The sequence below is a fragment of the Lishizhenia tianjinensis genome (assembly GCF_900116425.1).
Taxonomy (GTDB): Bacteria; Bacteroidota; Bacteroidia; order Flavobacteriales_D; family Crocinitomicaceae; genus Lishizhenia; species Lishizhenia tianjinensis.
The window spans coordinates 576717-634387 of record NZ_FPAS01000001.1 but is presented as its reverse complement, the minus strand read 5'-3'; the positions used below and the strand labels follow the sequence as shown (position 1 = coordinate 634387).

At 36.6% G+C, this 57671-nt stretch carries 58 protein-coding genes and 1 other RNA gene (2 of these 59 cut by a window edge); 33 read left to right on the top strand and 26 right to left on the bottom strand.

The window, feature by feature from the left end:
* From BM327_RS03115 to BM327_RS03085, 7 genes are all read left to right on the top strand, one after another.
* On the top strand, positions 1-356 hold the end of the coding sequence (locus BM327_RS03115) for an ABC transporter ATP-binding protein (protein ID WP_090246209.1). It extends 451 nt beyond the left edge of the window; 356 of the gene's 807 nt are visible here — the last part of the coding sequence; the start codon falls outside the window, past its left edge; the stop codon is at positions 354-356.
* A complete protein-coding gene (locus BM327_RS03110) occupies positions 346-1410 on the top strand; it encodes a hemin-degrading factor (RefSeq protein ID WP_090246207.1) in 1065 nt (354 codons plus the stop codon). Before BM327_RS03115 ends, BM327_RS03110 begins: the two co-directional genes overlap by 11 nt.
* Positions 1407-1730, top strand: a complete 324-nt coding sequence (locus BM327_RS03105) for a DUF6686 family protein (RefSeq protein ID WP_090246205.1) — start codon at positions 1407-1409, stop codon at positions 1728-1730. Before BM327_RS03110 ends, BM327_RS03105 begins: the two co-directional genes overlap by 4 nt.
* Positions 1731-1742: 12 nt before the next feature.
* The gene (locus BM327_RS03100) at positions 1743-3977 is read left to right on the top strand and encodes a TonB-dependent receptor plug domain-containing protein (protein ID WP_170853653.1); all 2235 of its coding nucleotides are present in this window, start codon (positions 1743-1745) and stop codon (positions 3975-3977) included.
* Complete coding sequence (locus BM327_RS03095) at positions 3974-4924, top strand: HmuY family protein (RefSeq protein WP_090246201.1); 951 nt, start codon at positions 3974-3976, stop codon at positions 4922-4924. The genes BM327_RS03100 and BM327_RS03095 overlap by 4 nt, the downstream gene beginning before the upstream one ends.
* A 312-nt stretch (positions 4925-5236) precedes the next feature.
* Positions 5237-6130 (top strand): ABC transporter ATP-binding protein, encoded by an 894-nt coding sequence (locus BM327_RS03090; protein ID WP_090246199.1) that lies wholly within the window; start codon positions 5237-5239, stop codon positions 6128-6130.
* A 3-nt stretch (positions 6131-6133) separates the two neighbouring features.
* Positions 6134-6967, top strand: a complete 834-nt coding sequence (locus BM327_RS03085) for an ABC transporter permease (protein ID WP_090246197.1) — start codon at positions 6134-6136, stop codon at positions 6965-6967.
* A 77-nt stretch (positions 6968-7044) separates the two neighbouring features.
* Here BM327_RS03085 and BM327_RS03080 read toward each other — a convergent pair whose 3' ends face one another.
* The 14 genes from BM327_RS03080 to ssrA form a co-directional block, all read right to left on the bottom strand.
* Positions 7045-7467: a hypothetical protein gene (locus BM327_RS03080; protein ID WP_090246195.1), complete on the bottom strand. Its 423-nt coding sequence runs from the start codon at positions 7465-7467 to the stop codon at positions 7045-7047.
* A 65-nt stretch (positions 7468-7532) separates the two neighbouring features.
* A complete protein-coding gene (locus BM327_RS03075; RefSeq protein WP_090246193.1) occupies positions 7533-8183 on the bottom strand; it encodes a hypothetical protein in 651 nt (216 codons plus the stop codon).
* 77 nt (positions 8184-8260) lie between these two features.
* A complete protein-coding gene (locus BM327_RS03070; protein WP_090246190.1) occupies positions 8261-8860 on the bottom strand; it encodes a hypothetical protein in 600 nt (199 codons plus the stop codon).
* A gap of 74 nt (positions 8861-8934) precedes the next feature.
* Positions 8935-9312, bottom strand: coding sequence for a hypothetical protein (locus BM327_RS03065; RefSeq protein ID WP_139230224.1), 378 nt, complete (start codon positions 9310-9312; stop codon positions 8935-8937).
* 45 nt (positions 9313-9357) lie between these two features.
* Positions 9358-10236, bottom strand: a complete 879-nt coding sequence (locus tag BM327_RS03060; protein WP_090246186.1) for a hypothetical protein — start codon at positions 10234-10236, stop codon at positions 9358-9360.
* Between the two features lie 54 nt (positions 10237-10290).
* Positions 10291-10578 (bottom strand): hypothetical protein, encoded by a 288-nt coding sequence (locus BM327_RS03055; RefSeq protein WP_090246183.1) that lies wholly within the window; start codon positions 10576-10578, stop codon positions 10291-10293.
* Positions 10579-10647: 69 nt separating this feature from the next.
* Positions 10648-11187: a hypothetical protein gene (locus tag BM327_RS03050; protein WP_090246180.1), complete on the bottom strand. Its 540-nt coding sequence runs from the start codon at positions 11185-11187 to the stop codon at positions 10648-10650.
* A complete protein-coding gene (locus BM327_RS03045; RefSeq protein WP_090246178.1) occupies positions 11184-12599 on the bottom strand; it encodes a hypothetical protein in 1416 nt (471 codons plus the stop codon). Before BM327_RS03045 ends, BM327_RS03050 begins: the two co-directional genes overlap by 4 nt.
* A 7-nt stretch (positions 12600-12606) precedes the next feature.
* A complete protein-coding gene (locus tag BM327_RS03040) occupies positions 12607-13173 on the bottom strand; it encodes a hypothetical protein (RefSeq protein WP_139230223.1) in 567 nt (188 codons plus the stop codon).
* Positions 13174-13242: 69 nt separating this feature from the next.
* Positions 13243-13788, bottom strand: coding sequence for an NADAR family protein (locus tag BM327_RS03035; protein ID WP_090246174.1), 546 nt, complete (start codon positions 13786-13788; stop codon positions 13243-13245).
* The gene (locus BM327_RS03030) at positions 13785-14495 is read right to left on the bottom strand and encodes a DUF6567 family protein (RefSeq protein ID WP_090246171.1); all 711 of its coding nucleotides are present in this window, start codon (positions 14493-14495) and stop codon (positions 13785-13787) included. The genes BM327_RS03035 and BM327_RS03030 overlap by 4 nt, the downstream gene beginning before the upstream one ends.
* A gap of 202 nt (positions 14496-14697) precedes the next feature.
* The gene (locus BM327_RS03025; protein ID WP_090246170.1) at positions 14698-16029 is read right to left on the bottom strand and encodes a PIF1 family DEAD/DEAH box helicase; all 1332 of its coding nucleotides are present in this window, start codon (positions 16027-16029) and stop codon (positions 14698-14700) included.
* Positions 16030-16474: 445 nt separating this feature from the next.
* Positions 16475-17905, bottom strand: a complete 1431-nt coding sequence (locus tag BM327_RS03020) for a carboxypeptidase-like regulatory domain-containing protein (RefSeq protein WP_090246168.1) — start codon at positions 17903-17905, stop codon at positions 16475-16477.
* 227 nt (positions 17906-18132) lie between these two features.
* Positions 18133-18537, bottom strand: a transfer-messenger RNA (tmRNA) gene (gene ssrA, locus BM327_RS03015).
* 263 nt (positions 18538-18800) lie between these two features.
* Between ssrA and BM327_RS03010 the strand changes: the two genes are divergently transcribed.
* The 8 genes from BM327_RS03010 (at position 18801) to BM327_RS02975 (ending at position 27203) form a co-directional block, all read left to right on the top strand.
* A complete protein-coding gene (locus tag BM327_RS03010) occupies positions 18801-20228 on the top strand; it encodes a zinc-dependent metalloprotease (protein ID WP_090246165.1) in 1428 nt (475 codons plus the stop codon).
* 157 nt (positions 20229-20385) lie between these two features.
* Positions 20386-21771, top strand: a complete 1386-nt coding sequence (locus BM327_RS03005) for a zinc-dependent metalloprotease (protein ID WP_139230222.1) — start codon at positions 20386-20388, stop codon at positions 21769-21771.
* Between the two features lie 309 nt (positions 21772-22080).
* Positions 22081-22467: a hypothetical protein gene (locus BM327_RS03000; RefSeq protein WP_139230221.1), complete on the top strand. Its 387-nt coding sequence runs from the start codon at positions 22081-22083 to the stop codon at positions 22465-22467.
* Between the two features lie 114 nt (positions 22468-22581).
* Complete coding sequence (locus BM327_RS02995; protein ID WP_090246158.1) at positions 22582-23430, top strand: helix-turn-helix domain-containing protein; 849 nt, start codon at positions 22582-22584, stop codon at positions 23428-23430.
* 298 nt (positions 23431-23728) lie between these two features.
* On the top strand, positions 23729-25171 hold the full coding sequence (locus tag BM327_RS02990) for a zinc-dependent metalloprotease (protein WP_170853652.1): 1443 nt from the start codon (positions 23729-23731) through the stop codon (positions 25169-25171).
* A 75-nt stretch (positions 25172-25246) separates the two neighbouring features.
* Positions 25247-25702 (top strand): hypothetical protein, encoded by a 456-nt coding sequence (locus tag BM327_RS02985; protein WP_244526185.1) that lies wholly within the window; start codon positions 25247-25249, stop codon positions 25700-25702.
* A gap of 80 nt (positions 25703-25782) precedes the next feature.
* Positions 25783-26568 (top strand): glycosyltransferase, encoded by a 786-nt coding sequence (locus BM327_RS02980; protein WP_090246155.1) that lies wholly within the window; start codon positions 25783-25785, stop codon positions 26566-26568.
* A gap of 194 nt (positions 26569-26762) precedes the next feature.
* Entirely contained in the window at positions 26763-27203 is a 441-nt protein-coding gene (locus tag BM327_RS02975) for a hypothetical protein (RefSeq protein WP_090246153.1), read from the top strand.
* A gap of 9 nt (positions 27204-27212) precedes the next feature.
* Here BM327_RS02975 and BM327_RS02970 read toward each other — a convergent pair whose 3' ends face one another.
* Positions 27213-28067, bottom strand: coding sequence for a ChaN family lipoprotein (locus BM327_RS02970; protein ID WP_244526184.1), 855 nt, complete (start codon positions 28065-28067; stop codon positions 27213-27215).
* A gap of 149 nt (positions 28068-28216) precedes the next feature.
* On the opposite strand from BM327_RS02970, the gene ettA reads away from it, so the two are divergent.
* From ettA to BM327_RS02955, 3 genes are read left to right on the top strand one after another with little or no spacing between them, the layout of a single operon-like run.
* Positions 28217-29905 (top strand): energy-dependent translational throttle protein EttA, encoded by a 1689-nt coding sequence (gene ettA / locus BM327_RS02965; RefSeq protein ID WP_090246150.1) that lies wholly within the window; start codon positions 28217-28219, stop codon positions 29903-29905.
* 31 nt (positions 29906-29936) lie between these two features.
* On the top strand, positions 29937-31382 hold the full coding sequence (locus BM327_RS02960) for an aminoacyl-histidine dipeptidase (RefSeq protein WP_090246149.1): 1446 nt from the start codon (positions 29937-29939) through the stop codon (positions 31380-31382).
* Complete coding sequence (locus BM327_RS02955; protein ID WP_090246148.1) at positions 31382-31603, top strand: DUF3820 family protein; 222 nt, start codon at positions 31382-31384, stop codon at positions 31601-31603. Before BM327_RS02960 ends, BM327_RS02955 begins: the two co-directional genes overlap by 1 nt.
* 20 nt (positions 31604-31623) lie before the next feature.
* Here the strand turns inward: BM327_RS02955 and BM327_RS02950 are convergent, their stop codons facing one another.
* Positions 31624-32661: a hypothetical protein gene (locus BM327_RS02950; RefSeq protein ID WP_090246146.1), complete on the bottom strand. Its 1038-nt coding sequence runs from the start codon at positions 32659-32661 to the stop codon at positions 31624-31626.
* Between the two features lie 192 nt (positions 32662-32853).
* Between BM327_RS02950 and BM327_RS02945 the strand changes: the two genes are divergently transcribed.
* The 3 genes from BM327_RS02945 to BM327_RS02935 all read left to right on the top strand — a co-directional run bounded on the left by BM327_RS02945 (position 32854) and on the right by BM327_RS02935 (position 34265).
* Positions 32854-33258, top strand: coding sequence for a hypothetical protein (locus BM327_RS02945; protein WP_090246144.1), 405 nt, complete (start codon positions 32854-32856; stop codon positions 33256-33258).
* Between the two features lie 138 nt (positions 33259-33396).
* Positions 33397-33594, top strand: coding sequence for a hypothetical protein (locus tag BM327_RS02940; protein WP_090246142.1), 198 nt, complete (start codon positions 33397-33399; stop codon positions 33592-33594).
* Between the two features lie 272 nt (positions 33595-33866).
* Positions 33867-34265 carry a helix-turn-helix domain-containing protein gene (locus tag BM327_RS02935; RefSeq protein ID WP_090246140.1) on the top strand — a complete coding sequence of 133 codons (399 nt, stop codon included), beginning with the start codon at positions 33867-33869 and terminating at the stop codon, positions 34263-34265.
* Here the strand turns inward: BM327_RS02935 and mnmA are convergent.
* On the bottom strand, positions 34252-35430 hold the full coding sequence (gene mnmA, locus BM327_RS02930) for a tRNA 2-thiouridine(34) synthase MnmA (protein ID WP_090246138.1): 1179 nt from the start codon (positions 35428-35430) through the stop codon (positions 34252-34254). The genes BM327_RS02935 and mnmA overlap by 14 nt on opposite strands.
* A gap of 256 nt (positions 35431-35686) precedes the next feature.
* Here mnmA and BM327_RS02925 point away from each other — a divergent pair, with 256 nt between their 5' ends.
* From BM327_RS02925 to BM327_RS02915, 3 genes are all read left to right on the top strand, one after another.
* Positions 35687-36514 carry a hypothetical protein gene (locus BM327_RS02925; protein ID WP_090246135.1) on the top strand — a complete coding sequence of 276 codons (828 nt, stop codon included), beginning with the start codon at positions 35687-35689 and terminating at the stop codon, positions 36512-36514.
* Between the two features lie 16 nt (positions 36515-36530).
* Entirely contained in the window at positions 36531-37091 is a 561-nt protein-coding gene (locus BM327_RS02920; protein WP_090246133.1) for a uracil-DNA glycosylase family protein, read from the top strand.
* Between the two features lie 180 nt (positions 37092-37271).
* Positions 37272-37787, top strand: coding sequence for a cold-shock protein (locus tag BM327_RS02915; protein ID WP_090246130.1), 516 nt, complete (start codon positions 37272-37274; stop codon positions 37785-37787).
* A gap of 36 nt (positions 37788-37823) precedes the next feature.
* Here the strand turns inward: BM327_RS02915 and BM327_RS02910 are convergent, their stop codons facing one another.
* On the bottom strand, positions 37824-39086 hold the full coding sequence (locus tag BM327_RS02910; protein WP_170853651.1) for an NAD(P)/FAD-dependent oxidoreductase: 1263 nt from the start codon (positions 39084-39086) through the stop codon (positions 37824-37826).
* A gap of 139 nt (positions 39087-39225) precedes the next feature.
* Between BM327_RS02910 and BM327_RS02905 the strand changes: the two genes are divergently transcribed.
* The 3 genes from BM327_RS02905 to BM327_RS02895 all read left to right on the top strand — a co-directional run bounded on the left by BM327_RS02905 (position 39226) and on the right by BM327_RS02895 (position 41832).
* Positions 39226-39852, top strand: a complete 627-nt coding sequence (locus BM327_RS02905; RefSeq protein ID WP_090246127.1) for a carbonic anhydrase — start codon at positions 39226-39228, stop codon at positions 39850-39852.
* A gap of 214 nt (positions 39853-40066) precedes the next feature.
* Entirely contained in the window at positions 40067-40813 is a 747-nt protein-coding gene (locus BM327_RS02900; RefSeq protein WP_090246126.1) for a DUF2490 domain-containing protein, read from the top strand.
* Between the two features lie 92 nt (positions 40814-40905).
* Positions 40906-41832: a tryptophan 2,3-dioxygenase family protein gene (locus BM327_RS02895; RefSeq protein ID WP_090246124.1), complete on the top strand. Its 927-nt coding sequence runs from the start codon at positions 40906-40908 to the stop codon at positions 41830-41832.
* An 80-nt stretch (positions 41833-41912) separates the two neighbouring features.
* On the opposite strand, the gene BM327_RS02890 is transcribed toward BM327_RS02895, so the two are convergent.
* A complete protein-coding gene (locus BM327_RS02890) occupies positions 41913-42218 on the bottom strand; it encodes a hypothetical protein (RefSeq protein WP_090246122.1) in 306 nt (101 codons plus the stop codon).
* 149 nt (positions 42219-42367) lie between these two features.
* Between BM327_RS02890 and BM327_RS02885 the strand changes: the two genes are divergently transcribed.
* The 3 genes from BM327_RS02885 (at position 42368) to BM327_RS02875 (ending at position 44565) form a co-directional block, all read left to right on the top strand.
* Complete coding sequence (locus BM327_RS02885) at positions 42368-42955, top strand: hypothetical protein (protein ID WP_090246120.1); 588 nt, start codon at positions 42368-42370, stop codon at positions 42953-42955.
* Between the two features lies 1 nt (position 42956).
* Positions 42957-43553, top strand: a complete 597-nt coding sequence (locus tag BM327_RS02880; protein WP_090246118.1) for a Crp/Fnr family transcriptional regulator — start codon at positions 42957-42959, stop codon at positions 43551-43553.
* Positions 43554-43638: 85 nt separating this feature from the next.
* Entirely contained in the window at positions 43639-44565 is a 927-nt protein-coding gene (locus BM327_RS02875) for an SRPBCC family protein (protein WP_090246117.1), read from the top strand.
* Between the two features lie 37 nt (positions 44566-44602).
* Here the strand turns inward: BM327_RS02875 and BM327_RS02870 are convergent, their stop codons facing one another.
* The gene (locus BM327_RS02870; RefSeq protein WP_090246114.1) at positions 44603-45697 is read right to left on the bottom strand and encodes a porin; all 1095 of its coding nucleotides are present in this window, start codon (positions 45695-45697) and stop codon (positions 44603-44605) included.
* 109 nt (positions 45698-45806) lie between these two features.
* Here BM327_RS02870 and BM327_RS02865 point away from each other — a divergent pair, with 109 nt between their 5' ends.
* Both BM327_RS02865 and BM327_RS02860 read left to right on the top strand, forming a co-directional pair.
* The gene (locus BM327_RS02865) at positions 45807-46667 is read left to right on the top strand and encodes a dienelactone hydrolase family protein (RefSeq protein WP_090246112.1); all 861 of its coding nucleotides are present in this window, start codon (positions 45807-45809) and stop codon (positions 46665-46667) included.
* Positions 46668-46804: 137 nt separating this feature from the next.
* Positions 46805-48361 (top strand): T9SS type A sorting domain-containing protein, encoded by a 1557-nt coding sequence (locus tag BM327_RS02860; protein ID WP_090246110.1) that lies wholly within the window; start codon positions 46805-46807, stop codon positions 48359-48361.
* A gap of 136 nt (positions 48362-48497) precedes the next feature.
* Here BM327_RS02860 and BM327_RS02855 read toward each other — a convergent pair whose 3' ends face one another.
* Positions 48498-52502 carry a T9SS type A sorting domain-containing protein gene (locus BM327_RS02855; RefSeq protein ID WP_090246108.1) on the bottom strand — a complete coding sequence of 1335 codons (4005 nt, stop codon included), beginning with the start codon at positions 52500-52502 and terminating at the stop codon, positions 48498-48500.
* 119 nt (positions 52503-52621) lie between these two features.
* Here BM327_RS02855 and BM327_RS02850 point away from each other — a divergent pair, with 119 nt between their 5' ends.
* A complete protein-coding gene (locus BM327_RS02850; RefSeq protein ID WP_090246106.1) occupies positions 52622-53239 on the top strand; it encodes a YdeI/OmpD-associated family protein in 618 nt (205 codons plus the stop codon).
* A gap of 151 nt (positions 53240-53390) precedes the next feature.
* Here the strand turns inward: BM327_RS02850 and BM327_RS02845 are convergent, their stop codons facing one another.
* From BM327_RS02845 to BM327_RS02825, 5 genes are all read right to left on the bottom strand, one after another.
* On the bottom strand, positions 53391-53924 hold the full coding sequence (locus BM327_RS02845) for a glutathione peroxidase (protein WP_090246104.1): 534 nt from the start codon (positions 53922-53924) through the stop codon (positions 53391-53393).
* A gap of 20 nt (positions 53925-53944) precedes the next feature.
* On the bottom strand, positions 53945-55345 hold the full coding sequence (locus BM327_RS02840; protein WP_090246102.1) for a cytochrome P450: 1401 nt from the start codon (positions 55343-55345) through the stop codon (positions 53945-53947).
* A 451-nt stretch (positions 55346-55796) separates the two neighbouring features.
* On the bottom strand, positions 55797-56894 hold the full coding sequence (gene ychF / locus BM327_RS02835; RefSeq protein WP_090246100.1) for a redox-regulated ATPase YchF: 1098 nt from the start codon (positions 56892-56894) through the stop codon (positions 55797-55799).
* A 136-nt stretch (positions 56895-57030) separates the two neighbouring features.
* Positions 57031-57525 (bottom strand): mechanosensitive ion channel family protein, encoded by a 495-nt coding sequence (locus tag BM327_RS02830; RefSeq protein WP_090246098.1) that lies wholly within the window; start codon positions 57523-57525, stop codon positions 57031-57033.
* 23 nt (positions 57526-57548) lie between these two features.
* Positions 57549-57671, bottom strand: the end of a protein-coding gene (locus BM327_RS02825) for a shikimate dehydrogenase family protein (protein WP_090246096.1). The gene runs 609 nt beyond the window's last position; 123 of the gene's 732 nt are visible here — the last part of the coding sequence; its start codon lies off the right edge, out of view; it ends in the stop codon at positions 57549-57551.

Below are 57671 nucleotides of genomic sequence, written 5' to 3'. Positions count from 1 at the left end.
AAATTCACCCGCAATTTAACCCCAACAATTCCTTACTGTTTTTGGATGAACCCAATAGTGCTCTAGACATTAAAAATACACTGTTCTTATACGAAAGGATGAAGGATTTAAGGGCCCAAGGACTCACCATAGTTTGCGTGCTACATAATTTGAGCGATTGTTTACAACTGAGTGATAGCTTGCTTTTGATGGACAAAGGGCGCATTATTCTACAGGGAGAAACCAAAGAGGTTTTGGAGAATAAAATACTCGACCATGTATTTGGAGTTGAGTTCAATAGAGAATATGGAGAACAGGGCTTGAAACATTTAACGCCCACTTTACAATTAGAAAAACAATACGAATATGTTAGATAGAAATGAATTAACAGACTTGTACTTGGATTACAAAACCAACAATCCTAAGTCAAGAATTAGAAATGCTGCAGATGCTTTAGGTGTTTCTGAATTAGAATTGTTATTAACGCAAGTAGATGATCATGTACTGCCAATTGCAGATGATTTAGAAACTGTTTTTAAAGGCATTGAATCTCTGGGAGAGGTGATGGCCTTGACCAGAAATGACAGTACAGTGCATGAAAGAAAAGGGGTGTATGAAAAACCATTCTTTAGTAAACATCATATTTTATTTGCCAATCCCGATATCGATTTAAGGATATTTCCTGGTACTTGGAAATACTTCTTGGTGGTTGAAAACAAGGAGAGTGATAGAAAATCGATACAATTCTTTAACAAATACGGGGAAGCTTTACACAAGGTTTATCTGTCAAATAAGTCAGTAATTGAAGCCTACGAAGCACTAAAGCAAAAGTTGAATTTCGCAAACCTTGATACGGTAGAGGTAGAAGCGAAACCAGAGGTAAAACCATCTACTGAACGCTCGCATTTAAATGACACTGAAGCTCAGGAGTTTAAAACCACTTGGTTAAACTTAACCGATACCCACCAGTTTTTTGGAATGTTGAAGAAATTCAACTTGGCCCGCACAAGTGCCTTGGAATACGCACCTGAAGGTCATGCTTTCCCTGTGGATAACAAAGTAGTAGAAAGCATGTTAAATGAAGTGAGTGCTACGGACATGGAAATCATGTGTTTTGTTGGAAACTCAGGAATGATTCAAATTCATACCGGGAAAGCCAAGAAGATTGTATGGCACGGACCATGGATTAACGTGTTAGATCTTGCATTTAACTTACACCTTAAGTTAGAAGATGTAGCACAAGCTTGGATGGTGAAAAAGCCCACTGAAGATGGAGCAGTGCACGCCATAGAGTGTTTCAATGCTCAAGGTGAGATGTTGGTGCAATTTTTTGGAAAACGTAAGCCAGGCATACCGGAATTGGATACTTGGAAAACCTTATGCGAAAACTTAGCACACAAACACGCTTTAAACACAACCGTTGCACTATGATTTTAATACATGAAAATAGCATAGGTTCTCTGGCCAAATGTGAATGTTGTGATAAATATTCTCTGCGTTTAGGTACGGTAATTTTACCCCTTTCTTCTAAACAAATGAGGGAATTGATTTACGCTTTTCAAGATACGCTGTCTTCATGTTTTAAGCATTCAAATTGTAAAAAATATCATCAGCAAACGCGTGTAAACTTTGCCTTGAACGCGGCACACATGTCTTTAAGTTTAAGTAAAGATGAAATCGTGCAATCTATTGAATTGTTGGAGTTTAGTTTATTGATGATAGAAGTAGGGAATATCCTTGTTTCAAAATAGTTGATGCCAATTATGAAAAGATTTGTTGTCCTTCTCCTTGTTGTATTGCCCTTTGTAATTTTGGGACAAGTTCGTCTTCATTTCATTGCCGAAGATGACTTGTCTGATTTAAATGTACTATGCCATAGTTCTCAAAGAAATTTCACCCAAGAATATAGGTGCAACGGAGAGGGACAGCTTCTTTTAAGTGATGTCTGGAAAGTAGGAGATAGCATACATATACGTATCAATGATTTCGAACGCTATCAACTCGACACGCTTTTTCAACTTAAAACCACCCATATAATTTACCTCACCAATGTTCAGCTTTTGGAGGGTGCAAATGTTTACGCTAAAATGGATGAAATTCCTTTGGATAAAGCGAAAAACAGTTTGACCATTATTGAAAAGGATTTTATAGAGAAGACAGGATCTCAGACCTTGACAGACGTTCTCGAGAGTCAGCCCAATATTAGCATAAGCAACGATCCTGTTTTAGGACAAAGCATACGTTTGGCGGGGCAATCAGGAGAAAATGTACAAATTCTTATAGATGGAGTTCCTGTAATCGGAAGGTTGAACGGGAACATAGACCCGAGTCAAATCCTTTTAAATAACGTAGAAAAAATAGAGATCTTCATTGGAGACCTCTCCGACATATATGGAAACAATGCTCAAGCAGGTACAATAAATTTGATTACCTCGGGTGCGACTACAAAGCGTATCAGCGGTCAACTGAGTGCTTATTACGAAAGTTCCGGAAATTATAATGTTGATTTTTACAGCCATTTCGCCTTTAAAAAGCAGCGTGTTTCTGTGGCTTTGGGAAGAAATTACTTTGATGGATGGAGTCCGAACGATACTTACACCATGTTTCCTCAAGCCCAGTTAGCGGATGAAAACAGAATTCATGTCTGGAAACCAAAAGAAGTTTATTTCGGGGATCTTTCTTGGAGTTATAAATCTAAACGACTTAAAAATACCTTGAAATTGAATAGTTACTTCGATGATATCTTAAACCGAGGATTACCTATAGCGCCTTATCAACTTCAAGCCATAGACGAGCGCTATAAAACAACTCGCTTAGGGTTGAGTAACCAAAGCATTATACCTGTTAAAAAGGGTTATTTACAGGCTTTGTTGGCTTATAATTTTTACGAACGTCGCAAGGAGAGCTATTTGAAAGATTTAACAGAATTAACCCAGGAATTGTTGCCTGATGGAGTGAATAATACCCAAGATACCAGTAGCATACATGCACAAATGTTTCGTGGAATTTATCATTTGGACTTAAAACGATGGAAGATGAAAATGGGGGTTCACGAGTATTTGGAGTATTATTTTGGAGGAAGAATAGAGGAAGGAAGTAAGTTTATTTTAAGTGCGGATGCTTTTGTAAATGGACAGTATGAAATAAAGTCCTGGAAGATGCATGTTTTGGCTTCACTTCGCTATGGGTATAATTCTTCTTTTGTGATGCAGCCCGTACCTAAACTGAGTCTAGCTAAAAGTTTTGGAAAGGATAGGTTGAATTTAATTGCCACCTATTCCAAAGGCTATAGAGCACCTAACGTTAAAGAACTGTATTTTGACTTTGTTGATATTAACCACAATATACAAGGGAATCCTGATTTGAAAAGTGAACGCGCGGATAACCTTCAATTCTTATTGAAAGCAGATTTGGATAAGAAGAAAAGATGGAGTGTGGATGCCAGTTACAGGTACAATGCTATACATCATCAAATAGTATTGGGTTTGTTGGAGGGAACTACAACTTACACCTATTTGAATACAGATAAGGCCGATGTGAATTCTGCCTCATTTATGCTGAATTATACCCGAAAACAATTGGGATTACGCCTTGGAGGGAGTTACACCCTTTCAAAACTCTCAGGAAGTATAAGTGAAGAAATTAATAGTGCAGATCTAGCTTTTAATGGAACTTACAATTTTGTAAAAGGGAATTGGGGCTTTGTTTTCAGAAGTAATTATGTATTTGAACAAGGCAATTTATTGATTACAGAAGCAGGTGTGGAGCGCTCTACTTTGGCCCCTTATTTCAATGCCGATTTTTCGGTGAACAAGAGTTTTATTCATAAGAAATTAATGGTGAGTGCAGGGGTTAACAACGTGTTTAACAACACGCAACGACAGGTTATAGGAAGCTTAAATACAGGTCAAGCACATAATGCTTCTACGGGTAGTCTAAACTTAGCCACGGGTAGACAAGTCTTTCTTTCTTTCAATTATAAATTCAGTAAACCATGAGAATATTTTGTTGTATCCTTTGTTTAGCTGCAGTTATTTTAACAGCTTGCGAAAAAGAAGAGCTGCCTGTGGTTTACAAGGCAGATGGTAGTTTGAGTATAGATAATGTGGAAATGGGCGAAACCTATGAAACTCAACTTTTTTACAGTTTGGTAAAACAAGAGGTGGTAGCCAGTAACAGTAGGTTTAACCACGATTTTAGATTGATCCATGTTGGAGATACAACTTTGATTCGTTTGAATTCTGCCAAATACATGAGGGCTTACCCTTTGTTTGGAAGTTTTGAAGAGAGCTACATACCTGATGAAAATAAGTTTGAGGTTGATAGAGTTGCTACATTTTTTGACTCAACGGTAATTGATTTGGACCTTTCAAAACTATACATGGTAGACATGGGAAAATCAGCTACTGGAAGCGCTTTAGGTTTTTACAAGGTTGAATTTCAAGAAGTAACAGATGGTTTTAATGTTAAGTTTTCGTTACCAGATGCAACCTTTGGTAGTGATTTATTAGTTTTACATAATGAAAGTGCTGGAATTCAAGATTTTTCAATTTTAGAACAAAAGTCACTTGAAAATGTTCCTATTAAGGAAGATTGGGATATAAAATTTACCCAATACACAGATATTCTAGAAGGCCATACTCCGTATTTAGTAACCGGAGTATTGCTGAATCCTTTTGGAGTTGAAGTGGCCAATGTTACAGGTCAGAAGTTTGAAGAATTAGATTTAAACAGTGTACAACTCCTCAACTATACCGTAAATAGAGATGCAATAGGTTATGATTGGAAGTCCTTTGATTTTGGAACTTCCGCATATGTTCTTGAAGAAGGAAATGCCTACGTTTTGAAATGCATGGACGGCAAGTACCGCTACCTCTCCTTTGTTGGTTTTTATAACGAACTGGGCGAAAAGGGAACACCAAGTTTCGAAATAAGGGCTTTCTGAATTCTGAGGTAGAAGGCGCTGAATCTTAGATTTGGCGCCTTTGATTTTCTATACTTTTACATAAAACCTAAAGCTTAAGCTAGAGTCAAATCAAATAGCGATAGGATGAAAAGCACATGCACTGGGGTGTTGGTGTACTTGGGCTAAACGAGCGACCAGCGGAAGCTTGATGAGCCTTAGTACAAGCTGGTCACCAGAAATGGGCTTGTAAGGATAGCGCGGCTATTTGCCCCTAAAAATCACCACTTATAAAAAGTCAAAAATTCATTACCCAGATTTTGTTACTTTCAGGCTATCCAAACTTTATCTACTATGGAAAGTGTATTAGAGGTCAAAGGTCTCACCAAAAAATATAGGCGACTCACCGCTGTAGATCACATTGATTTAAGCATAGAGAAAGGCGCTGTTTACGGACTCTTAGGTCCGAACGGAAGTGGAAAATCTACCACTTTAGGTATGTTACTCAACGTGATAAACCCCACGGAAGGTAGTTTTAGCTGGTTTGATGGGAAAAGCTCATCACAAGCGGCCTTAAAACGCATAGGAGCCTTGATAGAACGCCCTAATTTTTATAGCTACATGAGTGCCTATAAGAATTTGGAATTGGTCTGTAAGATTAAGCAAATTGACACCACAAATATCTCTGATAAGCTGACTTTAGTAGGACTAGGAGATAGGCAGCACGATGCCTTTAAAACCTTTTCTTTGGGAATGAAACAGCGTTTGGCCATAGCTTCGGCTTTGTTAAACGACCCAGATGTTTTGATTCTCGATGAGCCTACCAATGGTTTTGATCCGCAGGGTATTTTGCAGATTAGACAATTGATCAAAGACATCGCCAAGAGCGGAACAACCGTGATTTTGGCCTCGCATTTATTAGATGAAGTAGAGAAGGTGTGTACGCACGTTTTGATCTTGCAAAAGGGTAAAATGCTCTACAACGGAAAAGTAGATGAGTTGATCGCTTCCAATGGATTTTTTGAATTGAAAGCGGACGATGCAGAAGAAATGATTAAGCATTTGAAACTGCATAACGCTTTCGATAAAATAACAGAAACAGATGGATTGTACCGTGTGTTTTTCAAAGATATCATTACGCCATCTAGTTTAAATTATTACTTAATGCAAAATGGTGTAAGTCTTTCACATTTAGTATTTAAGAAGGAAAGTTTAGAAGAGCAATTTATTCAATTAACCCAAGCCTAAATCATGATAAGATTATTAAAAATAGAACTGTTCAAACTGTGGAACAACAAGCTGGTTAAAGTACTTATCTTCTTGTATTTGGGCTTACTTTCATTGCTGGCTTTACTAACGGCTGTGAAGTTTAATATCGGTTTATTTACCTTTGATTTGGCCAAAGAGGGCATTTTTGATTTTCCTATCGTTTGGAAAATAGCTGCCTTTATTACCGCTTGGTTCAAGGTGTTTTTAGCCATCATTATTATCAACTCTATTACCATGGAGTATTCGGGAAGAACTTTGAAGCAGAACCTGATAGATGGACTGAGTAAAAGGGAGTTTTTGTTTTCTAAATTTTTGGCCGTGGTCTTTTTTAGTTTGGTGGCCACTCTCTTTATAACCGTATTAAGTTCTTTATTGGGTTGGATACATTCTGCCGACTACACAATGAGCGAGTATTTTGAAGGATACATTTACATGTTGGGGTACTTGGTAAAGCACATTGCATTTATTAGCTTCTGTATGTTGTTGGCCTTTTTGATACGTAAGTCTGCCTTAACCCTAGGTTTGGTCTTTGTTTGGTACGTTTTTGAGGTTATAATTTTATTGGTGATTCGCTGGACTTTTGACATGCCTGAATTGGCCACAGAATTGAACCACTATTTACCTTTGATGTCTATTTACTACCTCACTCCAGAACCTTTTTCTCAATTGGAAACGGCCCAACAAATGGGACAAGCTATGGGCGCTGAAGTCAACTACGACAATGGTTTTGGAGTTAAAGCCTTTGTTACAGCATTACTCTGGATAGGGGTGTATTTGTTCTTAAGTTTTAGGCTGTTAAAGAAGAGAGACCTGTAGTGAGTTATGAGTTAAGAGTTATGAGTTAAGAGTTATGAGTTAGGAGGCTTGAAAAACTTGTTGTGAATTATGGGGGATTAATTTTGGGTGGTAGGACAAAGGCGTATGGTTCTGAGTTCAAAATCTATGGGGTTTGGTGCTCCGTTGCAGCCGTAAATATCATTAACTTCTGCATCCTTAGGATTGTTACTAATCATCCAGATACCTGCTTGGTTTTGGCGCAGGGTACCGGCTGAAATAATGTCCCCTTGTTTGAGGTTAAATTTACCCTTTCCCGTAAAACTTACTACTACTTGGTTGCCTTCTATTTTTACCTTCACGTTTTCACCTTGAACAAGCGTATCGTGTTCTGCTAAAAAAAGTTTGAACATGTATTCCCCATTGGGTAGTGGTGGTTGGGGTAATTTTTCCTTTGACGATTTTACTTTAGGATCTTCAGAATTACAAGCGACGAAAGAGAAGAGCAAAAGCAGTACTAGGTACTTTATTGAAGGGTTCATGTTGTAAATTTCTGGTAAAAGTAATCAATTTATAAACACTTGGTTCTAATGCATATAGCGCTTTTCTATGCTTTAATTTTAAGGGGATAATAAATCATATCTATACAAAGTTGCGTATTGTTAATATTTCGTGGGTCAGTAACAAAAGTGAGGGGTGAATTTTTTACATAGGGTAGGCGAATACCTTGTTTGATATCTGAAAGCGAATAACTTTTATTTGTTTCCAAATGTTTGATTATTAATCCTTCCAGATAAGTGTAACCGAGTTTTTCTAAAGTGTTTTCTGGTAGCTTTAATTCTACAAGGCTATCAGAGATTATCGTTTGTTCAAAAGCTTGAAAGAAATTCGAATAGTCTTCTGAATCAAAGTGTAACATGTTTTCATTCATGACACCCACTGAATCCACTTGATGGGGAAGGCTGTCTTGTATTCGTTGACGCATTACTTCATTGAAAGCCGACGTTTTTATTTCTTGGTAAGCACTCACGGCTTTACCCAGAAGTAAGGGTTGAACACCGTAATTGGTGTAGGATTTAATTTCGCAGGGGGTTAGGTAATCTGTATGTAATTTTATTTGAAGAGAGGTGGTTGCTCTGGCTTCGAAAATTCCAGCTTCATAAGCCTCTTGGGTTTGTTTATCTGTTAAACCTTGTGCAAACAAAGCAGGACTCAAGAATAGGGTAATTAGCGTAAGTAATCCTAGCAGTAGTTTCATCTGTTCAAAACAAAGGGGTTTATAGTAGAGTAATTTAACGATTTTTTTAGGCTCTGTAATTGTTTGGTGAAAATAATTTATGGTTTGCGATGCACAAGTATTAATTTTTCGAGCTCTTCGATGGCAATGTTTAGATAAAAAACACTGGCAAATTCATAGCCCTCTTTCTCCGCACGATTTTGTAAAATTTGTAGAAATCTATCGTTAATCTGTGCAGAGTTATCTTGTTGGAAAGGAGCTATACCAAAAAAGATAGTAATCCCTGATAGGTTTTGATAGGGTGACCACAATTGGAAATTATTTTGCTTTGTTTTTCGTCCCATTAAACTAATTACACCTTCTTGGTCAAAAAAGACGAGTACAGTATCATTTACACTAGGCCAAAATCCTTGATGGTGTTGGTTTTTGGTGCTTGTGCTATCTTGGTGACCATAAAATTGCCAACCATATTTACAAGTCTTGGGTGCTGTATAACTTAAGATGGAATCGGGTTGGTGGATGTAAGTATAGCGGATTGACTTTATCCTGCGGTGCACCTGCAAGGGTTCTGCGTGAAAGAGGGTGTCGAACGTAAGGGTATAATCTAGAATAACAACTTCTGCAAGTTCTTCGGTCTCATGAAGTAGTTCCTTTATGAAGATAGGCCTGTGTTTGGCATGTACGGGAGTTATTGCCATCAAAAAAAGGATATGGAAAAGTAGAATTTTCAACATATCCTTTTAACGAATTTATGACGCTAAGTTACTTTAAACTAGTCAACGATCTGTTCAATTTTTTGGTAATCTTCTTTGGAGATGGTACAAATTACTTGTTGCTCACCATCCAAGATTAAACCTTTTTTCTTGTTGTCTTCGTATGGAAAGTGTACGATCCAAGCACCAATGTTATCACCTTGAATCGTATAGCTGATAATACCATTTTGATTGCTGTATGCGTATTGACTGTAATCACTATCCACGAGTGTTTTACCATCTTGTACAACTGTTACATGGTCTGGCGTAAAGTTGATTTCAAACTTTTCTTCGAGGCCATTCATACATTTCCATGTGCCTTGAAAAGTGTCAGACCCTGAGCAACTAAAAAGGACAAGACTTAGGAGAGAGAGTAGGAGAAAGTTTAATTTTTTCATGTTGTGAGTATAAAATATTGCTTAAGTTATTCGCTTTGTGTTTAACTATTTTTCTTCGATTAATGTGTATTCTTTGCGGCTAAGGACGAGTTGCCCTAAGAAGCTTTGCTGACTTTCACTGATGTAACTGGTCATGATTCCTTTTTTACTGAAAAGTACATCTACACTTTTAAATGATGTTGGTTTGTCAACCGCCTTATCTTCTATTGTTGTAGATAGAATTTTTACACTATCACCAAATTGTTCTTGTGCAGCTTGTGTGAAAACTTGGTTCATATCTGTTGTTGATTCCAAATGTCTTTTGTATTGAAAAAGGTAGTTTTTACCATTCTTAACAACCCATTCTGAAGTAATTTGTGGACTAACATTGCCGAACATATCCTTTTTTTGTGTCGTGTCGACTTTAGGAGCAAGATAAGGGTAGTCTGTAACATAAATGCCCATTAATCTAGAGCTTTGTTTCATTGTTTTTACAATGTCTTCTCTCACATTTTCCTCAGCTTGCGCGTATTTATCTTTGGGTAAACCTAAAGAATCAAACATGGCAAAGTAGCTTTGTTGCAAAATGCTATCGTTTAACAGTTTTGTTTTCTTCGTGTTGTAATTGTATTGAAGAATAGGTGGTGTTTTAGCATAAACACTCGTTGCTAGGTTAGTATAATTCTCATCAAAAGATACAGAGTATTGTAAAAGACTGTCATTGTTCTCGAGTATTGTCAAGTTCACTTGGTGTTCCGCTCGACTTGTATCCATACCCGTATCTGAGGGAAGGATACGTAACGACTTTATAGAGTAGGTATAGGTTTTATTGTTTTGAAAAGAGGGATGAAAGCTAATGCTTGCGTCTTTCTTATTCTTCTCAACTTGAGCGTGTGTAAATACTGTAGCACCCATAAGGGCGATTAAGGTGATTATTTTTTTCATGTAGTAGTTTTTAAGATTTCCGAAAATAAGAATTATTTGAGTCTGTACTAAAAACTACAGAAAACTAATCATTAAACTAATACAGGTAACTATGCTCGTGACAAGTACGGCTAAGGTGGAGTAAAGAAAAAACTTCTTGTTTTTATGGGCTTTTAAGTGTTTCATGCTAAAATACAAGAGTACAAATTGACCAAAGAAAAAAGGAATGGTTAACAGTTCTACAAAAAAGCCTAACCAAGGTGCTTTGAATTCTAGTTCAGCCGCGATAAAGAGAAGTATGAAATAACTTGCTACGACGGTGTTAAACAATGCCAATCTTTGAGGATGTATGTTCTTTTGCATGCCTTAAATATAAAGGATTAGATGAGATTTAATGAGGGTGCATTAGTTGAAGGTGTGATTCATTGCAACTTAGTAATATACACTTTCTCCCAAAGTATCTCCCGCGTTGTTCGTAAAGCGCATGTAGAGTTCCTTTTTGTAGATGTTGTTTTCGATAGAAAAAGGAGTTATTTCTCCTTCGTAGAATTTCTGTAGATGTACCTTCTCAAAAAGATAGAATTTGTTTTCAACAAGTTTATAGCTACAACACATGTCCATCAACCCGTCAGAGGTTAGTTTTAAAGCAAATTCATTTTCTCTGTATTCTTCAACATCATTTTGTAGAGGAAAAAGAAAGATGTAAACGATGAGAAAGAGAAATAAGTTTTTGGTCAGTGCTCCAATTCCAAATACTACTACGATAAAGGGATAGATGGAAAAATAATAACTAAACTTTTTGAAAGGTTTGAGGTGGTAAAAGAATAGCGCTAATCCACTCAGGAAAACACTTATCTCTACCCCTAGTTCTAGGTGTTGATGCAAGGAGAAAGCAAAGGATTTGCAGGAAATCCAATTGAGCAAGGCTAGTCCCCAAGCTACTAAGTGAATGCGGAGGAGGGTGGTTTTCATTCGGCATGCGTTGGAATAAACTTAAACTCTTGATGACCATGAATGTACTCCATTTTATAATAAGTGTCACCTTGTTTTAATAGCATTTCTTTATCGGCAACAAAGGAAACAATCATGTATACTTCTTGAGTTCTCTTGTTATAACTCTCGTGCCAAATTAAAAGAAGCTTGCTATCCTTTAATTCAAATTCTCCCCGTTTTTTAACATATAAATTGCTTTGAATTTCGCTGCGTGAATTGTTGTACAAACAGAGTGTTTTACGATTTGAAAAGAGATCGTAAATTACAGTATCTTGATTTTCGTCTAAAAATGTCTTTTCCATAAATTGCCATCTTCCAGTTAAGTTATTTTCTTCTTGTGTTACTGGTCGCATGGGTATGTAGAAATGACGCATAAATTCGGGACCATTCACGTAGTACATGAAATAGGGTAGATCTTTGTCCTTTCTTTTCATAATAACAAAATAGGCTGAATCTATGCTTAAGGTTCGACCATCTGGAATTTCCTCTTCATCCGCATAATCCACAATGGCGAACCTTACTTCTGATTCAATCCTAACTCCCTTTTTATTGAGTTCAAGTTTTAAGTTTTCGGTAACTTTTTCAATTTTCTTATTGTGCAAAGAAGCATTTGAAAACCTTAATTCCTCTAGTTCGGTGACATGTCTCGTTGTGTCTATGGATAGGTAGGGTAGTTTGATAATATCTCTTCCCTTTAAGTTTTCTGTTTTATTTTTTGCACATCTATCCATGATATATGCATAACTTTCTTGTAAACTTTTTCCTGCAGGAACTTGTGCAAATAGCAGTTGATCCATCGTGTCTTTACATAATATCTCTAGAATAAAATTTCCCTCATCAACATAGTCATGTAATACCATTCCTTCATGATTGTCATATTCAGATTTAGCAGTTCCAAAGTAATCCACAATATATTTATTGTTGAATTTCTCTTTCGGATAATCCTCTGAAAAACCAGATTTGTACGCTAGATTCTTATATAAATAAGCATAACCTAGAAGTGCGGTGGGCGGTAATGAATCTTTTGTATAATCTTTATTGAATTTGTCTTTAACATGGCGAGCAATGGTGTCTTGAATACCTTCACTTTCCAACCCTATAGTAGCGTAATAACTTTTGGCTTCTAAAGGAGAGGTGTAGTTTTTACTTACGGCTGAATTTAATTGTTTAACGATTTCTTTTTCCTCAATAAAAAGGGGAGTTTCATCTAAATATTTGTAGATTTCATTCCACACCAATTCTACACCGGCACAGTAAACTAAACTTGTGTCCTTCTTTAAAGGCGTATCTAAAACTTCCGTGAATTGAACTTTTTGAGTATACCCTTGAGCAAATGAAAGCGAAAAGCTGAGACTAAATAATAAAGCTGTTATTAATATGGAAACTTTCATGTTTATTTTAATTGGATGAAAATACAAATTGACCCTCGAGCATTTTTCTATGTGTAAAAACGTATTCTATTTGATCAATAATATTCAGGTATTCGAAGTCATTGATTGGAAATGCACTGGTGTATAAATGATAGGGAAGTCCTGTTTCATTATCGAGGTGTTGCACAATAAGTTTTCCAAGCGGTTGTTCAGGATGATCTTTGTTGTAAAGTTTATCCGGGTCGAAATAGATAGAAAATTGACCAATGGGAGTGGTGTTTACCGGTGTGTCAAAAAAAACATAGTTGTTTTGAAAGGAAAAACTTTTGGTGTTGAATGCGAGTTGTTCTTTTCCTTTTAAGGTCCACAACGTAAGTCGTAAGGGAATTAGAAAATACAAAGCCATATATACCACGCCGCCGAGTAATTTACCTTTACTAACCTGCTCTGAATCATCAATAAATAAAAAGAAGAAAGGAACGGCTAGAGATAGACAAAGTAGAATTAATCCAATTTGCATTTGACGGGAAGGCTGATTCTGAATGGTAACAAAAACATTGTTGTGATCGGATTCGATGTAGCACCTTGATTTCATTAATTATTCGTGTTTGTATGGTTTATATAATTTTTCGCTTAAGGAATTGAATTTTACTTTATTCTGATTTTAAGAATTTAAGATCCTCCTGGTTTCCATCAACGCAAAACCAAGTAAGTTTAATCCTCTCCAGGTATGCGGATTTTGAGCCTTTTCGCTGTCTTTGGTTAATCCAATTCCCCATATTTCATCAACAGGACTGGCTTCTACCAATACTCTGTTCGGTGTATTCAATAGGAAGGTTTTTAAATCTTCATTTTGACTGAATTTCAAAAGATTTCCTTGAACAACGATATCAAAGCGTTTTTCTTCCCAAGTATATATATCAAATCCACGTACTTGTCGCCCTAAATCTTTGGCTTCACCTGGTGATTTTGATTGTTGGATTTTTTGTGCTATTTCTTCATCCTTAAACAGCAGTGATTTGTGGTACATCATCCATTGTTCGGTAGAGGTGAAGAGTTGATTTTCATGGGTAAAACTGCATTTCCACCACTGACTAAAACAAGAACTACTTACACTTCCATCTCTACTGGGTTGATGTCCCCAGAAATAAAGAAATTTCAGTTTTTGCCCTTCGTCAAAGGCTGTTATTAACTCATTTAAACTTTTCATTCTTCTTTAGGTTGTTCAGCTTCATTGGTGATTGCTGTGTATTCGATTTCAAAATCAGCATCTCCTTCAGTATCTACTAAAACCCTGTTGTAACCAAAGGCTTTTATAGTACCCTTGGAAAAATAATCAGATTCAAAGCTAATCTCTTGTCCCATCTGATAATTGTTAAAGACAGGGAGTACTTTATAAAAGTCGTTTTCAGAAATCAATTTAATAACGCCCTTGGGTGTTTGAAGTTTCACTTTAGCGTTGGCTTGTCGTTCAATGAAAAATCCAAGAAACTCCTTTTTGTAATTAAATAATGAATCTCCAAAGGCGTATAATTCTGATGTAAATTCAGTTCTGTCGGGGTAGGATGGGTCTTGTGTTACATCGATTACATCCGCGGTAATGGTATAAGTTACCTTTGAAAACAAGGGGTAAAAGGCATGAGAAACGTTGAGGTTGATGTTTTTATAAACTTCGTTGGCATGTAAAGGTCTGTTCTTTATCATATTATCCTTGGCGTTTTTTAAGAGTATATCCGTGCCATTTCCTCCAAATCCCCAGAAATAACGCGCGCTTGCTGTACCTATGGCTTGGTCTTCTATGGGTACAGGCTGACCATAATCTAAGGAAACGATATGCCCCCTATGAACAACTGCACAAGAAACTAAACTAAAGGAAGCAAGGAGGAAGAAAAGGCTTTTGAAAACGTTGATTTGCATGTGATTTACGTGTTTGAGTTATACTACGAAAATAAAATTTTCTTTGGAATTAAGAAGGATGGGGGATTTTAACTACAGAGAACACAAAGTTTACACGGAGATCACAGTGAGATGATTACGCTCTCTTTAAAAACGGAAATGATATCGGGGTAGGTTATCTCGACACTACCCAACTCAAAACTCCTAACTCAAAACTCCTAACTCATAACTTCTTCAAACTTCTCCCTCCAGATGCCTTGATAAAAGCCTTCCTGTCTTTGTCCAAAATGTCAGAAGATATCAACTCGTTTTGTAAAGAAAGTTCTTGGAAACGTTTGTCTGCCTTTTGCGCCAGGCCATCTATTTGTAAGGCACGTTGGTTAAAGCCCAAAAGTTTTAAGCTGTCTAGTTTGCGTAAACGAGATAAAGCAACGTAACCCTGACCTTTTTCAAAAGTCGCACTTAAATCTACCTCTGCGGCATCTAAGGTCATACCTTGACTCTTATGCACAGTTATCGCCCAAGCCAAACGCAAAGGAATCTGGTTGTACCATGCCAATTCATTGCCTTGTTCATCGTCTATGGTCCATTTTTCAGGGGTTGCCGTGATAATGGTTCCGTCCAACAACTTCACCTTAGGAAAACCGGTAGATTCAAAATCGAAGACCTCTCCCAAAGAACCATTGATGTATCCTTTTTCGGGTGAATTTTTCACGAACATCACCTTGGCACCTTCTTTCAAAGGCAATTTATCGTAAGCCAAAACCGAACGTTTCAAGGTTTCTATCAAAGCTTGTTCTCCTGAACTTGTCGCTCTGAAATTACGCTTACGCCCCGGTAATTTGTCGAGTTCTGCTTCATTCAAAGCATCAACATCCAAATTGTGGGTGTATAAACGGGTAGGAGTAATTTTTTCGTCGAATTGGGTATAACTGGCCGCTTCTAACATTTTAAGTTCGTGCTGACCAATGGTATTATTACGTAACGCATCCAGTATATCCGCCAAAGGATCTTGGTTTTGTCTGTATTGTTCGGTCAAATAACACGGATGAAAATCAGCTTCTCCCCAAAGGGTTGACATAAAACAAAACTTGTCTCTACTCATCTCGTTTTCCGTACCAATAGGAGGGAGCTGAAAGAAATCACCACATAAAACCACCTGCATACCTCCAAAAGGATTTTTGTTACCCTTGAACATACACAAAACCTGGTCTACCGCTTCCAATTGCTTGCGGTGCAACATAGAAATTTCGTCTATAATGAGCACTTTGGCTTTTTCTATGGCTTTTTTGAGGTATTCCTTGCGCTGTAATCCGCTTAAGTCGCGCTGAGTAAGCTCTTGCTTGATGCCAATTCCCGCCCAAGAGTGTATGGTTTTCCCCGAAATGTGCGTTGCTGCAATTCCCGTAGAAGCTGTAACGGCCACCTTTACTTTACAATCCCTGAGGTGTTCTATAAACTTGTTCAACACGTAGGTTTTACCAGTTCCTGCCGATCCTGTTAAGAACACATTTCTACCAGATTTGAGTATTTCGAGGGCCTTTTCTTGGGTCATGCCGGCAAAGGTACTGGAAATTCAAAATTCAAGGTTCAAAATTCAAAATAGTTATTAAGAGGGTAGATTTGAAATTGGAAATTTGAGATTGGAAATTGGAAATTTGAAATTTGAAATTTGAGATTGGACATTGGACATTTGAAATTGTAATTGAATATGCGAGATGAAGGTGCTAGAGGATAGTGCAAACGGCCGCGCCATCCACTATAGTACCCCAATAAAGTTCAAAGCAAAGCTAAACAAGCCTTGCACTTCCGGTGGTCGTACCCGCCTTGCATAAGTTTTGCTAAGCCCTTTTTTGGCGCGCTGCCATTGCTGTCGCTGTTTGATTTTCATTGCTTACGCTGCAATAAACAATTTATGAAAGGCACAAGCAAAAGTCTAAACACGAAAAAAGGGCTTTTCATTTTACGCCCTTTTTCCTTACTGATATTTCCCTCGTCTTTTATGAATGAATATTGATAGGATAAATTTTCCATTTTCCTTCAAAGTAGTATAGGTTATAAATGTGATTGTTCACCTTTAATTCAAAATGCTGGCTATCTATTTGACTTAATGAATCCTCCTTCAGATGATCCAATATAAAATGGAAACGCTCGATTAAATGCTTTCTCTCCGCTTCGGAAAAATACTTTCCTGTAATGTTCTTATGTTCCTCCAAATAGTTTATGAACATTTCGAGTTCATCATTTTTGAACACACATAAATATTTCAATGCGTAGATAACATCATCGTTTTGAAAAGCTTGAATAAGAGAATTGAACAATTCTACCACAGTGGATTGTGGGTATAAGGAGAGGTTTTCTTTAACCTTTTCCAATTGATTAAATTGTCGATTTTCAGCATCCATATCATTTCCTTCCGATTTTCCTTTCGTAAAGGTGGCTGTGATATTAACACATGGAACGTGTAAGGAAGGATTGACTTCTTCCAATTGCTCGTAATAATACATCATTAGAGAATCTGGAATATTGTATTGGGTTTTAGCCTTGTATTCAGACCACTTCATCCACTTGTCGTTAAAAGGAACGCTATACCAAATTTTGTTTTTTGAAAGGGAGTAAGCTTCGTATCTGGCACCTAAAACTATACCGTTACCTCTTTTAATTTCGCTTATAAGTGTATCTTTTTCAGTCGTATCATTAATTATCAGGGTTTTATAAATCAAGGTATCCTGGTAGTTTTTTGAATTTTCAGCCGCGAACCACTCTATGCCTACGAAACAACCATTTTCACCTACGGTTATACGCTCTTTGCTAAGATCAACCTGTACCCACTCGTTTCCTTTTGCACCTGATACCACTATATTGGTAGTAGTCAGTTCTTTGTCGGGTTTTATTTCTAACAAGGATACATCATAAATATGAACTCTAAAATGAGCATTAGGAATTCCGTTATCAGTAAGGTATACATTCACATGTTTTAACACCCCTAGCATTGAATGCGCATTTGGAATATAAACAGCTTGTATCATTCCATTGTAGGCGTTAACGCCATAATCGGGGAGTAGTTTTCGAGGCTTTTTAGTAAGTCCTAGCTTCCTCAATTTAAGCTTGCCTTTATCTTGCTGAATTGCTACTACATCAAATTGTTGTTCCTTTGGCGATAAGGCTATTCTACTGGAAGCATACAACTGTTGAACTGCATACTTCTTAGATTCATACCCTAAACTAGAAATGAGAATTGTATCGTCTGTTGAACGCAAAGTATCCAAACTAAAATAACCTTCGCTATTGGTTAAAACAGTGCTCTTTGTTTTGATCACCCGAATATGTGTAAAGGGAATGGGCTCATTGTTTAAACTATCCACAACCTGCATCTGAGCAAGGACATAAGCTTGAACCATGAACAAGGTGAAGAGTAGAAATTTGACCATATAGTATCAAAAATAAACATCTAATTCAGTAATGCGAATTTGGTAGAAAAGCTTTAACAAAAAACAACTTTTTGGATTTAATCGTTTCGGCTTTAGAAAGTAATCTCATTATGAACAACTTGTTCACGAAAGAAGTTGAAGTGTGAGTTGGAGTGCGAGTAGGGAGGGACAAAACACTTTCTCGCAAGAGCAATCGCTGTTGCTCATTACTCTTGCTCAAAACTGTTTTGTGGAGCCGGAGGGGTTCGAACCCTCGTCCAAACAATGGCTACATTAGCCTTCTACATGCTTAGTCTGCGCTTAAATTTTCGACGATGCAGTGGAGGCAAACACCCGTAACATCGCTTAGCTTCTTTAGATCTCGTATTTGGCCCGAAGCAAGCCGCCTACCAGCCTTTATTTGTTGATCCCTCCGATTCCAGCTTCCAAAAGGCGGGGAGGCCGGGGAGGAACTTGTCCCTCTTACTGTGCTTCAGAGTGGATTAAGCCGAATAACATTCAGTTATTAAGCTGCAAGAGCGTATGACGTGTTGTCAATTATCGTTTGAGACCAGGGATTAACGAGACTCACCTCATGTCTCGACATGCTTATACTAACCCAACTCAATCGCTGTCAAATCCAAGTCGGCCCCAATAATTATTGGTCGTACAAAGATAGAAGTTCATTGTTTCTACGCAATAGTGCAATGCATAATTTTAAAAGGAAAGTTGGTAAGGGACAATATACCTTTAAGAATGAAGTGTTTGATTAGCTTTTTTCAAAGCTTATCCTTCTACATTCCTTCTAACTAAATGTCAAAATATTGTACTTGGACAAGTTTACTTTTCGTTCAACTTGGTTTGTCAAAGTTGAAAGCTTTGTCTATTTTGTTGCTACAAATCCTAAATCACTAGTATGCAAATCAAAAATTCAATTTTTATCTTCCTAATTGTATTGCTATCAACGCAAAGTATTTCACAAGAATCAACATTGAATGACCACGATCAGATGCAATGTGGAAGTGATGAAATCTTAAGGCAAATGATGGACAATATCCCTGGCTATGAAGATTCTCTTCACCAACATATGCATGAATTACAGCAGATTTTAAAAAGTCAAACCCATGCCAAAAGTTTAAAAGATGTGTATACACTACCTGTTGTGTTTCATGTGGTCTATAATAATGAAACGGAAAACATTCATGATTCTGTAATTTACAATCAACTTGATGTTCTCAACAAAGCCTTTAGAAGGCAGAATGAAGATACGGTGAACATGAGACCAATTTTCAACCAGATAGTAGGGGATGCAGGAATTCAATTCGTATTGGCAAAGGTAGACCCTGACGGAAACCCTACCAATGGTATAACTCGTACTTATACAAACATTAAGAATTTTTATCCCGAAGCTGAATATGTTGCAGGTCAAGGCTCGGTGACTGATAAATCACAAGTTTCGAGAATAATGGATGATCAACAGGGTGGGAAAAGTCCTTGGAATACCAATAAATACATCAATATTTGGGTGGGTGACCTTTCGCAGTATAGGTCTACTTCTAGTGGATACGTGGATGAGGATGCCTTGTATGGTGTAGCTTCCTTTCCCAAGCATCAGTCTATTCATTTTGATAGCACTAATGGTTTTAAATTAAAAGAGGACGGTATAATCATGCATTACAAAACAATTGGAAGTAACAACAACATTCCTTACACAAATAATTATTACCCAACTGGCTTCCTAGATAATAAACGAAAAGGAGGTAAAATGCTTGTCCATGAAATGGGACACTATTTAGGATTGTTTCATATTTGGGGAGCAACAATTTCCAACTGTGAAGAAGGTGATTACATCCATGATACCCCTGGTGCCTCATTGGGTTCCTTAGCCGATTGTAATATTATGTATAATCAGAACAATTGTATAGACACTATTTTGGGGCAAGATTTACCGGATATGATAGAGAATTACATGGATTATTCTCCAGATGTTTGTATGAATTCCTTTACGCATGGACAAATAGATATAATGCGTTTGACCATTAACATTTATAGACCCAGTTTATTAAACTACGCTGCAGCAAACATTGATTCCTTTAACGAACAAGGAAAGGTAGCTGTTTATCCAAACCCAACACGGGGTAACTATACCCTAAGTTTCGAACAATTTCAAAAGGAATTGACAGTAATTGTGTATGGTATAGATGGGAAAGTAATATCTCAACATGATTATGCGAACACGAATTCTATTACCGCAGAATTAACAGGTGAAAAAGGTATATATATTATACACGTTCATTTAAGTGATGGAAGTGTTGTAAAAAGGAGTTTGGTTAAAGAGGCTTAATAGAGGATTGAAAAAAAGGGTAAGAATGATTCTTTATATCAGCAGTTTTTGCATTAATCAATTTTAGAACATATTCATTTTCTGATTTTTAACTATATTGAACGCACAAACTACATTTTGCAATGAAGTGCATACACAAAACCAAATTATTAAAACTATGAATCACCTCAAGTCATTTTTGCTTGTTTCTAGCTTATTAAGTTCAGTAAGCTTATCGGCACAAGCGCCAACAGAAATTCCGCAAATAGAGAAATGTGGAAGTCACCATCTCATTCAGCACAAGGAAGCTCAACATCCGGGGTACGCCGTCATGGCCGATCAGATGATGACCAACCTTAAAAGTGTACTGGAAAGTTCAGTCCATGCCAAAGATCAGAGTACTATTTATACTTTACCCCTTGTTTTCCACGTGGTGTATAACAATGCCACCGAAAATATACACGATTCGTTGATACACAATCAAATAGAGGTTTTGAACAACTGTTTTAGAAGAATGAATGCCGATACGGTAAATACACGTTCAGAATTTCAAGACCTAGTAGGGGATGTTAAAATTCAGTTTAAATTAGCTACGGTAGATCCTCTGGGAAATCCTACCACGGGTATTACCCGAACGCAAACCTCCATTGCACATTTTATGGGAGATATGGCTTCCAGCTCCTTTATGACAGATTTTTATTCCAATATCTTTAGAATTACCGACGATCAAAACGGTGGGAAAGCAGCCTGGAATACAGACGAATACATCAATGTATGGGTTGGTGATTTATCTGCTTACGCAAACAGTCCGGGCAATGGTGTACAAGAGGTTTTGTTAGGAATGGCAACCCCACCTTTGAGTCATACAAGTTTTGCCAATTTACCAGGTATGTCAGATTTAGAGGAAGATGGCGTGATTATGCACTTTAAAACCATAGGTGCTAATAACACGATTCCCTTCAATACAAGTTCTGCCAATAACACCAACAAATCGGGTAAAGCTATGGTGCATGAACTCGGTCACTACCTAGGTTTAAGACATATATGGGGAGATGGTGATTGTATGGCTGATGACTATATAGATGACACTCCATTGGCATCCTCAGCTTCCTCTGGGAGTTGTTCCTTTAGTTTAAATCAGTGTTGGGATGATATCAATGGTCAGAACCTTCCAAACATGGTTGAAAACTATATGGATTATTCTACAGAAAATTGTCAAAACTCCTTTACCCTAGGACAAGTTGCTATGATGAGATTGACTTTAACTACTTATCGTTCTGGACTGAACAATCATTTTGCTTCTGTAGAAAATGAAAACATGGAGGTAAATGTTCAACTTTATCCTAATCCTACAACAGGACTATACACTTTGAAATTTGAACATTTACAACCTGAAATAAAATTGGTGCTAACTACCATGGAGGGTAAAATAGTGATGAGCAATACCTACCGAAATACCATTGAAATACAAGAAGATTTAAACGTAGACAAGGGTGTTTATCTCTTAAACATCTACTCGGCTGAAGGAGGTCAAGCAATAAAGAAAATAATCAAAAGCGAATAAACTAAGAAGTACATATTTTAGGCCCGAGTAAGTTATTTATTCGGGCCTTTTATTTGAACTTATTTCTTGTAAAGCTCATATCCTGTTTCAGCCTTATGAAAAGTTTTGGTTACTCTTCATGTAAGGATTTCGTCGATTCATTATCCTTCAATAATTCCCCTTCAAAAAGTATTACAACCACAATCTTTGTAAATCAATGAATTACAATATTTCAGTCTGTGTTTTACTCTTTTGGCATCCTTTTTGAAAATGCGAGGGAAGTAAAATAAAATAATGAATCAGGGAATATTTCCCATAAAAAACTTAAACATGAAAAAAGCCACATTTATCCTCCTAATTGGTTTAGGATTTGCCTCTTGTAAAGATGAAATGAACATTGATTACGTGATTGAAAACGCTAGCCAAGAATCAATTTTTGTAAAAGGTGAAGATCAATTAAAAGGGGAGAGCATAGACGTAGAAATCGGAGCGAATCAAGACATGGTTATTGCCAATTACTACGACAAAGACAAAGAAGTAACTGCTTACGAACCAAAGGTTGTATTGGGATGCGAGATGATAGTTACCAATGCCTCAGGAGATACAATGACTACCCTATATACTGATGAATCTATCTGGCAAAAAACAAAATCTAAGGATGGAGATGATACAGATATCACTTATTCACTCTTCCTAACAGAAAGTGATTTTCAATAATATTTCTACTAAACCGAAAGAAGACTGCTCATAAGAGTGGTCTTTTTTTGTTAATCTCTTTTCTAAGGTTTACAATATTTCTACATATTTGTTGTTCCTACTTCAATCAAGGATATGGAAGATCAGTTTTTTCAAACATCACCGCCACAAGCAAAGGCGCTCAAACACTTAATTGCGTATTATTATTTTCATACCTCTGAGGTGGAGGGTGAGAAAAAATCCTACATCTACTATCCCAATTACTTAAATGCACTCAGTATATATAAAGATGCCGAATTTGAACTTTTGGGTAAGTTCGAGACCTTCTCCAAACCCAAGCCAAACTCAGGTTTTTCTTTGGGGTATACCAAGCTTTTACACAATGCATCTAAGGCTAACATAACCGGACCTTTCAATAAAATAGGTGTGGTTTTTCAACCTTTGGGCATAAACCACTTCATTCATAAACCGCTGTCTAGTATTTGTCCAGAGCAAATCAATTTGAATTTTCAACACTTTACACCTACCATAAATAAGGTGTTAGAAAAGGTCTATCAAGAAAATGAAATTGATAAAAAAGTGGCGTTGTTAGATGATTTTTTCTTAAACCATTTTCACGAGTTTGAAGATCAAAAGCTCCTGAAAGCTGTCAACCACCTGCACCAAACCGAAGACAAGGTAAGTGTGGAGGAACTCGCCGAGCACGTGGGGGTGAATAGAAAAACGCTTTTGCGTGCCTTTCGAAAACATCTAGATTGTTCGGTTATTGAATACATCAACCTTATTCGTTTTAGAAGAGCTGTGGATAAATACCAAAGGTTAACAGATAAATTGAGTCTTACAGAGGTGGCCTTGGAAACGGAATATTACGATCAATCAGAGTTTATCCATCATTTTAAAAAACTCACCGGTTTTAAACCCAAATCCTTTTTTAAGAATTTAACTACTCTTGGCAAGGAAGGGACCTATTGGACCTTCGATTAAGAACGTCTACCTTTATTCCTACCTAAGTGTTGATGTGTTAATAAAGAGGGATGCTCTGTTCGAAATCATTTCAAATCTTATTCTTCGTTCTAGTATTGTTGACATTTCTCAAATCTAGATTCCTAAGTGATAGTGAAGGAACAATCTTCAATCTAGGTTCCTGAGCGATAGCCGAAGCACCAATTTCAAATATCTAATATCTAATTTCAAATCTCCAATCTAAATCCCCCTTGTCCCAAATTTCCAATTTTTAAGGAAACTCCCTGCTTATCTTTGTTAGGAATTAAAAATGAACTTAATGTTAGAAAAAATCACTCAAGCCTTGTTAGCGCTATTGGTAGCAGGGGGTGGACAAGTCTTTGCTCAAGCCATTCATCCTGCTCAAACCAATGGTAATCCCGTAGCTCCAACCTGTGGAAGTTATGAATTGATGCAGCACGTAGATCAGCATCATCCGGGTTTTATGGAAAACTCAAACACCATGATGGAACAGATACAGCATATAGTTGCTAACCAAGCACAGGCGAAGGGACCAACGGATTTATATACTATTCCTGTTGTATTTCATGTGGTTTACAATGATCCAACGGAAAACTTGCCAGACTCAGTTTTGGAAAATCAATTGTTAATCCTCAACGAATGTTTTAGACGCCAAAACGATGATAAAATTAATACCCGTTCGGAGTTTTTACCTTACGTTGGTGATGCTGGTATACAGTTTAAATTCGCAGAACAAGATCCCGATGGAAACCCAACTAATGGGATCACCAGAACTTCAACAAACATAACGCATTTTGGAGGTGTTTTGCCTTATGGTCAAGGTCAAAACCAAGAAATTGCAGATTGGGTAAATGATAGTTTGTATTACAATTACTTCCGTTTAACCAATGATACTTTAGGAGGTATTTCAGCTTGGAACACGGATGAATATGTAAATATTTGGATAGGTGATTTGAGAATATTTGAACCTCAATTCAACAACTTCGAAGAGATCGTCTTTTTTGCGTTGGGAATTCCACCTGTTGGCCATGTTAACTTCCCAAACACAGGCATAGATGTGTTACAAGCCATGGGAGATGGAATTTTGATGCACTATGTGAATGTAGGGTCTAATAACCCTAATGTTTTCCCTAATCCTTACGACGTTTATAACGGAAAGGCAAACGGTGGTAAAACCTTGGTGCACGAAATGGGACATTATCTTGGTTTGCGTCACATTTGGGGAGATGGAGATTGTACGGTGGATGATTACGTGAATGATACTCCAATGGCTTCAGCACAGTCTAATTACAACTGTAATTTAACTCTAAACAGTTGCGTGGATGATATAGATGGTGTGGATTTACCAAACATGGTGGAGAACTATATGGATTATTCATCTGTGAGTTGTCAAAATTCTTTCACCCTTGGTCAAATAGCAGTAATGCGTATCGTTTTAGAAGATTACAGAACAAATTTAGCAGAGGTGAGTTCTATGGCGAGTACAGAAGAGTTTTCGATGGAAGAAATCAAAGTTTATCCAAATCCAACTTCTGGAACTTTTATCGTGGATCTAGGAGAGCTAAGCACGGTACAAACGCTTCAAATTCTTTCTGTAGACGGTAGAGTAGTTGCCGAAAATGAAGGTGTTTTGAAAGGGGAGATCTCTTTTGTTTTGGAAGAAAAGCCGGGTGTTTATTTCATCCGAGTTCAAAATAAACAAGGAGAGAATAAGGTGCTGAAATTAATGATTCAATCTTAATAGTGAAGATATTTTATGTGCAAAAGGAGGTTTAACGACCTCCTTTTTTTATTACTTTTAATAAAAACTAAACACATGAAACGTTCATTTTTATTTGTCTTGGGTGCATCCTTAGTACTCGGGGCATGTAGCAAAAGTAAAACCACTCAAAAAGAGATGGATAATTTAAAAGATTCAGCCATGTTAGGAGACTGGACTGTATCTAAGATGATAGATTCGGGAGACGATGAAACCAGTAATTTTCAAGGATATATCTTTTCATTTAATGAGGATGGTACACTTGTAGCCACCAATAATGTGAATACCTATAATGGAACGTGGTCGGTTACTTCTAGTGATAGTGGTTCAGACGATGACAGCTCTGATGATTCAGATATAGATTTCAACATTGCTTTTAATGTTCCAGAGTCTAATGATTTTGATGACCTGATTGATGATTGGGATGTGCTGAGTCATTCTGATAACAAGATAGAGTTGCAAGACATTAGTGGTGGAAATGGGGGTACAGATTTGTTAACCTTTACGCGATAAAAAATTTCAAGGGAGCTTTGCCTCCCTTTTTTTATTCCCTTATCGCAATTTTCGTATTTTCGTCCCGCTTAACTCGTGTTATGAAAATTTCAGTAATTGTTTCCTATTATAAAAACCTGGCCAATCTCAAGTTAATACTGGAGGGCTTTAATCGTCAGAGCGTAAACGACTTTGAGCTTATCGTTTCTGAAGACGATAACAATGCTGAAACTTCTGAGTTTTTAACCGACATCGCGTCTCAATTAAACTTTCGCATTCAACACATACATCAAGCTAAAAATGATGGGTTCCGCAAGAATGAAATGTTGAATAGATCTATTAAAATTTCAAAGGGGGATTTACTTGTTTTTATTGATGGAGATTGTGTGCCGCATCATCGCTTTATTGAGAATTACTTAAAGGAAGATGAACCAGGCGTGATTTTAAGTGGTAGAAGGGTGAACCTCGGAGAGGAAGTGAGCAAACAATTTTTAACAACCCACGATTTTTCTTTGTTGACCTTTTTCAAATTGAAAAAAACAGATTCCTACAAAGTTAAAGAGAGCATCTATTTTCCTTTCTTTCATTTATCTACAAAACTGAGAGGTTTGATGGGGTGTAATTGGGCGGTTCGCAAAGAATACTTAGAAAAAGTAAACGGGTTCGACGAAGACTACAAAGCTGCAGGAGTAGGCGAAGACACAGATATAGAGTGGCGATTAGAAGCTATAGGCTTGAAAAAGAAATCGATGCGAAACAAGGCGCTGCTTTATCATTTATACCATCCAAGGTCTTATGGAGAAGATGCGGTTCAGGCCAATTTTAAAATGATGGAAACCAAAAAGGCGAAACAACAAATTGTGTGTTTGAACGGACTCGTGAAGTAGTTCTTTCCCTTCATAAATTTTCCTTGAATTCAGAATATTTCCAGTTACTCTACCTACTATTGCCCATACAAAAAAGGATGAAGTACGGATCTTTTCGACTCACCTTTTATTAAAAAATAACATTTAGTGTTAAGGAATATTAACGAGCATAAAAGTGATAGTAGGAAGATGTATTTTCGCTGAAAATTTAACGCTTGAAAACACATATCCACTTACTTTCCAGCTTTCTTATCATTCTTTCTTCTTGTGGTGAATACACACCCAAAAAAAACGATGATATCAATACGTATAAGCAACAATTGATTAGCACAGAATGGTTAATTACCGAAATGCTCGATGAAGGGCAGGTTAAAACACCTATTTTTCAAAACTTTCTATTAACCTTTCACGCGGATGGTTCTATACTTTTCACCAACAATACAACCAATTATATCGGAAGTTGGAAACTAAACGCTGAAGAGACAGATGATGATTTCGTCGTATACCTAAGCATCAATTTGGAAGTACCCAATGTTGGAGAATTCGACTTGATCAATGAAGTGTGGCGGGTTAAGGAATCTTCTTCAAGTATTTGGAGACTAAATAAAGAAATAGAAGAAGGGCAAGTGGTAAAATCACTCACCCTTAAGAGTTAAAGTAATAATTTAATAGCTTGTTGGGAAATCACTGTCTACAACAATAATATAATCGGCTTTGTTGTAATGCTCTTTAGTTAATTTTTTCAAATCCTCTTGGTCTACGGTCGCTATGGTTTGTATACTTGTTTGAGGTCTGTAATGCTTAATATACCAATAAATCCCCTCGTGATAGTTGGAGTGAAATGTGCCGTGGTAGTGTATTACTTGCTCAGCCGAAAGCAACAGTTCTAAAGCAAAATAAGCCATGGTTGCATCTTTAATAGCTTGTGCTTTTACCAGTGTAGGTGTGCCGTGGTCTCCCATCATCTCTAGTATGGCTTGGTACTGAGGAAGGGTGTCGTAATAAGTAATGGGCAAAGGCGCTATCCACGATTTTTCTTTTTCACTCAAACTATCCAAAGCCTGAAAATCTTTCTTATACACGAGGTTGGCAAATGTTCTCGGAATGTTTGTGGCATGAAATGGAATGGAATCCTTTTTACAAAATTCAAGTAAGGGAGCATAATCAGTTGCGTAATTGGGCCAAAAACGAACCAAGGTATCAAAGGCTTTTTTATTTATGCTATCATTTAAATAATTCTGTAAATCTGCCTCATTATCACGTTCAAACATTTCCAAACCTACTGCGACCTTTTGCGTTCCAGAAAGAGACTTTAATACTTCCAATTCTAACCAATGTGCAATTACATTGTTGTGTAATTCTCCAAAGAGGATAACTTCTTGTTTCTGGAGTGATTTGAGCATTTTGTCATAACTCACTTCCTTTCCTTTAGCGGTAAAAATTTTGTAATTCTCGAGCTGAGCAAAGAGGCTTAAGGTCAAACAACAAACACTTAGAATCGTAAGGATAGCTTTCATCATTTTTTTATTTACAAATATAAGAGAGTGATGGAATATCCTTTCTACCCACAAATAGTGAATTATTAATGGACTTCTTTGTTGAATATTCCCCCAATTTCTTTAGCCTTCTCGCGAATATTGAGTATTTTTGAGGCGCTAAAAAACAAAGTATGTCAGACGATAAAAAGATCATTTTTTCAATGGTTGGGGTAAACAAACAGACTCCAGCTGGAAAACAAATTCTTAAAAATATTTACTTGTCCTTCTATTACGGGGCAAAGATTGGTATCATCGGTTTAAACGGTGCGGGTAAATCTACTGTAATGAAGATCATTGCAGGTTTAGATAATGCATACACGGGTGATGTTGTTTGGAGTGATGGTTACTCTGTTGGTTACTTACCACAGGAACCTGAATTAGATCCAAACAAAACTGTGAAAGAAATCGTGATGGAAGGTGTGCAGGAAACGGTAGATCTTTTAGCTGAATACGAGGAAATCAACAATTCTTTTATGGATGAAGAGGTGTTGAATGATCCGGACAAAATGGATAAGTTAATTGCGCGTCAAGGTGAAGTACAGGATAGAATTGATGCTGTAAACGCTTGGGACTTGGATGCGCAATTGGATTTAGCAATGGATGCTTTGCGTTGTCCTCCAGATGATCAAAAAATTGAGCACCTTTCAGGAGGTGAAAAACGTCGTGTAGCCTTAACCCGTTTATTGTTGAAACAACCCGATGTATTATTACTGGATGAGCCTACCAACCACTTGGATGCTGAATCTATTGATTGGTTAGAGCAACACTTACAACAGTACAAAGGAACGGTTATCGCCGTAACCCACGATAGATATTTCTTGGATAATGTAGCTGGATGGATTTTAGAGTTAGACAGAGGTGAAGGTATTCCTTGGAAAGGGAACTACTCTTCTTGGTTAGAGCAAAAAGGTAAGCGTTTAAAAGAAGAAGAGAAGCAAGAGTCTAAACGTCAGAAAATATTAGCACGTGAGTTGGAATGGGTGAAAATGAACCCGAAAGGACGTCACGCTAAAAATAAGGCGCGTTTATCGAACTACGATAAAATGATGTCGCAAGATATTAAGGAAAAAGAGTTGACGTTAGAACTACCAATTCCTAACGGACCGCGTTTAGGTTCTAATGTAATTGATGCCGAAAGTGTAGCGAAAGGATTTGGAGATAAGTTATTGTACGATAACTTAAACTTCTCTTTGCCACCTGCAGGTATTGTTGGGGTTATCGGACCTAACGGTGCGGGTAAAACAACCATCTTTAAAATGATTATGGATGAGTTACAACCAGATGCGGGTACCTTTAACATTGGAGATACCGTAAAGATTGGTTATGTGGATCAAACACACAAAGACTTAGATCCAGAAAAATCAATTTTTGATGTTGTTTCTGGAGGAACTGAACACATTGAGATCGGTTCACAAAAAATTAATGCAAGAGCATATATTTCTAAGTTTGGATTCTCTGGTGCTGATCAAAGTAAGAAAGTAGGTGTGTTATCAGGTGGTGAAAGAAACCGTTTACACTTGGCTATGACAATGAAGACGGAAGCTAACGTATTGTTACTGGATGAGCCTACCAATGATATTGATGTAAACACATTGAGAGCTTTGGAAGAAGGTATCATGAACTTTGCAGGGTGTGCCGTGGTAATTTCTCACGACAGATGGTTCTTGGATAGAATCTGTACACACATCCTTGCTTTTGAAGGAGATTCTGAAGTATACTGGTTCGAAGGTACTTACTCTGACTACGAAGAAAATAAGAAAAAACGTTTAGGGGATAGTGCTCCAAAACGTGTGAAATACAGAAAATTGACAAAAAACTAAGACACACATTCATTCTATAAAAACAGAACAAATGAGCGTAAGAGAATTAGAACCAAAAGCGATGTGGAACAACTTTGCAGATTTAAATGCAGTGCCACGTCCATCAAAGAAAGAAGAAAGAGTAATCCAATTCATGTTAGATTTCGGTAAGAAATTAGGATTGGAAACTACAAAAGATGCTATTGGTAATGTCATCATCAAAAAGCCAGCTACCCCTGGTATGGAAGATAGACAAACGATTATCATGCAGAGTCACGTAGATATGGTACACCAGAAAAACTCTGATACGGTTTTCGATTTCGATACTCAAGGAATTGAAATGATAGTTGATGGTGACTGGGTGAAAGCTAACGGTACTACTTTAGGGGCTGACAACGGAATTGGAGTTGCAACCATTATGGCTGTATTAGAATCTACTGATATCGCACACCCTGCAATAGAGGCTATGTTTACAGTAGATGAGGAAACAGGTATGACAGGTGCTATGCAGTTAGACCCTTCTAACTTTACAGGTACTATCTTATTGAACTTAGATACAGAAGATGATGATGAATTAAGCATAGGTTGTGCAGGTGGAATAGATACAAATACAACTTACGCTTACGAAGAAATCAATACGCCAGCTGGATCTAAAGCGTACAAATTGGAGTTACGAGGATTGATGGGTGGTCACTCGGGTATGGATATCGACAAAGGTAGAGCCAATGCCAATAAATTGATGAACCGTGTATTGCATGATTCTCCTGTTAAATTGAACATTGCTACAATTGATGGTGGGAGTTTAAGAAATGCAATTCCTCGTGAATCTACGGTTGTATTAACCATTGCAGAAATGGATGCTGAAGCTTTTGAAAGCTACTTCGAAATGAAGACGGAAGCATTAATTGAAGAATTTTCTAGCATTGAAAAAGACACGAAGTTTAGCATCACACCTACTGAATTACCAACCAAAGTTGTTTCTGGTGCAGATACCATGAATATTATTCACGCGATTCACGCAACGCATAACGGTGTGTTTAGAATGAGTCCGGATATTGAAGGTTTGGTAGAAACTTCTTCTTCTTTAGCGAGAGTAATTGTAAATGGAGGTAAATTCATTACACAATCTTTACAACGTAGTTCTGTAGAGTCAACAAAATGGGATGTAGCAAATACGATAAAAAGTACTTTTGAATTGTTAGGTGCAGAAGTAGTTCAGTCTGGAGATTACCCAGGATGGCAACCTAATCCCAATTCAAAAATCCTAAATACAATGGAGCAGTTGTACAGAGACATGTTTAATGCTGAACCTCAGGTTAAAGCTTGTCACGCTGGTTTAGAATGTGGTATCTTAGGTAAACACTTGCCAAAAACAGATATGATTTCATTTGGACCAAACATTAGACATGCGCATTCACCAGATGAAACAGTACAAATTTCTTCTGTACAGAAGTTCTGGAACTATTTGTTGGAGACGCTGAAGAATATTCCAGCCTAATGTTAGCAGACAATAGAGCTGAATTAATAAAATTAGCAAACATGAAAATGCCCTTCGGAAAATACCAAGGGCGTTTTTTGGTTGATTTGCCAGAGCCTTACCTCGTTTGGTACAGAAATAAAGGTTTTCCGAAAGGTAAACTCGGTGAGCAATTACAAATCATGTATGATATTAAAGTAAATGGGTTAGAGGACTTGATCCGCCCCTTAGTAAGGAGGTAAGCGATTACCTCCTTTTTTATTTAACTCGCTTTTCGAGTTAGTTGCAAATTTTGCAGAGGTTTTAGCCCTGCACGTATGTGCTTCCATTTATTCGGATACTTGTCCAAGTAATACGTAATTCTATTGGCATTTTTCTTTACAGCATCTGTAATAGCCGGCGGACTAACTGCTGGTTCCAGGTGTGCAGCTACATTTTTACCCGTAATCTTCAAACCTGCCATCAAACACTTTTTAGCGCTTTCCTCGTAGCTGTCCAATATCTCAAGCGCACGGTCTTTCACCAGCTCTTCTTGTGTGTTAAGATTTATGTTTGCCAGATATATGCTCTCAAGCGTTAAAGAAGAGCTGCCAAAATTCAAATTGTAGGCTACATCTATAGCTTCGCTTACTACATGGTTCAACCTTTCAGAACTTAATTTGAGTTCAGATAAATGTTCTACAAAATCATTTTCTACAGCAATAGCTAATTGAAAGGCTCTACTTTTTTCAGCAACAACTGTACTGATTAATTGAGCGATGAAATCGCGCTGTAAACTCTTAAGTTCTTCAATTTCTATAGCTGCGTGTTTACTTTTATCTCTGAGTGCATTTTGAACCTGTGAAAATTGTTTGAGGCTTTTTGCTTCTTCAACAACGCGGTTGTAATCAAATAAAAAGCTTTGGTACAACAGGGTGGAGATGATGTCTTTTTCAGAAGCACTTATACTTGCAAAATCATTGGTGTGATTGTACAGGTTGAATTTGTGTGGAAATTCAATAAACACCAAATCTTTAAAGTTATCATGTGCTGAATTGAATGCTAAGCATAAAGTTCTGTTCTCACGTTCAGATGCTAAATCTAGCTGAGTTAATTCAGGCTTAAAGTGATTTTCTTCAAAGCCAACAGGTAACCACCTGGTATTACTTTTTGATTTTCTGTAATTCTGAAATTTGACTTTGTCGCTTTCTTCTAAGACTACATCGTTTGTAAAGTCACTTATAAGCATTGATTTAGTGTCGTTTACATATACTCCTTTTATAGAAATAGCCATAGGAAGTATTTCTTTTGCTTTATTCATGATGAATAAAATAGGGTGATATGTAGCAGAAAGCCTCATTACTTAAGCAAAGATATAAAGTAAACTTAATTTTTTAGCATATATTATTAAGTAAGCTTAATTATTATTAAAGATAGGTTATTCTCACTTAATTTCTAAATAATCGACTAAAAACATAGGTTTCTTTGTGGTATAGAATTAAAACAACTCGCCATGATTAGCATTAGCATTGAACCAGAAGTTAAGAAAGAAGTTAGAATATTAAGTGATGAATTAAAAACTTTAAGCTTGAAGTTTATAGGAACACTTTATTTATTATTTACGAGTGCAAAGAGTTTTGTACTAGAATACGTAGAGAGTTTAAATGATTTTAGATGGAGTAATATTCAAAAATGGGGATTCGTAAACGTACTTATTGAGCGAGCGTATAAATTTTTCGGATTAGAAGATGCCGAGAAAAGACAACGAATAAAAGCGAAGGTAAAAAGAGGGGTGAAGCGTACTTTTAAAAAAGTGTTTAAAATGTTTTTATTCCCTTTAGTACTAGTCTTTTACATCATTTCAGCAATTTTTGAGAAAAAAAATGATAACATTGTAAAAAACTCTTACAAGGTTTAAGTGTCTATATATTAGATGTTTAGATTGTAGGCATTAAAGTTTCTATAGAATAATTTGTGTTAAAAATGTAAATTTTCAAACTTTTTTTGAAACTTCTCATAACATGGTGTCGTACACTGAGTTATAAAATTTTAGAAAATGATATTAACTGAAAATAGAGTAGAGATGAATACAATTAATGTTGCAAAGAAAAAATTAGAAATGCACTATGCTAAAGGTGTTAAGAGTGAATTAAGCATTTTTGAAGTTGCTAATTTAATGGACCTTATATCTAATAAGGCAGCAGTTGAACAAATGGAAAGAAGATCCATTTTCTTTGGTTTCTCAAAAAATTAAAATATAATAGTAGATAGATACTGATCCAAATGTAATCACGTTCTGTGATGTGAAAATATATTCCGTCCATGGATATATAGAATTTTCCCTTGAATAAAAATTAAACGACTTTATACCTGCAGAGTACATGTCATTATTGATGTTTGTATTGTATTACTGTATTTAGATGAAAAGTCTTATGTTACAATTGTAACTAACACGGAAACTCTAACATATTACTTTTGTAAATATGTAAATTTGTGATATTTGTAATTCTTAATTACATTTGTTACATGAGTATACAAGACAGGTTAAAGATGATCATGAAGATGAACAATTTGAATGCAAGTTCCTTTGCAGACAAAGTTGGTGTTCAGCGTTCCAGTGTTTCGCACATTCTAAGTGGCAGAAATAAACCCAGTCTTGATTTTATCCAGAAAACCTTAAGCACCTTTCCGCGAGTGAGTGGTGATTGGCTAGTAAGTGGTAAACAACCTACAATTGAGGTATCAGGTATAACTACTCCTCCAGTTCAAATGGAAGAGAAAAAGAGTGCTACTGTTACTACCGGGGTGGAAGCTGATGTAAATACGACGCAAAAAAATACCGCCTCAAATAAGACGGTAGAAAAAATTGTTTATTTCTATACGGATGGAACTTTTAAAGAGTTTACGCCTTCTAATGAAGAATAACTCCAGAACCAATTAATTCGTCGTTTTCATAAAATGCCGCGAACTGCCCAGGTGTAATTCCTTTTTGATAATCTTCAAAGTAGATATACATTCCTTCTTCTTTCATTACCAAGGTTCCTTCCTGTAAAGGTTGTCTGTAACGAATTCTCACTTTTAAACTTCTGGTTTCACCAACTTCTAATGCTTGGTTTGGATTAACCCAATGGACCTCGTCCTTTTTAATGAATAATGCCTTTCTGTTTAATAAGGGATGATCTTCTCCTTGACCAGAATAAACTATGTTATTCTCTGTATCTATACCAATTACAAAAGAGGGAAGTGGTCTTCCTCCTATATTTAAACCTTTACGTTGACCAATGGTGTAGTAATGTGCACCTTGATGTTCTGCAACTTCCAATGTTTCAGCGGTATCTAAAACGAAAGGTTGTGCTAATTCAACTACATGTTCTACACTGTCAGTGATTGAATTTTGTATTTGATTAACAAAGTGTTCTTTGCTCACTTCTAGCACCTTACCTTTCTTGGGTTCAAGTTTTTGTTGAAGGAAAGTAGGAAGGGATATTTTACCAACGAAACACAATCCTTGACTATCTTTTTTATCAGCAGTTACCAAGCCTGCTTCTGTTGCAATTCTTCTTACTTCAGATTTTTGAAGTTCTCCAATAGGGAAGAGCGCTTTAGATAATTGCTCTTGACTCAATTGACATAAGAAGTAGGACTGGTCTTTATTGTTATCTAAGCCTGATAAGAGACTAAAACTTCCATCTTCGTGTTCTACCTTTCTACAGTAGTGTCCTGTAGCAACATAATCTGCGCCTAATTCAAGGGCAGCTTTTAAGAATACATCGAACTTAATTTCACGGTTACATAATACATCTGGATTAGGAGTTCTTCCTGCTTCGTACTCTGCAAACATATAGTCAACAATGCGCTCTTTGTAGTCTTTGCTTAGATCTATCACCTGGAAGGGTATCCCCAACTGATTGGCAATTAATAAAGCATCATTACTATCATCTATCCACGGACAATCGTCTGATAAAGTAACGCTTTCATCATGCCAGTTCTTCATGAACATACCAATTACTTCATACCCTTGTTCTTGAAGTAAATGTGCTGTAACACTACTGTCTACACCACCTGATAAACCTACAACTACTCTTTTCATGCTGCAAAAATAGTCAATTTACTAGTAGAAATATGTCCTAGATGTATCAATTGAACATGTATTGCTTTTAGATAGGAGGGATGTTTACAATTGTGTTTATAGATAATGTTACATAAGTGAATTAAATATATTGATATAAGTTTACATTAGTAAATATATCAATTTTAAATATCGTTACAAATGTATAAAAACCTACCTCCACACTATTTAACATTTGTACACATATCTTCCAGCTTGTTTTACTTATTTTAGTAACATGAAAATCTACGCATCAATTCTTTTATCCATAGCGGCTGGAGTCACTGCTTTTGCTCAACAAGACACGGTAAAATGTACTCAGGTTTATGTAAAAGGAAGAGTATACGACACCCTACAACCTCAAGGTTTTTACAATATGATGGTCATCAATAAATCTGAAGGGAAAGGTGTTTTTGGTATGCCTAACGGGAGTTTCTCCCTCTACACGAAAGATAAAGATACAATAGCATTAACTGTAAAAGAATACGCTAAGTACTATTACATAGTAGAGGCCGATACCAATTGTCAGTTCATCATAGATCAACCCTTATCTCCCAAAGCACAAGAGTTTGAAGAGGTACGTATTTATCCACTTAAATCACTTGATGAAATCAAAAAAGAAAGACAAGAGTTAAGCATGCGTGAGACAAGAACGGTTACGGGTATTAATGTTGTTCAATCTCCTATCACGGCGCTTTATGAACGTTTTTCTAAAACAGGTAAGGCCAAAAAGAAAGTGGCAGAAATGGAACACCAAGATAATATAGATGCCATCTTAAAAGAGTTATTGCGCTTGTATGTTTCTAATGATGTTGGTAGTTTAAAAGAGGAGTATTTTTCTGATTTTGTAGACTTTTTAAATATAGACGAGAACTTTTTAAGGACTTCTACAGATTATGAATTAGTTGTATTTATCAAAGATAAATTAGAGCACTACAAGTACTTTCATCCTGAATATTTTAGAACTGATGAGGAAGGTGCAACTCCGGAAAACTCTCCTGAAAGTGAAACAATAAATACGCAAGGTTCACAAAGCCAAAACACTGAAAGTAAAGAGAATAAATAAAAGTTACTTTTGTAAAATGACAACAATTAATGATGTTGTAAATTGTAAACTATGTGAGGATAGATTAGAACCTAATCCTGTTTTTCAAATTCACGCTGATGCGAAGGTTTTGGTGATGGGTCAGGCACCTGGTTTAAAAGTTCATCAAACAAAGCTTCCCTTTAATGATGCTTCAGGTGATCGCTTAAGGGAATGGATGGGAATTGATCGTTCTGTTTTTTATTCTAAACAGGTGGCAATACTTCCCATGGCCTTATGTTATCCGGGTAAAGGAAAAAGTGGTGACAATCCTCCTCCTGCAATTTGCGCTAAAACACATCACACTTCTCTACTTTCTTACATGCCGAATATAGAGCTAACCTTGCTCATAGGCGCTTATGCTCAGAAATACTATTGCATCGATAACTATAAAAATTTAAGTGAACGCGTGCTGCACTTTGAAGAATTTTTGCCGAAGTATTTCGTACTCCCGCATCCTTCACCACGCAACAACATATGGTTGAAAAAGAACGCTTGGTTTGAAGAGCAAGCTGTACCGGTTCTCCAAGATTTGGTCAGCTCTTTACTAAAGAAGTAGAAATAAATACAATTAATTGATTAACGAGGATTAAATGACTATCTTTGTGCCTCAATCTTCATAATGTTCTATTCAGAACTACTGTAAGCCCTTCGAGATAAATACTCACGTTTCACTCAGGCATTTCGTTTGTTTTCAGCATTATTTCAGTTTGATTATTGTCTAATTTAAAAATAGTAAATGGCCAGATCCCAAGAGACTTTTAATAAAAAAGAGAGAGAAAAAAAGAAAAAGAAGAAACGACAAGAGAAATTACTTAAGAAAGCGGAGAGAAGAGATGACAACAACAAAGGCGTTGCATTCGAAGATATGTTAGCTTATGTTGATGAAAACGGTCATTTAGTTGATAAGCCTGTAGATCCTTCTAAGAAAAAGAAAATTGACGCAAGTTCAATTGAAATTGGTGTTCCAAGAAGAGAACAGGAAGAGTACGATCCAATTTTTGAAGGTAAATTAGTTTACTTTAAAGAAGATAAGGGATACGGTTTTATTAAAGATTTAAATTCAGAAGAGAAATACTTCGTTCACATCAATAATTTCATTGATGATATACAGGAGTTAGATAAAGTGAATTTTGAAATCGAAAAAGGTCCACGTGGGTTTAATGCAGTTCGCGTTACCAAGTGGAAGAAGAAAGAAGAAAAAATAAAAGAAGAGCCTACAGAAAAAGAGGCGTCTTCAGACGAAGAGGAATAAGTAAAAAAGGGAGTTTAATAACTCCCTTTTTTTATGCTAATCTTTTCGCTTATACCTTCTTATGATAAGTCCAAGCGGCCTGTCATAATTGAAGTAATTTTGAATCCAGTCCACAAGTGTTACCAATTTGTTTCTAAAGCCTACAAGAGAAAGGAGGTGAATTAACATCCATACGAACCAAGCAAAAGTACCTTGGAAAGATATGGAAGGTAAATCAACTACTGCTTTTTTTCTCCCTATAGTGGCCATAGATCCTTTGTCTTTGTACTCAAACTTCTTGGGATTCTTACCCTTTTGGATAGCCATTAAATTTTTAGCCAAGTGCAGACCTTGTTGCATAGAAACGGGCGCTAACATTGGCAAACCACGAGGGGTCTCATCATTGATATTTGCCGAAACGTCTCCTATGGCGTAAACGTTATCGTATCCGAGCACCTTGTTAAAATCATCTACTTTAATACGATTTCCCGGTGCGACTATTTCTTCGCTTAATCCGTGCGGTATATTTCCTTTTACACCTGCTGTCCAAATTACCGTTTCTGAGATAAAATCTTCTTTGCCTTTTATTTTTAAACGGGCTCCATCATAATCCTCCACCATGGTGTTGAGTTCAACAACTACATCTAGTTTTTCGAGGTGTTTTTTAGCTGCTTTTGAAGCTAAGGGGGACATCGCACCTAACAAACGGTCTGAAGCTTCAAAGAGGTGAATTTGCATTTGCGTAAAATCGATATCTGGATAATCTTTTGGGAGAACCCATTTTTTCATTTCCGCCAGTGCTCCTGCCATTTCTATTCCTGCCGGACCACCACCAACTATGGCTACATTGATAAGCTCTTGTTGTTCTGTGATGGAACGCGTTAACATGGCTTTCTCCAAATTCTCCATAATAAAACTTCGAATATCCAAAGCTTCAACTACAGATTTTAAGGAGAGTAGCTTTCCTTTCTTACTATCGAAATTAAAATAGTTGGTAGAAGATCCTGTTGCAATCACCAAATAGTCGTAGTGAATAAGTCCAACGCTGGTTTCAATTTTACTTTGGTCGGTTAGGATGTTTTTAACTTCGGCCATCCGAAATTTGACATTGGAGATTTTTCTAAAAACCCGCCTTATGGGATATGCGATACTACCGGGTTCTAGTCCACTGGTGGCAACTTGGTAGAGAAGGGGTTGAAAGGTGTGGAAGTTGTTTTTGTCGATGAGCAATACATCAAACTCTGAGTTTTTTAGTGATTTTGCCAGTTGAATACCTCCGAATCCGCCGCCAATTATAACCACTCTTTTTCTAGCGTACATAATGTTACCTATGTGTTAAATACTAGCAAATAAATTTAGCAGATTTATCCCTTAAGTCAAGGATTTCTGGATTATTTATTATCTTCAAATCCTCAAATGCAACACGGGAGACGACGGGTTACATATCTAATTGATAAACATGGAATTAAAGAAAATTTTTGAAAACAACCAGCAATGGGTACAAAGCAAATTAGATGTTGATGCGAATTACTTTAAAAATTTGTCCAAAGGTCAGTCTCCAGAAGTTTTATATATAGGTTGCTCTGATAGCCGTGTTACCGCAGAAGAGGTGATGGGAGCAGAGCCCGGTGATGTATTTGTTCACCGTAATATCGCCAATATGGTTCCCAATACAGATTTGAATGCCATGTCGGTTATCGATTATGCCGTAACTCATCTTAAAGTAAAACATGTTGTAGTTTGTGGCCATTACTACTGTGGGGGTGTTAAAGCAGCTATGGAATCGCAAGATTTGGGGGTTTTAAACCCTTGGCTTAGAAATATACGCGACGTATACCGTATTCACAAGGCAGAGTTAAATGCCATCGAGGACGAAGAAGAACGCTACAAAAGGTTGGTTGAGCTTAATGTTCAAGAACAATGCATTAATGTAATTAAAACAGCACAAGTTCAAAAAGCATCTTTAGAGAGAGAGTTTTCTGTACACGGCTGGGTGTTTGATATACATTCAGGTAAACTGATAGACCTTGAAATTGATTTCCCGGAAATACTGAAGAATGTAATGGAGATTTACAGACTCAGCTAAAAATATTGAACTAAAAAGAATCCAGAATCGGGGGTATTGCTTAACTGCTACTCCCGATTTTTCTTTGAATATAATTGAGTAATTCTCTACCTTATTAGAGGATGTTTATCCCTGAAGTCCGTGTCCTAGAACGAAGATAAAGGAATGCTTGTCTATATTTTGTAGGGAACAAACAACTTCTTATTATCTTGTTTGCTACTACAACACTACTACTATGAAAAGGAAGGTATTTTACTTTGTCCTTTTACTCTTAAACCTCGGAATAACTCATATTTCTTTCGCCCAAAAGAAAACGGTGCTTTCTCATTACCACTTATGGAATACAGCCATTGGTGATGTTCAGCTTCACAACAAATTCTACTTTAACAGTGAATTACACCTTCGATTTACCAGTCAATGCGAGGGTTTTCAGCAGTATTTGTTTATCCCCGGTATCAAATATGCACACAGCAAGGGACTAAGTATAGCTGCTGGATTTACCTATTTCAAGAATTTCCCTCACGGTAAATCTCCGCTACCAATAGCCTTGTCAGAAAATACGTTGTGGCAGGAAGTTACCTTGAGTAATAAGGTAAAGCAATACTCCTTTTTTCATAGATTACGATTTGAGGAAAGGTTTACGCAACGACTGGTTATCTCTGAAACGGGAAACACAGGTACAGATGGTAGAATTTACAACAATAGATTCCGCTATAGATGTTTGGTAAATAGACCAATTGCTTTGAAAGAAAAAGTTTATGTAATGGCCTTTAACGAGCTCTGGATCAATATACCTGGAGGTACTACTAATTTAAGTTTGAATCAAAACCTATTCTATTTGGGAAGCTATTATCAATTCAATAAGGGACTTAAACTAGGTGTTGGACTGATGCATCAATACCTAAATAGGGGAAATGAATTAGCAGAAAGTAACTGTATGCTTTCTCTTCTTTGTTTGTATAAAATAGAAAGCAGGAAATAAATTGAAAGAAATCATGAGAGCTGCTTTTATGACCTATATCATAAAATAAGAGCTAGAAAAACTTCATCTTTGAAGATTGTAAACAACGACGAATGAAAGAGACTTTAGATAAATTAGAAGCGAAATACAAGAGTATAGATGAGCCAATGGAAACCTATTTGAAAGGTTTATTGTACCAAAAACCAATTACTTATTGGGACTATATTGATACAGAAGCTCTATTATCTCTACAAAAACCGAGAACAGATTTCCCAGACGAAATGGTGTTTATCATGTATCACCAAGTCAATGAGATTTTGTTTAAAATGATGCTTCACGAAATTGAGCAACTCAAAGATGCCGAAGTTTTAACACCAGAATTGTTCTCTTCAAAACTTTCAAGAATATCTCGTTACTTCGATATGTTAACATCATCGTTCACTATCATGAGAGATGGAATGGAACCTGAGCAATATTTATTGTTTAGAGATACTTTAACGCCAGCTAGTGGTTTCCAAAGCGCACAGTACAGAATGATAGAGTTCTCTTGTACCAATGCTTTGAATTTAGTAGATCCAAGGTTTAGAAAAGAAGTGGATAAAGATTCTGAAACAGAAGATATTTTCAACAGACTTTACTGGCAAGCTGCAGGTAAGAACTTCAAAACTGGTGAGAAAAAACAATTGCTTTTCAATTTTGAGAAGAAGTACAAGAGTTTCTTTTTAGACTACATGGAAAAGCACAGTGAGAATAACTTGTACTCGCTGTATTTATCTTTACCAAAAGAAGCAAGAGAAAACGAAGATTTGATTGCTGCTATGCGTCATTTAGACTATACCATAAACATTACATGGGTAATGGCACACTACAATACGGCAAAAAAATATTTGAACTACGGACAAACGGATAAGCCAAAAGCAGCAACTGGAGGTAGTGATTGGACCAAATACATGCACCCGAAGTACCAACGTAGAGTATTTTTCCCAAGTTTATGGTCAGAACAAGAATTGGCAAACTGGGGAGAAGATTTAGAACAATAATTCAACTTTATAAGCTATTAAAAGCCCGCTGCAACTATGGTTGAGCGGGCTTTTTTTTATGTTGTTGTTATGAGTTAGAATTATACACTTAGTAAGGCGTAAATTAAGAACGCTGTGGCGCTAATTATACTTAATACAAAAGTGTTAAAGATGAGTTTCATACTCATTTGTGCAATGATAAAAGCGTTAGAGGCCATGGTTATCATTGCAATTAAAATTAAAGGAATTAAATCCCTGTCATTATCCAACTGAAGAAGGTAGTTAACAGCTACTGCACTTAAACAAGATTGAAGCGTCATACCTATAGTTGTTAACCCAAATCTAGCGTGTTCCAATTTGGCGTAAAATCCATTATCTACTGTTGCTACTGCTGTTTTTGCACTCATGATCTTTGTGTTTTGTTTAGGTTAAAATTAAGGTCAAGTTTTAGGGAATTTTATGACCTCAATCATAGTTTTTAATTGAATGTTGACCTACTTTTATAGCTATTTTGCCTTAGAAAATGGTATTATTGTAAGTGTTATAAATACAGTATATGAAAAGATTAATTGTTGGCCTGTTCTTATTGTTTAGCGCAGGGGCAAGTGCGCAGGATTATTATCAATATGCAGGTCCAGGTTTAGTTTATTCCCACTATCAACAAGATTTGGTTTATGCAGATCAAAATATATTTGCTGGTACTGTAAATTATTCGTCTATAATTTATGGATTAAGTTACGGCGGTAAATATTTAATTAATAAGCGACCAAATATTTCTTACGGTTTGGCTTCTTATCCTTTTGGTGGTGTTTCTTTTCTGGGTGTAGGCGGAACAATTTACGGTAACTTGGGTATTAATGTGCCGGTATACGGAGAATTTGTTCTTGGTAATCCTGAAGCTTCTAATTTCTTTATTGGTGTGGGAATGGAATATAACTTCTACAAAGAATTTGGATTGCCCATTGAACAGGTATTTGGACCTAGTGCAGAGCTAGGCGGACAAATTGATTTGCCCAACAGAACCATAGCCGTAAAAGTGGCTTATACCTATGGTTTAAACGATGGAAAGTACTTTGATGAAAACTTTCGTGTAGAAAGTGGAAAAAGAGGATCCTTTACCGCAACCTTGTTATACCCGTTTTAGCATGATCAAAGAAGAAATGATGCTTCGTTACGGAGCTGAGAAAATACATCTTAAAAAAGGTGAAGTTTTGTTCGAAAAGAACGATGTGCCTCGTTTTTTCTATCAGGTTAAAGAAGGAGATATTAAAATCAATGATGTAAACGAAGAGGGGAGAGAATTTATTCAGGAGATAATTTCTGGAGGAAGGAGTTTTGGTGATTTTGCCTTAATAGGAGATTTTAAATATCTAGCAAACGCAATAGCCATAGTAGATTCAGATTTATACCGTTTGGGTAAGTCCGCCTTTTTTAAAATGTTAGAGGAAAATCCTAAGGTACACCTCAATTTTTCTAAAAACTTGGCAAAACGCTTACACTACAAAGCACTTATGTCGGCCGAAATTGCAACCTACAGCGCCGAACATAAAATCCTAACTTTTTTAGATTACCTCAAACACACCATTTATGATATACAGGAAGAATTTGGCTTTGAGGTGAATTTAACCCGACAACAAATAGCGGATTTAACCGGACTTAGAGTGGAAACCGTTATTCGTAATTTAAAGAAACTTGCAGAGGCAAACGAAGTGAAGATTATCAATAGAAAAATATATAGATAGTTTACTAGTACTAGGATACTTAGAGGAGAAGGATGCATTTTTTTTGCATCCTTTTTCTTTTTATATTCATCCAAAACTATTAAACATGCCGAGAATAAACGTTGATAAATCTATTTTTATAGATGTGAAACCCAGCGAGGTCTATGAGAAGCTCATGGACTTTAATCATTGGAAAGTTTGGTCACCCTGGACCATAACAGAGAAAGAAGTTGTTGTAACTGTAGACGAAAATAATCAACACTACCATTGGAAAGGAAATTTGGTGGGAGAGGGTGAAATGCGCATTACGGGCAGCACACCAAATTCATCTATTGAGGTTGACTTAAATTTTATTAAACCTTTTAAGAGTAAAGCTAAAGTTGCTTTCATTATAAAGGCAGAGCAAGAAGGTTCCCGCGTGCATTGGACCTTAGATAATAAGCTTCCTTTTTTCATGTTCTTTTTTAAGAATATGATGACAGCCATGATAGGTATGGATTACAACCGTGGTTTGCTCATGCTTAAAGAATATTTAGAGGAAGGAAAGGTAAAATCTAACTTAGAATTCGTTGGTAATTCATCTCTTGAAGCCATGTATTACATAGGCCGTAAAACAACTACATCTATGGATACAATCTCTGATGCTATGACTCAGGATTACAAAGCTTTATACGACATCACCAAGAGTAATGATTTAGATGTAAGAGACCACGCCTTTTCTATTTATCACGAATGGAAATTAGCTAAAAATCAAACGACCTATACAGCGGCGATTGGACTTTATTCCTTACCCGATAAAGTACCCAATGGTTTTGTTGTAGGTAATATTCCAGCTCAAGATACCTATGTCGTAAAACACACTGGACCCTATCACCATATTGGTAATGCTTGGTCGGCAATATTCATGAGAGATAGAGCCAAAATTTTCAAGAAAGACAAGAATTTTGACCCCATAGAACTTTACTTAAATTCACCCGAAAACACAGCACCAGAAGATTTGGTAACAGAAATTCACATGGGAAGAATAAGATAACTACAAAAAAGGGCCGATTTAAACATCAGCCCTTTTTTTATTTCCATTTTTTATCCAGTTGTATGGCCAAAGAAGCCAGTAGACACAGATTATTACTATAAGCTCCATCCACGTTACTAAAACTAAAATACTCTCCACCTTCAAAATATCTAGCCTCAAACCTTAGGGCAACATTTTCCACCGGGCGATAATCGTAATTCACTGAAAAACCAAAGATTTCTGTTTGTAAAGAAAAGGGTTGAGAAATGATAATATTACCAGCATCTCCAAAGTACTCTGCCCTAAAGGCTAGGGAAGAAGCCGGGCTTAACTTTACCCTGCTAATCAGTACTGGAGCAGCCCATATTCCTTGGTTCTCTTGAAAACCTGCGTCTAATCCTAGAATCCAACTCCACTTTTTGTCTTTGTTCAGGATAGCAAATAGATTGTTGAAATAACGCATCTCTCTTGAAGCATCATCTCCTTCGGGACCAACATAGGTACTCCAATTCAATTCTATGTTTGCCTTTGGAGTATAAACTACTTGAGACCCAAATGAAGGCAAGGAATTATTTGGAGTTCGTCTAATTTTTTGCCATCCATTGCTCACCAAAAAGGTGTAACTCCATTTTTCCGAAGGTGTAAAACTTAATTTACTTCCAGCAAGATAATAGGGAGAACTCTCTGCTACCAAGGATCTTGATAAAGTCCAGTTTTTTATAGACATGGCCGACTCAAAACCTAAATTCGAAGGAAATACTCCTGCATCTAGCCACCATTTATTGCTTTTATCTAAACTTATCCCAACACTAGCAGAGTTGATGTTACTCATCAATTCTTGTTCCGGCGTATAATTATCTTGGGGATAGGTACCCGTTTGAAAGCCTAACTGAGCTCTGTATTTATCGTGTTCTACTTCTAACTGTATCAATCCTAGATTGATATTGAATTCGTTGTGTCTGTTAAAATTGTAAATGAAATTCTGACGAGGTCCGGTTGAAGGTTCATTGAAATCATAGGCATAATAGGTGTCAACATAGCCCATTAGCGAGATACTAGGTTTACTTTTCCAACTTAGATTCGTACTGTCTTGCTGCGCCATTAAAGGCATTGGAGCCATTCCTAGCAAGAGTAATATATGCTTGATTTTCATTGTTTAAAAGATCTTAAAATAATTGACGTAATTTAACCTAAAATAGAATTAATTGTTATAAATTGAGACAAAACTACAGAGTACTAACATCAATAAAAAATCAGAGACAATGAAAAATGCGTATAAATCAATTTTCGTATTACTAATTATGGGGAGTTTAATGGCCTGTAAGGATGAAGTGAAAACTGAAAATTCTGAAAATGAAGATGTATCAGGAGTAGTGAAGGAGGATGAGGAGAGGAGACTTTTGGTAGCCAATGAATTAGACTATAGCTCTCCTACAACAGACATGAAGGGTTACATTGTTCACAGTAAACTCACAGAGGGAAGAAGACCTGGTATTATCGTAATACACGAATGGTGGGGACATAACGATTATGTAAGAAAAAGAGCAGACATGCTGGCAGATTTGGGATATACCGCGCTAGCAATAGATATGTACGGAAATGGTAAACAAGCCAAGCATTCATTGGATGCAGGTAGTTTTTCCAGCGAAGTAATGTCTAACATGCCTGTAGCAAAAGCCAGATTTGAAGCGGCTTTAGAGGCTTTAAAGAAAGATCCAACTGTTGATACCAACAACATAGCCGTTATCGGTTACTGTTTTGGAGGTAGCGTTGCCTTAACCATGGCAGATGCTGGTTATAATTTAAAAGGAGCAGCAGCATTTCACAGCGGTGTAAAACTTCCTATTATGCCTAATGATCAATTAAAAGCAAGAATATTAGTTTGTAATGGAGCGGATGATCCATTTATTAAAAACGAAGATGTTGTGACCTACAAAAGTGCTTTGGATAGCTTAGATGTGGATTATAAGTACATAGAGTACCCAGGTGCTACCCATGGATTCACGAGTAAAGCTTCTGATAGTCTTGGAAAGAAATTTGATTTGCCTTTGGCTTACAATTTAGATGCTGATGAACAGTCATGGGAAGAATTGAAGTCTATGTTGAAACTATCCTTCCAATAAAGGAAGTGTAAATAATTTAAAGCCGTTAACATAATTGTTGGCGGTTTTTTTTTCGTCAACCACTTTTTATTTCACGAAATGTTTAAATTTACACATGACTGAATTGCTAGAAAGTCAAAAACACTAAAAACTATACAATGAAAAAACTACTATTAACCCTATTGCTTTGCATTACGGGAGTCCTTACCGGTTGGACTTCGGTTACGATTCAAAACGTTTCCTTACAAACATCACCGGCTTATACTTGTTCAACCAATGTTATTGTTGTATCTGGTCAATTGGGAGGAGCCAATTATACCTTTGTGGCAAATAACGTTTCTGTGGTTGGGAGTAATATCAATATTGAGGTTCAATATTCAGTAGGGGGAATTGTCTTACCTGCGTTAACATCATTTACACAAAACGTAACGCTGCCTTCTTTATCGGCAGGTAGTTACACAGTAAGTGTCACTGGGGTATTGAATTCAACTTCATACAATACCGTAAACTTACCTTTGAGTGTAACCTCATGTTGTGGAGCTGAAGCAGATTTTACCATTTTGGATATTTCGAATTGTGAAGGTGATTTTACTGGAATTAACAATACCAGTACAGGAACAACTTCTCAAAACTGGTATATAAATGGTAATTACGCCGGCAATGCACAAAACTGGCAAACAGATACCTTATCTCCAGGAACTCACATCATAAAACTTGTGGTTTCTAATGGCACGTGTTCAGATTCAACCACTGCTTTCTTAGGTGTATACGCTCCACCTGTAATTAATTCAACTTCGCCGGCAGCTACACAAGTTTGTCAAGGTGATTTAGTAAACATTAGTGCCACTACTACAAATGCTACCAACTTTACTTGGACTATGGACGGAACAACAACTTTAACGACATTTGAACAACTGAGTTATCCTGTTAATGCCTCTGCAGGTATGCATAGTTTTGAGCTAGCAGCATCTAATCCAGGTTGTCCTGCCGTTACAGCTACAGAAAATGTGGAATTACTCTTGTCTCCAGAAGGAGGTCAAATAAATCCTTTTGACACTACGATTTGTGTAGGTGAGAACTTAACTTTCACCAACAACACAAGCGCAAGTTTTGATACGGAAGAATGGTATTTAGACGGAACATCTATGTCTACAACATCTTCTTTCAACCATACATTTGGAACTGCAGGTACCTTTGATATAGCCTACACAGTGGAGGGAACCAACGGCTGTGGAGATTCTGTAACAGCAGTAGTGAATGTAAACGATGGTCCTGTAGCAAATACAATTGCAGACACCAATGTTTGTGATGGAGCCGTAGTGTTAGACGCAGGAAGTGGATACGATAGCTATTTATGGAACAATGGAGACGATACTCAAACCACAACGGTTGATACTGCAGGAGTTTACACGTGTGTGGTAAGTAATGCCAGTGGATGTGAAACAACCCTAGAAGTGAATGTTACGGATTGCGCAAGTACTACTAATTTTGAAAAAATAGATTGGACTTTATATCCAAACCCAACTTCGAACATAGCGCACATTCAAACTACGTTAAACAATTTTACTTATGTAGTTTATGATGTAGTCGGGAGTAAGATCTTAGATGGAAATTCTGCCATTATTGATATGAGCACTTTGTCTAATGGGGTTTATATGGTTGAATTGCGCAGCAATGAAGGTGCTTCTCAAACCATGAGACTCATAAAAGAATAAAAAAGAACCAAGTGAAATTAAAAACGGAGACCCAAAAATGAGTCTCCGTTTTTTTATGTCATCTAATTTTGTTGGAATAGATAAACTTGTTAAAGCACAACAGCATCCATCCAAGTAATAAACTGCTGATATGAAACTACTTTAAAATGATTTTATATACTTTTTGATCTATACGAATGAAATATACCCCTTTGGCATATCCTGATAAATCAAGCACAAACTTTTCTTCCTTTACCGCATAACTTCTTAGAAGTTCACCATTGATACTCAATAATTCTAGTTGGTATTCTCCCTGTAAAGTTTGCACATTAAACTCTCCTGTAGAAGGATTAGGGTAGATGTCAACTGCCATCGACGGAATATCTTCAATTTTTAAATCATCCATATCTATACAAGCTATAGTGTCAGAACAGTATCCATTCGAAATACTTAAACTATAAGATCCATTGGCTGGTGCTATATAATAACTATTAGTTGCACCTGGTATTGCTGTGTAGGTATTGTTCTCACATTCCAGCCATTGGTAGCTATAGTTAAACAAAGGGAAATTGTAATACAAAGAATCACCCGTAACACTAGTTCCTAAATCAATATCCTGTAGTACCTCAATGTGTGTATTTATAGTACTATCACAACCAAGTGAATTGTACAAAGTACTTATTTGGGTAAAATCGCTTAGAATATTATTTACGCTCGTCTGGTCCGGGAAAATATAGCTATCGCCTATGCAAACAGTATCGTAAGCATCAACATCATTATCTGTATTAATGTAAAGGTAGGTTTGAAAATCTCCATGGCAATTACTGTTGGGAACAGGGTAGTATCCCTTGTATAAACCTGGAGTTGTAATACTGTCAACCGTATGGCCATCCAAATAAGTATAACTCCCATAAATGCACACAGTATCTGTTGTCTGCAAGGAGTAACCTGGGCAGTAAGTTGTACCGCATTCCGTATCATAATGCTCAAAATACTCTAGATTCATTTCATTTACATGAATATTACCACCAAATGAACTGTAGGTAAAAGGAAGATAGTTAATGGAAGTATTTATAACTTTGAAATGTCTAAATCCATCCTCCTTTAAAACAATATCAGAATTAAACTCTTCTATCATGGGTGTGTTTTGGGAAGTACTTGTATTTACCGTATATAGCACACCACTCGTGTCATATTTAGCGTGAAAATAGGTGTTTCTAAGCATGGGGAATTTAACCGGTATGCTACCTCTGCTTGCAAGGTTGATGTGTCGAATTGGACTATTGTAAGGCGCGTTATTCAGTCGACCTGTACTTATTAAATAAAGCGTATCACTATTTTTTTCTCGCTCCAAATACATATCGTTAATAACGGGTGTATCGGTCATTCCATTTATCCACATCATTTTTCCGTCTCCATTAATTTTCATAAAACAAAAGCTGCCTGAGGTATAGGTAGTAACAGAGTCTTGAGAATCGTAGATAAGTTGTGACGAATTTCCGCCAAATACGTCATTGTCCATGATTAAAAATAAATCTCCATTCTCCTCTTGATGAAAATCATGTAAACGTATTCCTGAAGCCGAAGCGTTAACATCATGAGTCTTAAAGTCCCAGAGGTAATTACTTGCAGTATCTAAACAAACTATTGTAACACCTGATGACACTAAGTTCCCAGGTATGTTTGGCCAACTAATATTGTGTGAATTAGAAGAGTTGTCGATTAAATTTTCAATTCCACTATTATGAATGAGGTACATTCTATTCTGCGCATCGAAGCTAATATGATCTATATAATAATTGCTGTGCAAGATCCTGTGTTTCATTGCTCCGTTAGAATCAAATTTTATAATCTGACCTTCTATATTATAATAAGTTGAAGGTAGTATTGGGATAGTGTCTATAATGGTTCCATTGTGGTTGATGTAAACATCTATTACATCATTGGTGGCAAAACTAATCACAGCCTCTCCATTATTATCCACGGCTAGTCCGCGTATATATGCTCCGTAGGGTTCAACAAGATTATACCAAATGATTTTCCCCAAGCTGTCTAAACGTATTAAGTAGGCCCCTGAATGTACAAAAATAGAGTCCCCTGTATTATCATAAAAATAAGAGTATGTTCCACCTGATCCTGCCAAATAAATATCCCCATTAGGTGCTTCTTCTACCATCATTTGGTAAGAGATATCATTATTACTGTTCGTACCTTGTCGCACAAACCACTTCATGTTATCATCGTCGTCGTATTTTACCAAATACTCTCCAGGTTCACTATTAAACTTTTGTGTTCCATTTCTACTATAAATCCCCTCCTTATAGGTTCTATAAATGGCAAAATAGCCTTCTTGCGCATTCTTTAATTTAGCAAGAAATGGGGAGTCTGGAGAAGTACTAATATTCGTGTTAAAGGTATCTATGTAACAAGGATTCGAAAGACTAGGATTATTAAACACTGTAGGTCCTATTAAAGTAGCAGTATCATAACACATTTCATTTGTCCAAGACACTAAACTTAGTGAGGGGGTAGACAAAGAGTTATACGTAACCACCGGAGCCTCTAAGTTGCTGGTTGTAATACTGGCATTAGTAGGGAAGGTCCATAGAAAATTCGTTGCTTCCGTAGATTGAGCATAATATTGCACTGTTTCGTTGATTTCAACATTTGTTTTGTTGGCGTGAATGAAACTTTTCGGATCTTGAATTTTAACCGTAAAAGTATCCCTTTGGTACCACCTACAACTCCCGTAAACAGAGCCTATATTTATGTGATAAGGTCCTGTATCGGTAAGACTATCTGTCTCTAAGCTTATGCTCCCTCCAGTTCCTTGAACAACCGGTGTTAGTGGAGAAAAACTACCGAGTTTTTCAAGGCTGTAAGTCCTATCAATTTCACTGTTTTGTACTTCCAATTGAATTTCACCAACTCTACATAAAATAGTATCCACATAGGTGATAGGCACATCAATGTCTGCCGAATCTATATAATAATAGGGTGCACTCGTAGAATCTGAAAAGTAAGCATTGGAAACTACTAAACTAACAGTTGAAGCAGTAAGATTACTACCATTCGGATAATAAATACCACAAGTATTGGCTACAAGTACATTGTCCATATACCAAGAACAACTGCTACTAGATCCTACCTGTGCTCTCAAGGGTGTATTCAATCCTTCGCATTCATAATTATGCGTTATTTTAACATAGGGTTCTTGAGCAATAGAGGTGGTAGAAGAATAGAGTAGGGCACCATTGTTTCCACAAGCCATAAGCTGGGAACCAAAATTATCGTAATAAATTCCATTAAGGTTGGTAGCCAATGAACTTGGTTGGTATTCTATATTCGCTGTTGAGGAAGTATTAAGTACATTAAAAACACCATGATCAGTTGCTAAAAACACCTTACTGCCAACTCTAATCATTTCTTTGAGGTTTAAATCACCGTAATTATGATAGCTATTTGAATTCGGTAGGGTGCTCGAATGATAAAAATTTTGTCCTCCAAGCATAAACTGCGAAGAATTATAAAAGGTGCTCGACTTTAAATTATCAGGAAGAAAAAATACATTCGGTGATGCAGCAGATGGTGCTAAATTGCTCTTAAAATAATAACCATCTGCAACAATTAAATAAGTCGTACTACTCGAAACAAAATCATTCAAATCAATGTAGGAAAGATTTAAATTCAGTACCGTTGATGAAAGCCCATCATATTCCACAATGAATCCATTGTCACCCACAGCAAATAAATCTAATCCAAACTTACCTATACCATTAAAGCTATGGTTAACTGGAGAGGTATATGTAAAACTATAAGTGTTATTGGTTGCGTTAAAGCGAAACAACATGGCTTGATGAATAACCGTATCATTGGCGGCTATCATTACTTCACCGCTAGACAACTCTATCATATCCTTGAATTGCATGTTGTTGTACAGTAATGAGTCTGAATTATTCATGACAAAGCGGTTGAAACTACTAGGGGAGGAATCTACTTGTGTATTGCAATAAATACCCTGATTACCAATTAATACGGCCAAAGTGTCCCAAAGGATTACACCGTTAAAATGGTCGTTAATTCCAGTTGAAACGGGTGACCAATTGGCTCTAGAAATAATTGATACAAAAAGAATTAGAAAGAGATATAGGTGTTTTTTCATTACAGTTTTTTTACAAATTTAAATTTGTAATTTTATTTACTCCGCTTCTAGGAAGTAATTTTACTTTTGGGGCGGAATTTATTTGACCGATCTCAATATCACTAAGGAAAGTATTCGTCATGCAAAAAAACGTCGATTTATATTTTACAGAAGGCTGTTTGCGTTGTTCTAAAGGAGCAACGCCAGAGTGCAAAGTTCACCAATGGTCAGCAGAACTCGCCATGCTGAGAAGCATAGTTAATTCTTGTGGTTTAGAAGAGGAATGTAAATGGGGTATGCCGTGTTATACCATCAATGGTAAAAATGTGCTCATTATTTCGGCGTTTAAGGACTATTGTTCGATCAACTTTTTCCAAGGTGCATTGATTAATGATGAAGCGAATATTTTAAGTCTGGTAGGTGAAAATGCCGAGGTTAGTAGAATCTTTAGAGTGAACGATATAGCTCAAATTGAAGCACACAAAGAACTTTTAAAAGCTTATATATTCGAGGCTGCTGAAAACGAAAAGCTCGGACGAAAAGTTCAAACCAAAAAGGAAATTGAACTTCCGGTAGAATTAATAGAAAGCTTTAAACATAACCCAGAATTAGAAGCAGCCTTCATGGCTTTAACACCGGGCCGACAAAAAAGCTATGTAATTCACATCAACGGTGCTAAGCAAGAAAAAACAAAGTATACTCGAATAGAAAAGTGTATTCCTAAAATAAAATTGGGGAAAGGATTTAATGAGAGATAAACGCAAAGATTATGAAAACATATTGTTAAATAGCCCCAAATTACGGCTATACTACAAATGTCTTATAATTAATATTATGTTAAATAGTATTATTTAGTATTAGGGAGAACCATTCAAATCCTCCCTTTTTAATACTTTCTAAGTAATTAATCTATCCTTCTATCCATTCTATAATTGTAGAGTCTATAGGTAATATTTGTGGAGCCACTACTCTTACTAATTTTCCTTCTTCGTCAATTAAATACTTCTGAAAGTTCCATTGTACTTCAGAATCTTCTAATCCATTCAAAGCTTTCTCCGTTAAAAATTTGTAGACATCCGCCTTGTTGTCTCCTTTTACAACAACCTTAGACATCATCGGAAATTCTACGCCATAATTTAACTTACAGAATTTTTGAATCTCACCGTTAGTTCCTGGTTCTTGTTTTCCAAAATCGTTTGAAGGAAATCCAATTATTGTGAAATTACTGTCCTTATAAGCCGCGTATAATTCTTGTAGTTGTTCATACTGTGGGGTTAATCCACATTCAGAGGCTGTATTTACAACCATTACTTTCTTTCCTTTTAAAGAAGATAAATCGAAATCTTCTCCTGTAATGTCTTTAACAGTGTAATCGTGTAGTGTTTTCATATCGCTATTTAACATAATACCTAAGAAGGTCATTGCAACTAATAATACTTTCATAGTAGTTTAAACGTTTGTATTTAATGATTGTTCTTTCGTGGTGTAAAACTAACTTTAAAATCACTCGCCATCATCGTAAAGGCCATGATTTCTTTGATATCCTCAACATTTGTCTCCAACTTAAAATCGAAGTTCTTGAACAACATGGCGAGTACTAATTTCATTTCTGTCAAAGCTAAATTGGCTCCCGGACAATACCTTGGTCCGCCACCAAAAGGATTATAAGCAGCGGTATTGTGTACCGGACATTGGCTTTTGGCCTTTATCCATCTTTCTGGTACAAACTCCCCTGCTCTACTAAAATGTTCTTCCATGGTTGCACTTTTGCGTAAATGTAAGAGCATTCTGCTGTCTTTTGGGATTTTAACACCCTCAACTTCAACATCTTCATTGGGTTGATATAAAGTAATAGGTGCCACAGGTTTTAAACGCATCACTTCATTAATAACCGCGCCTATATATTCCAATTGTTGTAATTGTTCAAAACGCGTAACGGTTTGATGTTCCCCTAAAACACGATCTACCTCTTCCCTTGCCTTTGCAATAACTTCGGGTTGATCATTTAATAAAGTTATGGCCCAGGTTAAGGTGTGGGCTGTTGTATCTTCTCCTGCCAGCAAAAGGGTCAGCAAGTTACTTCGTATATCGGCATCATTAAAATGTTGATCTTCTTCTGCAGCAACAATTATAGCCTCTAAGAAGTTTTGTGGATTTTCCTTTAACGAAGGATTATCATGGAGCTTTTGCTTGGTGCTAGTAATAACATCATCTACAAATTCTTGCAGCCTATCCGTAGCCGCATTGTATTCCTTATCCGCCTTAGATTTAAACCACTTGTACCAAGGTATAGGTTGATTGATACGTTTGAATATCATGGGGAAAACCTTTTCCATATCATCTTGTATGGCTCCTTGTCTTTCTTCCAAGGTATTCATCTCTTTCCCAAAAGCTAAATTTGTACTTACGTCTACCGTATAGCGTAAAAAATCATCTTGTATAGAAAAGGCTCCTTGTTCCTTCACATCCTTTTGCCATTTGCGCTTTAAACGATCTGTCACCGTCATCATCCAAGGAAAAAAAGCGATTTGATGTTTGATATCAAGGCCTTTGGCCACCATCATTCTATGACGTTTCCACTCTTCTCCTTCTGCATTAAAAACCCCAGATATCCCCTCTTCTTTCAATACATTGTTGAGCTTATCCATACGTCTAAACAAGGTCGGTCTGTTCTTTTGTATGTAATCTATCATCGACGGTTTGGCTACAATAAGCATGTTGGTTAAACCCAAATTCAAATTAAATACATCGCCATATTCATCCACCCAATCACTGAGCTGATTATGCAAGTTGTTTATGTCAACTTCAAACATATTTCCTACAATGGGTTTTCCCTTAGGACCGGGTAAATCTTTTGAAAGCATAGTCAAATTTTGTGACTCCTAAATTGCAAATTCCTAAGCGTTATAGAAAGTAATTTAAGGACAATTTTGGCCGTTTTAACGGGCTATGCAGTTGTAGTTATTTCTTTCCTGCTAAGTTCTACTTATAGCTCCCAAAGCTTCTTGGGGCGCTCTGCAAGCTTAAGTAGATCTAAGCAGTAATTTCAATAAACTACCCTTTCTATCCCTAACGGAAGGACAGTTTTGAGTGTGAGTATGGAGTATTGAGTGGAGTGGTGAGGAAAGAGTGAAGAAAATGGGAACCACAAAGCACCCAAAGATTTTTCACAGAGTACACAAAGAAGTTAGTAATTGAATCTATCTTAAAAAGTAAAGCCACAAAAAAAGCACTCAGGTTTACTGAGCGCATTTTTAATATTCTATTTATCTACAAGTCTAGAAATCTAAAACTCTAGGAATCTAGATATCTAAGCTACACATTGAATCTAAAGTGCATGATATCTCCGTCTTCAACAACGTATTCTTTTCCTTCAACTCTAAATTTACCAGCTTCTTTAACAGCGTTTTCAGATCCTAAAGTGGTGAAGTCGTTGTACTTCATTACCTCTGCTCTAATGAATCCTTTTTCGAAGTCTGTGTGAATTACACCTGCCGCTTGAGGAGCTGTCATTCCCTTCTTGATAGTCCATGCTCTTACTTCTTTCACACCTGCTGTAAAGTAAGTATCTAAGTTCAATAATTTGTAAGCAGAACGAATCAAACGGTTTACACCTGGCTCTTCTAGTCCTAATTCGTCCAAGAACATTTGACGCTCTTCGTAGGTTTCTAATTCAGTAATGTCAGCCTCTATTTTTGCACCAATAATCAAAACTTGTGCATCTTCATCTTTCACTGCTTCTTTTACCTCGTCAACATACTTGTTTCCGTTTACAACAGAAGCTTCATCAACATTACAAAGGTACATTACGGGTTTAGCAGTAATCAAGTGGAAACCTTTTACAAATTCTCTTTCTTTTTCGTCAAAGTCTAAAGAACGAACAGATTTACCTTCTTCCAAACATGCTTTAATTCTTAAAGCCGTTTCGTTTTCTTTTATAGCATCTTTATCTCCAGATTTGATTACACGCGCCAAAGAAGTTATTTTCTTCTCTATTACCTCCAAATCTTTCAACTGCAATTCGTAGTCGATCACTTCCTTATCACGAATAGGACCTACAGAACCATCTACGTGAATAATATTACCATCATCGAAACATCTTAATACGTGAATAATAGCATCTGTTTCTCTAATGTTTGCCAAGAATTGGTTTCCAAGTCCTTCTCCTTTAGAAGCTCCTTTTACCAAACCTGCAATATCTACAATCTCCATCGTCGTTGGTACAACGCGCTCTGGATTTACCAATTCTTCTAATTTCTCTAATCTTGGATCTGGAACTGAAATGGTTCCAACGTTAGGTTCTATAGTACAAAATGGAAAGTTTGCCGATTGCGCTTTTGCGTTAGACAAACAGTTAAATAAAGTAGATTTCCCAACATTTGGAAGTCCAACTATTCCACATTTTAAAGCCATGTTCTCTTAATATTTGCTGCAAAAATAGGAAATTATTTAGCATATTATTCGATTAAATGCAGCGAAGCGTGTTAGATTGTTGAAAGCTCTTCATCTGCGAGGTGCAAAGTGGATTTTGGCCGCTACAATAGCAACTTTACTTGCTTTCTTGAGAAATCACTTTTACCATTTTGTTGAAGACAACAGAATTGGGTAAGGTTACCTTTTCGTTTTCAGAAATTCGTATGTGTAAAAAGAATAAACCGATGTCACTCACCTTGCCTGTGATTGGAAACTCCTTGTCTACAATTTCTATTTCATCGCCTATTTTTACAGGGTGGTTAACAAACAAAAGTACAGCTGCTGTGATGTTGCTTAACAATGACCATTGGGCTACAAAAGCAACTCCTAGTACTGTTAAGAAAGACGAGATGTATACCCACAAATTCGATTGATCCATGGAGTAAACCATTAATATCAATACTATAGCTATGATGTACAACACCAAGTTAATGGCTTTGTTAATGAGCTTGCGCCTTTCCTTTTGAATTCCAAATTTAGAGGCAATACGAACGAGTACTCTATTAAGTAAAGCTTGTAAAATAATACAAGCCACAACAATAACACTAATTTTAAATAAGCGAGGATCCATTGAAATAAAATAATAACCTGAAATTAGTTATTATTCCACAATTCATAGGCTTTTAAAGCTTGTTCTTTTAACATGCTCAAACCATTTAATATCTCAGCTCCGTTTTTTTCGGCTTCTTCTAAGAATTTCGTTTTCTCCGGGTTGTA

Bases quoted from the DNA above. Each gene is read 5' to 3' on its own strand.
- BM327_RS03040 (WP_139230223.1), bottom strand. From the start codon at position 13,173: ATGAAATCAAGGTGCTACATCGAATCCGATCACAACAATGTTTTTGTT.
- BM327_RS03035 (WP_090246174.1), bottom strand. From the start codon at position 13,788: ATGAAAAGTTTAAATGAGTTAATAACAGCCTTTGACGAAGGGCAAAAA.
- BM327_RS03020 (WP_090246168.1), bottom strand. From the start codon at position 17,905: ATGGTCAAATTTCTACTCTTCACCTTGTTCATGGTTCAAGCTTATGTC.
- BM327_RS03085 (WP_090246197.1), top strand. From the start codon at position 6,134: ATGATAAGATTATTAAAAATAGAACTGTTCAAACTGTGGAACAACAAG.
- BM327_RS03065 (WP_139230224.1), bottom strand. From the start codon at position 9,312: ATGAAAAAATTAAACTTTCTCCTACTCTCTCTCCTAAGTCTTGTCCTT.
- BM327_RS02840 (WP_090246102.1), bottom strand. From the start codon at position 55,345: ATGCTTTCAAAAGATTTACCCGGTCCTAAGGGAAAACCCATTGTAGGA.
- BM327_RS02995 (WP_090246158.1), top strand. From the start codon at position 22,582: ATGGAAGATCAGTTTTTTCAAACATCACCGCCACAAGCAAAGGCGCTC.
- BM327_RS02860 (WP_090246110.1), top strand. From the start codon at position 46,805: ATGAAAAAACTACTATTAACCCTATTGCTTTGCATTACGGGAGTCCTT.
- BM327_RS02845 (WP_090246104.1), bottom strand. From the start codon at position 53,924: ATGAAAGTATTATTAGTTGCAATGACCTTCTTAGGTATTATGTTAAAT.
- mnmA (WP_090246138.1), bottom strand. From the start codon at position 35,430: ATGAAAAGAGTAGTTGTAGGTTTATCAGGTGGTGTAGACAGTAGTGTT.
- BM327_RS02970 (WP_244526184.1), bottom strand. From the start codon at position 28,067: ATGATGAAAGCTATCCTTACGATTCTAAGTGTTTGTTGTTTGACCTTA.
- BM327_RS02925 (WP_090246135.1), top strand. From the start codon at position 35,687: ATGAAAATCTACGCATCAATTCTTTTATCCATAGCGGCTGGAGTCACT.
- BM327_RS03080 (WP_090246195.1), bottom strand. From the start codon at position 7,467: ATGAACCCTTCAATAAAGTACCTAGTACTGCTTTTGCTCTTCTCTTTC.
- BM327_RS03005 (WP_139230222.1), top strand. From the start codon at position 20,386: ATGAATCACCTCAAGTCATTTTTGCTTGTTTCTAGCTTATTAAGTTCA.
- BM327_RS03095 (WP_090246201.1), top strand. From the start codon at position 3,974: ATGAGAATATTTTGTTGTATCCTTTGTTTAGCTGCAGTTATTTTAACA.
- BM327_RS02850 (WP_090246106.1), top strand. From the start codon at position 52,622: ATGCAAAAAAACGTCGATTTATATTTTACAGAAGGCTGTTTGCGTTGT.
- BM327_RS02830 (WP_090246098.1), bottom strand. From the start codon at position 57,525: ATGGATCCTCGCTTATTTAAAATTAGTGTTATTGTTGTGGCTTGTATT.
- ettA (WP_090246150.1), top strand. From the start codon at position 28,217: ATGTCAGACGATAAAAAGATCATTTTTTCAATGGTTGGGGTAAACAAA.
- BM327_RS02945 (WP_090246144.1), top strand. From the start codon at position 32,854: ATGATTAGCATTAGCATTGAACCAGAAGTTAAGAAAGAAGTTAGAATA.
- BM327_RS03110 (WP_090246207.1), top strand. From the start codon at position 346: ATGTTAGATAGAAATGAATTAACAGACTTGTACTTGGATTACAAAACC.
- BM327_RS02935 (WP_090246140.1), top strand. From the start codon at position 33,867: ATGAGTATACAAGACAGGTTAAAGATGATCATGAAGATGAACAATTTG.
- BM327_RS03050 (WP_090246180.1), bottom strand. From the start codon at position 11,187: ATGAAAACCACCCTCCTCCGCATTCACTTAGTAGCTTGGGGACTAGCC.
- BM327_RS02905 (WP_090246127.1), top strand. From the start codon at position 39,226: ATGGAATTAAAGAAAATTTTTGAAAACAACCAGCAATGGGTACAAAGC.
- BM327_RS03060 (WP_090246186.1), bottom strand. From the start codon at position 10,236: ATGAAAAAAATAATCACCTTAATCGCCCTTATGGGTGCTACAGTATTT.
- BM327_RS02885 (WP_090246120.1), top strand. From the start codon at position 42,368: ATGAAAAGATTAATTGTTGGCCTGTTCTTATTGTTTAGCGCAGGGGCA.
- BM327_RS02980 (WP_090246155.1), top strand. From the start codon at position 25,783: ATGAAAATTTCAGTAATTGTTTCCTATTATAAAAACCTGGCCAATCTC.
- BM327_RS03100 (WP_170853653.1), top strand. From the start codon at position 1,743: ATGAAAAGATTTGTTGTCCTTCTCCTTGTTGTATTGCCCTTTGTAATT.
- BM327_RS02990 (WP_170853652.1), top strand. From the start codon at position 23,729: ATGTTAGAAAAAATCACTCAAGCCTTGTTAGCGCTATTGGTAGCAGGG.
- BM327_RS02900 (WP_090246126.1), top strand. From the start codon at position 40,067: ATGAAAAGGAAGGTATTTTACTTTGTCCTTTTACTCTTAAACCTCGGA.
- ychF (WP_090246100.1), bottom strand. From the start codon at position 56,894: ATGGCTTTAAAATGTGGAATAGTTGGACTTCCAAATGTTGGGAAATCT.
- BM327_RS03105 (WP_090246205.1), top strand. From the start codon at position 1,407: ATGATTTTAATACATGAAAATAGCATAGGTTCTCTGGCCAAATGTGAA.
- BM327_RS02865 (WP_090246112.1), top strand. From the start codon at position 45,807: ATGAAAAATGCGTATAAATCAATTTTCGTATTACTAATTATGGGGAGT.
- BM327_RS03075 (WP_090246193.1), bottom strand. From the start codon at position 8,183: ATGAAACTACTGCTAGGATTACTTACGCTAATTACCCTATTCTTGAGT.
- BM327_RS02895 (WP_090246124.1), top strand. From the start codon at position 40,906: ATGAAAGAGACTTTAGATAAATTAGAAGCGAAATACAAGAGTATAGAT.
- BM327_RS02870 (WP_090246114.1), bottom strand. From the start codon at position 45,697: ATGAAAATCAAGCATATATTACTCTTGCTAGGAATGGCTCCAATGCCT.
- BM327_RS02940 (WP_090246142.1), top strand. From the start codon at position 33,397: ATGATATTAACTGAAAATAGAGTAGAGATGAATACAATTAATGTTGCA.
- BM327_RS03045 (WP_090246178.1), bottom strand. From the start codon at position 12,599: ATGAAAGTTTCCATATTAATAACAGCTTTATTATTTAGTCTCAGCTTT.
- BM327_RS02910 (WP_170853651.1), bottom strand. From the start codon at position 39,086: ATGTACGCTAGAAAAAGAGTGGTTATAATTGGCGGCGGATTCGGAGGT.
- BM327_RS02950 (WP_090246146.1), bottom strand. From the start codon at position 32,661: ATGAATAAAGCAAAAGAAATACTTCCTATGGCTATTTCTATAAAAGGA.
- BM327_RS02855 (WP_090246108.1), bottom strand. From the start codon at position 52,502: ATGAAAAAACACCTATATCTCTTTCTAATTCTTTTTGTATCAATTATT.
- BM327_RS03030 (WP_090246171.1), bottom strand. From the start codon at position 14,495: ATGCAAATCAACGTTTTCAAAAGCCTTTTCTTCCTCCTTGCTTCCTTT.
- BM327_RS02960 (WP_090246149.1), top strand. From the start codon at position 29,937: ATGAGCGTAAGAGAATTAGAACCAAAAGCGATGTGGAACAACTTTGCA.
- BM327_RS02920 (WP_090246133.1), top strand. From the start codon at position 36,531: ATGACAACAATTAATGATGTTGTAAATTGTAAACTATGTGAGGATAGA.
- BM327_RS03010 (WP_090246165.1), top strand. From the start codon at position 18,801: ATGCAAATCAAAAATTCAATTTTTATCTTCCTAATTGTATTGCTATCA.
- BM327_RS03055 (WP_090246183.1), bottom strand. From the start codon at position 10,578: ATGCAAAAGAACATACATCCTCAAAGATTGGCATTGTTTAACACCGTC.
- BM327_RS02915 (WP_090246130.1), top strand. From the start codon at position 37,272: ATGGCCAGATCCCAAGAGACTTTTAATAAAAAAGAGAGAGAAAAAAAG.
- BM327_RS03090 (WP_090246199.1), top strand. From the start codon at position 5,237: ATGGAAAGTGTATTAGAGGTCAAAGGTCTCACCAAAAAATATAGGCGA.
- BM327_RS03000 (WP_139230221.1), top strand. From the start codon at position 22,081: ATGAAAAAAGCCACATTTATCCTCCTAATTGGTTTAGGATTTGCCTCT.
- BM327_RS03025 (WP_090246170.1), bottom strand. From the start codon at position 16,029: ATGACCCAAGAAAAGGCCCTCGAAATACTCAAATCTGGTAGAAATGTG.
- BM327_RS02955 (WP_090246148.1), top strand. From the start codon at position 31,382: ATGTTAGCAGACAATAGAGCTGAATTAATAAAATTAGCAAACATGAAA.
- BM327_RS03070 (WP_090246190.1), bottom strand. From the start codon at position 8,860: ATGGCAATAACTCCCGTACATGCCAAACACAGGCCTATCTTCATAAAG.
- BM327_RS02880 (WP_090246118.1), top strand. From the start codon at position 42,957: ATGATCAAAGAAGAAATGATGCTTCGTTACGGAGCTGAGAAAATACAT.
- BM327_RS02985 (WP_244526185.1), top strand. From the start codon at position 25,247: ATGAAACGTTCATTTTTATTTGTCTTGGGTGCATCCTTAGTACTCGGG.
- BM327_RS02890 (WP_090246122.1), bottom strand. From the start codon at position 42,218: ATGAGTGCAAAAACAGCAGTAGCAACAGTAGATAATGGATTTTACGCC.
- BM327_RS02875 (WP_090246117.1), top strand. From the start codon at position 43,639: ATGCCGAGAATAAACGTTGATAAATCTATTTTTATAGATGTGAAACCC.